Raw genomic sequence first — 57671 nt, forward strand, 5'->3', positions numbered from 1 at the left:
GATGGCGCTGGCACAGGCCTCCAGCGAGCCGATCGAGCCGACGCTGGCCTCTTCCTTCGCTCATCTCGCGCCGGAAGGCGCGCTCGATCGCCGGGTATTGCGAGCCTGCCGGCTGCTCGAAGATCACCCGAGCTATGACGGCGCGCTCGAGCGCGTGGCCCGGGAAGCCGGGCTGTCGCGGGCGCATTTCTTCAAGCTGTTCCGCCAGCAGGTCGGCGTGACGCCGACGGTCTTCTCGAACACCGTCCGCCTCGATGCGGCGCTCGACCGGCTGGTCTTCTCGCAGGACCCGGTGACGCGGATCGGCAACGGTCTCGGCTTCTCCTGCCAGAGCGTCTTCACCCGCTTCTTCACCGCCCATATGGGCATGGCGCCGCGCGATTATCGCCGCGTGCTGCGCACGGTCGGCCCGGCGCCCATGCAGGCGGCCCATGTCTGACTTCGTCGCGCGCCGCCCGATCTGGTCGCTGGTGATCATCTTCGCGGTCGGCATCCTCGCCTGGCTGATCTTCTCGGTCTGGACGCCGGGGATGGAAGCGATGCTCGGCCGCAAGCGCGTCTTCCTGAGCGCGCTGTTCAACGGCATCACGCTCGGCGCGCTCTATTTCCTGGTCGCCAGCGGCTTCACCCTGATCTTCGGGCTGATGCGCAACGTCAATCTCGCCCATGGCTCGCTCTATCTGTTCGGCGGCTATCTCGGCTACAGCGTCGGCCATCTCACCGGTTCCTGGCTGCTGGCGCTCCTGGCAGCCTTCATCGTCGTCGGCATTGTCGGCGTGCTGATGCAGGTGCTGCTTTTCCGCTGGATGGAGGGCCAGGACCTGCGCCAGACGCTGGTGACCATCGGCCTCTCGATCATCTTCGCCGACCTCCTTTTGTGGAACTATGGCGGCGACACCTTCCAGGTGACGACGCCGGACTGGCTTTCCGGCCCGGTCCAGCTGCCCTTCGTCGTGGCGCTGCGCGGCAATGGCGACCCCGTGATGATGACCTATCCGCTGGTGCGCCTCGCGATCCTGGTCGGGGCGATCATCGTCGGTGTCCTGATGTGGCTTGCGCTCAACCGGACGCGGGTCGGCATGCTGGTGCGCGCCGGCGTCGACGATCGCGACATGCTCTCGGCGACGGGCGTGCGCGTGCAGCTCGTCTTCGTGATGATCTTTGCGTTCGGCGCCGGGCTAGCAGGGCTCGCCGGCGTCATCGGCGGCACCTTCCAGTCGCTGCAGCCGGGCGAGGACACCAAGATCCTGCTGTCGTCGCTCGTCGTCGTCATCGTCGGCGGCATGGGCTCGATCCCCGGCGCGGCGATCGGCGCGCTGATCGTCGGTCTCGCCGAGCAGTTCGGCTCGGTCTACATGCCGACCTATGCGGTGATGCTGACCTTCGTCATCATGGTGGCGGTCCTGGCGGTGCGGCCGCAGGGCCTGGCGGCGAGGCGTTGAGCATGGCGATCGCCGATCTCAACCTCGAGCAGCGCGCCCGTACCCGGGAGGGTTTTCCGGCCTGGCTGGCGCGCCGCGGCACGGCGTTCTGGGTCGTGGCGGTGCTGCTGCTGGTGATGCCCGCGATCGCGAGCCCCTTCTGGCTCGTCCAGATCTTCGCCTATTCGATGATCCTCGGCCTCGTCGCGCTCGGCCTGATGTTCCTCGCCGGCTATGGCGGCATCGTCAGCCTCGCGCAGATGACGGTGGCGGCCTGCGCCGGCTATCTCGTCGCGATCCTCGGCGACAGCGCGATCTCGCAGATCAGCCTGCATTGGCCCTGGTGGATGGCGGCGCCGGTCGCGATCCTGGTCGCGACCTTGTTCGGCACGCTCAGCGGCGCGCTTTCGGTGCGGACCGAGGGCATCTACACGATCATGATCACGCTCGCGATCGCCTCGGCCTTCTATTACCTCGCGCTGCAGAACTACACGATCTTCAACGGCTTCAGCGGCTTCAACGGTATCAAGCCACCGGTCTTCCTCGGCGTCGACTGGGGCCAGAACCTGCCCTTCTACTACCTCACGCTCGCCTGTTCCGCTTTGGCCTATGGCGCGGTGATCTATGTCTCGCGGGCGCCCTTCGGCCTCGCCTTGCAGGGGACGCGCGACAATCCGCGCCGCATGGCCGCCCTCGGCTTCGACGTCGTCGCGCATCGCATCGCGGCCTACGCCTTCGCCTCGTTCATCGCCGCCTGCGCCGGCGTATTGCTGGTCTGGTATCAGCGCCAGATCTCGCCCGGCACAGCCGGGGTCGGCCCCGTCGTCGACATGTTGATCATCGCTGTCGTCGGCGGCCTCAGCCGCCCGATCGGCCCGTTCATCGGCGCGCTGGTCTATGTGCTGCTGCGGACCTTCTCGCTCGACATGCTGGAGGGGGTCGGCCTCGACGGCAAGCGCTACCAGCTGCTGATCGGCCTCGGCTTCCTTGTCATCGTGCTGTTCTCGCCCGACGGGCTGATCGGCATCTGGCAGCGCCTGCGCGAGCGCTATCGCAAGGGCAGCGAGGCCCGCGAGGCCGGCATGCGCATCGGCGGGGGCTCGCCATGAGCGCCGTCCCCGCACGCGAGAGCCTGGCGTCCGCCGGCTCGGCCAATGCGCTGGAATTGCGCGGCGTCTCGCGGCTGTTCGGTGCGCTCGCTGCGCTGTCCGACGTCACGCTCTCGGTGCGCCCCGGCGAGCGGCGCGGCGTGCTCGGCTCGAACGGCGCCGGCAAGACCACCCTGTTCAACTGCATCACCGGGGATTTCGCACCGAGCACCGGCCTGATCCGGTTCTTCGGCGAGGATGTGACCGCCTTCCCGCCCCAGGAGCGCATCCGCCGCGGCCTGCGGCGCACCTATCAGATCTCCTCGCTGTTCACCGGACTCTCGGTTCTCGACAATGTCTATCTGGCCTGCCGGGGCGTGTCGCGGAACCGCTTTTCCCTCGTCCGACCGCGCCGCGACGATGCCCTTGTCCACGCCGCCGAAGGGCTGGTCGAGGCCGTGCATCTTTCTGCCGTCAAGGACCGGCTGGTCGGCGAGCTCGCCTATGGCCAGCAGCGCCAGCTCGAGATCGCGCTCGCCCTGTCGGGCGCGCCGCGCTTCATCCTGTTCGACGAGCCGGCGGCTGGCCTCTCGCCGACGGAGCGACGCGACCTCGTCCATATCCTGACCTCGCTGCCAGCCCATATCGGCTACATCATCATCGAGCACGACATGGATGTGGCGCTGCGCGTCGTCGAGAGCGTGACGATGATGCACAACGGCCGCATCTTCAAGGAAGGCCGTCCGGACGAAATCGAATCCGACCCCGAGGTGCAGGAACTCTACCTCGGAGGCGGCCATGGCTGAGCGCTTCAGGCCGCCGCCCGCCGCCGGCGTGCCGATCCTGCAGATCGCCGGGCTCAACGTGTTCTATGGGCGCTCCCATGCCCTGCAAGGCGTCGATCTCACGCTGGAGAGCGGCGTGCTTTCCGTGGTCGGCCGCAACGGCATGGGCAAGACGACCATGTGCAAGGCGATCATGGGGCTCGTGCCGATCTCATCGGGCTCGATCCGCTTCTTCGGCGAGGAGATCTCCGGCCGCTCGCCCGCCGAAATCGCCCGTCTCGGCATCGGCTATGTCCCGCAGGGGCGCCGGCTTTGGCGTTCGCTGACTGTCGACGAGCATCTCCAGCTGATGCAGCGCGGCAAGCGCGGCGCCTGGACGCGGGAGCGCATCTACGAGGCCTTTCCCCGGCTCGCCGAGCGCCGCAACAACGGCGGCGCGCAGCTTTCCGGCGGCGAGCAGCAGATGCTGGCGATCGGCCGGGCACTGATGCTCAACCCGCGCCTGCTCGTCATGGACGAGCCGACCGAGGGGCTGGCGCCGGTGATCGTCGCCCATGTCGAGGAGATGCTGGTCCGGCTCGCCGATCAGGGCGATGTCGCGATCCTGGTCATCGAGCAGAACATCGGCGTCGCCACGCAGATGTCGGATCCGGTCGCGATCATGGTCAATGGCCGGGTCAACCGCATCATCGCCTCGGCGACGCTCGCCGGCGACCGGGACCTGCAGCAGCGCCTGCTCGGCGTCGGGCGGCATGGCCATGACGAGACCGACGGCGCGCCGGAGCCCACGGCCGGCGCTGCCACGGCCGCGCGTCCCGCGCCCCCCATCGCCGCGGGCCCGACCCGCGTCTACAATGCCAACCCCGTCATTCCCACCCGCTGGTCGCAGCCCATTCCGGCGGCGCGGATCGAGGCTCAGGCGCGCACGATCTCGCGCCCGACGCTGGCGACGCGCAATGGCGAGCCGGTCGGCGCGATCCGGCCGCTCGCTGCCGCGGCGACCGCGGGCGAGCCCTATGTCGTCGTCGCCGGAACGCTCGACACCAAGGGCGAGGAGCTGCGCTATATCCGCGACCTCGTCCGCGCCGAGGGGCTGCGGACCCTGCTGGTCGACCTCTCGACCTCGGGCCGGAGCGCCGGCGGCGACGTCACGCCCCAGCAGGTTGCGCTCGCTTCGGCCAGGGGCTCGACCGGCATCTCCTCGGGTGATCGCGGCACGGCGGTCGCGGCGATGACGGAGGCCTTCGCCGCCTGGCTGCCGCGGCAGGAGGGTGTGCTCGGCATCATCTCCGCCGGCGGCTCCGGCGCCACCGCGATCGTCACGCCAGCGATGCAGGCGCTCCCCGTCGGTGTGCCCAAGCTCATGATCTCGACCATGGCCTCGGGGGATGTGCGCGCCTATGTCGGCGCCACCGACATCACGATGATGCACGCCGTCACGGATGTGCAGGGGCTGAACCGCGTCTCGCGGCTCGTGCTCGGCAATGGCGCGCGCGCGGTCGCGGCGATGGCGAAGGCACGGCTCAGCGAACTCAAGCGCGAAGGCGCGCCGCGGCGGGCCGAGGCCGAGAAGCCGCTGGTCGGCCTGACCATGTTCGGCGTCACGACGCCTTGCGTGCAGAAGGTTGCCAAGCTGCTCGAGGCCGAGTGGGAGCCGCTCGTCTTCCACGCCACCGGCACCGGTGGGCGCTCGATGGAGAAACTGGTCGATTCCGGCCTCGTCGATGCGGTCATCGACGTCTCCACCACCGAGATCTGCGACATGATGATGGGCGGCTTCCTGCCGGCGACGGAGGACCGTTTCGGCGCGGTCATCCGCACGCGCATCCCCTATGTCGGCTCGGTCGGCGCGCTCGACATGGTCAACTTCTTCGCGCCCGAGACGGTCCCCGAGCGCTACCGCGGCCGCAAGCTCTACCCGCACAACCCGCAGATCACGCTGATGCGGACCACGCCGGAGGAGAATGCGCGCATGGGCCGCTGGATCGGCGAGCGGCTGAACCAGATGGAAGGCCCGGTCCGCTTCCTGATCCCCGAGGGCGGCGTCTCCGCGCTCGATGCCCCGGGCCAGGCCTTCCACGACCCGGCCGCCGACGCCGCGCTGTTCCAGGCGCTGGAGCAGACGGTGCGCACCAGCGCCAACCGGCAGCTCATCCGCCTGCCGCTCCACATCAACGACCCCGCCTTTGCCGCGGCGCTGGTTCAGCAGTTCCGCGCACTGCATGCCGGCCGCCGGCGCGAGCGGGCCAGCGGAGGCAGGTCATGACGCCTTTCGACAAGAAGACCCTGCTCAAGCGCTTCCGGGCCATGATCGCCAAGGGCGAGCCGATCATCGGCGGCGGCGCCGGCACCGGCCTCTCGGCCAAATGCGAGGAGCTCGGGGGCATCGACCTCATCGTGATCTACAATTCCGGCCGCTACCGCATGGCCGGGCGCGGCTCGCTCTCCGGCATGATGCCTTATGGTGACGCCAACGCCATCGTCATGGAGATGGCCGCCGAGGTGCTGCCCGTGGTGAAGCAGACGCCGGTGATCGCCGGGGTCTGCGGCACCGATCCGTTCCGGCGCATGGATGTCTTCCTCGACGAGATCGGCCGGATCGGCTTCGCCGGCGTCCAGAATTTTCCGACGGTCGGGCTGATCGACGGCGTCTTCCGCAAGAATCTCGAAGAGACCGGCATGGGCTACGGGCTCGAGGTCGAGATGATCGCGCTCGCCAACCGGAAGGGCCTGCTGACCACGCCCTACGTCTTCTGCGAGGACGAGGCGCGCGCCATGGCGAGGGCCGGAGCCGACATCATCGTCTGCCATCTCGGCTTGACGACCGGCGGTTCGATCGGCGCCGACACGGCCTTGCAGCTGGCGGATTGCCCGGCGCTCGTCGACAGCTGGGCTGCTGCGGCGCTGGCGGTGAAGCAGGACGCGATCGTCCTCGTCCATGGCGGGCCGGTCGCGGAACCGGCCGATGCCGATTTCATCATGAAGAACACGAAGCACTGCCACGGCTTCTACGGCGCATCCTCGATGGAGCGACTGCCGGTCGAGATCGCGATCCGCGACCAGACCCGCGCCTTCAAGCGGATCGGGCGCCGGCAAGAGACGACGGACAAGCAGACGACGAAGAGACCGGCGCGCCAAGCCGGCAAGTCGAAGTGACCCGAAGGACGGGCGGGAGGATGAGGACATGACGGGACAGCTGATCGGATCGCTGATCCTCTGGCTGATCGTGGCGGTGATCGTCATCGCCATCGTCGTCTATCTGGTGAACTGGCTCTATCGCCGCTCGTCGAAGGAGGTGTCCTTCGTCCGCACCGGCCTGTTCGGCGAAAAGGTGGTGATCAATGGCGGCGCCTTCGTGCTGCCGATCATCCACGACGTCACGCCGGTCAACATGAACGTGCTGCAGCTCGCCGTGACACGCGCCAACAACGACGCGCTGATCACCCGCGACCGCATGCGCGTCGATATCGACGCCGAATTCTATGTGCGGGTCAGGCCGCAGCGGGAATCGGTCTCGGTTGCCGCCGCGACGCTCGGCCGGCGCACCTTGCAGCCGGACCAGCTCAACGCCCTGCTGTCCGGCAAGTTCATCTCGGCGCTGCGCACCGTCGCCTCCGAGATGACGATGGAGGAGATGCACGAGCAGCGCGGAACCTATGTCCAGCGCGTCAAGGACGCCGCTGCCGAGGCGCTCGACCAGAACGGCCTCGTGCTGGAATCGGTCGCGCTCACCGATCTCGACCAGACCGACCTGCAGTTCTTCAACCCGTCGAACCGCTTCGACGCCGCCGGTCTGACGCGGATCATCGAGGAGATCGAGGACAAGCGGAAGCTGCGTAACGACATTGAGCAGGACTCGATGATCCGCATCCGCACCCGCAATCTCGAAGCCGAGCGCCAGGCGCTCGACATCGAGCGCGACAGCGAGGCGGCGCGGCTCGAACAGCAGCGCGAGATCGAGATCAAGCGCGCCGTGCAGCGGGCGGAAGTCGCCCGCGAGCGGGCAGCACGCGACACCGAGGCCGAGCAGGCGCTGATCTCCTCGCGCGAGGAGATCGAGAAGTCGCGCATCGCCAATGAGCGCGCGATCAGCGAGGCGCGGATCGCCTCCGAGCGCGATATCCGCCAGCAGGAGATCGCGCGCACGCAGGCCGTCGAGGAGGCCGAGATCGCGGCGCGCGAGACCGTCGAGAAGGCGCGGATCGCCAACGAGCAGACGATCAACGCGGCCCGCATCACCTCCGAGCGCGAAATCCGCCAGAAGGAGATCGAGCGCGCCAAGGTGTTGGAGGCGGCGGAGATCGCCGCTCGCGAAGAGACCGAAAAGGCCCGCATCCTCCAGGAGACGGCGGTGAGCGCCGAGCGCATCGCCCGCGAGCAGGAGGTGCGCAACCGCGAGATCGAGCGCACGCGTACGCTCGATCAGGAGGATATCGCGGCGCGCGAAGCGGTCGAGACCGCTCGCATCGCCCAGGACGAGCGCGTCCGCGCGCTCGGCATTGCCCGCAACCGGGCGCTCGACGAGGCCGAGATCGCAGCCCGCGAGGCGATCGAGAAGGCCCGCATCGCTCAGGATAATGCGATCACGGCCGATCGCATCGCCCTCGAACAGCGCAAGAGCCTGCTTGAGATCGGGCGCACCGAGGCGGTCGAGGCTGCCGAGATCGCCGCCCGCGAAAGCGTCGAGAAGGCGCGCATCGCGCAGGAGCGTACCGTCTCGGGCGAGCGCATCCGCCGCGACGAGGAGGTGCGCAACCTCGAGATCCTCCGCAATCAGGCGATCGAAACCGCCGAGATTTCGGCTCGCGAGGCCACGGAAGCGGCGCGCATCGCCCAGGAGAAGGCGGTTGCCGCCGAGCGGATCGCCGCCGAACTCGCAACGAAAGAACTGGAGATCAAGCGCAACACCGATCTCGACGCCGCCGAGCTGAAGCGGCGCGACTCGGTCGAGCGTCAGCGCATCGTTACCGAACTCGGGCTCGAGAAGGAGCGGATCGACTCCTCCAAGACCCGCGAGATGCTGCAGATCGCCCAGAAGAAGGCGGTCGAGGTCGCGGAGGAAGAGCGCGCCATCGCCGTCGCCGCCAAGAAGGTCGAGCGGACCGACGCCGACAAGACGCTGCGCCAGGCCGAGATCACGGCACGCCAGCAGGTCGAGACCGTCGACATCACCCGCGAGCAGGCACTGGAAGCGGTACGGATCGAGCGGCGCCGGGCCCTGGAGCAGCTGGAGATCGCCCGCAATCAGGCGCTGCAGGAGGCTCAGATCGCTTCGAACGAGGAGGTCGAGCGCGCGCGGATTTCGTCCGATCGCGGGCTGGACGAGGCTCGCGTCGGCCGGCAGCGCGAACTGCGCAAGCTCGAGATCGAGCGCGAGCGCGAGGTCGAGAGCGCTGCGATGGACAAGGCGATCGCGCTTTACGCCAAATCGCTGGAGGAATCGGCAGCGCAGGCCAATGCCGAGATCGCCCGCGGCAAGGCTGTCGAGGCCGAGGAAAAGGTCAAGACCATCCGCGAGAGCGAGGGCGCCAGGCGCCGGAAGACCGTCGAGGTCATGCTCGCCGAGAAGGCGGCCGAGGAATCACGCATCGCGGCCGAGGCCGACAAGGTCCGCAAGGCTGTCGACGCCGAGGCGCAGAAGCTGCTCTACGAGGCCGAGAACGTGCTCACCGACGGTGCCCGCTACGGGCTGTTCCGGCGCCGGCTGCTCGACCGGATCGAGGGCATCGTGCGCGAGAGCGTCAAGCCGATGGAGAAGATCGAGGGCATCCGTATCCTCCATGTCGATGGGCTCGCCGGCGGGGTGGGAGCGAGCGGGGCCGGCGGCGCGGCGCGCTCGCCGACCGACGAGGTGATCGAATCCGCCCTGCGCTACCGCGTCCAGGCACCGATGATCGACCAGGTGCTGAAGGAGATCGGCATCGAGGGCGGCAATCTCGCCAAGATGGGTGGCCTGATGCGCGAGGCGTCCGACATGCAGCGCGTCGCCAAGGAAGCGCAGCCGGCCAAGCCCAAGGGCGGCAGCTCTGGCGGCGGCTCCGGCGGAAGCGGCGGCGCCGACGGCGCGCCCGAGACGAAGGCTTGAGGACAGAGCATCATGGCCCGCGTCTACGTCTCCAGCGTCATCGCCGCCCCCGCCGCCAAGGTCTGGGCCCGCGTGCGCGATTTCAACGGCCTGCCGAACTGGCACCCGCGCATCGCGGAAAGCCGGATCGAGAACGGCGAGCCCGCCGACAAGGTCGGCTGCATCCGCGCCTTCAGCCTGCGCAGCGGCGACAGGCTGCGCGAGCAGCTTCTGGGTCTGTCGGATTACGACATGTTCTGCACCTATTCGATCCTCGACTCGCCGATGCCGCTGACCAACTATGTCGCGACGCTCAGGCTGACGCCGATCACCGATCAGGAACGCACCTTCATCGAGTGGTCCGCCGATTTCGACTGCGCGCCCGAGCGCGAGGCCGAGCTGGTCGAGGGGATCGGCACGAACGTCTTCCAGGGCGGGTTCGACGCGCTCAAGCGCGCATTCGGGGGATGAGGCCATGCCTCACGTCGTCCGCAGCACCATCATCGACGCGCCGGTGGACCGGCTCTGGGCGATCCTGCGCGATTTCAACGGCCATGATCGCTGGCACCCGATCGTCGCGCGAAGCGAGATCGAGCGCGGGCACCCTTCCGACAGGATCGGCTGCGTGCGTCGCTTCTCCCTGCAGGACGGCAGCGAGCTGCGCGAGCAGCTCCTGACCCTCTCGGATCTCGAAATGACCTTCAGCTATTGCCTGCTCGACACGCCGATCCCGCTCTTCAACTACGTCGCCCATGTCCGGCTGCTGCCAGTCACGGATGGCAACCGGGCCTTCTGGCACTGGGAGAGCCGCTTCACCACGCCGCCCGGCCGCGAGGCCGAGCTCGCGCGGATCGTCGGCGACGAGGTCTACACCAACGGCATCGAGGCGGTGCGCCGCCTGCCCGAACTGGCCAGGGAGGGCGTCTGACATGCTCGGCGTGAGAAGCTGCGCGACGATCGCCGAGGCCGCTGGCATTCTTTCCGGGGATCGCCAGGCCGTGCTGCTCGGCGGCGGTACGCTGGTGATGCGCGACGTCAATGAAGGGCGCCTCACCGAGGGCACGCTGGTGCGCATCACCGACCCCGCCTTCCGGCAGATGAGCACCGGAGGCCCGCGGATCGAGCTCGGCGCCGGCGTCACCATGGCGCAGGTGCTGGCCAGTCGCGAGCTCGCCTTCCTGCACCCCGCCGCACGCGCCATCGGCGGCCCGGCGATCCGCACCATGGCGACGGTCGGCGGCAATCTCTTCGCGGCCGCCCCCTATGGCGACTTCACGGTGGCGCTGCTCGCACTCGATGCGCAAATCGTGCTGCAGGCCGGCTACGGCACCGGGCGCGGCGTGCCGCTGGAAGAGTTCCTCGCCGGTCGCGATCGCGGCAGCGTCTCGGGACTGGTCGCCGGCGTTCAGTTCTCGCGGCCGGCCAATCCCGGCGAATTTCACTTCCGCAAGGTCAGCCGGGTCAAGCCGAAGGGCATTTCGGTGCTCTCCATCGCCGCCCATCTGCCTTTGCAGGGTGGGCGCGTCGCGCAGCCGCGCATCGCCTATGGCGCGATGGCGCCGACACCGATCCGGGCGCGCGGGGTCGAGCGGGTACTGGACGGCAAGGCGCTCGACGCCGCCGCGATCCAGGCCGCCAGGCAGGCCGCGCTCGAAGGCTGCCGTCCCGCCACCGACGCCATCGCGAGCGAATGGTACCGCCGCGAAGTGCTGCCCATCCATCTCGGCCGGCTGCTGGCCGGCGAGCCCCGCTGAGGAGGTCGCCATGGCCAAGATCCCGGTCCAGTTCCGGCTCAACGGCTCCGACCGTGCCGCCTTCGTCGACGCGCAGGAGACGCTGCTCAACACGCTCAGGCGCGGCCTCGGCGATTTCTCGCCGAAATATGGCTGCGGCCAGGGAACCTGCGGCGTCTGCTCCGTGCTTGTCGACGGCGAGCCTCAGCTTTCCTGCCTGACGCTCTCGGTCGCCTGCGAGGGCCGTCATGTCGAGACCGCCGCGGGGCTGGCCGACGGGCCGAACCTGCATCCTTTGCAGGCCGCCTTCATGGACCATTTCGCCGCCCAGTGCGGCTTCTGCACGCCGGGCATGCTGACCGCGGCACGCGCCCTGCTCGCGAAGAACCCGAGCCCGAGCCGCGACGATGTGATCGAGGCGATCAGCGGCAATATTTGCCGCTGCACCGGCTATGAGCCGATCGTCGCCGCGATCCTCGCCGCCGCCAGCGCGCCCGGCGCGCGCCGAGCCTGAGGAGCCTCGCCATGCTGGAAATGCGCAAGGACATCTTCGCCGACGAGCGCGACGACAACCTCAATGTGATCGGCAAAGGGCTGCAGCGGCAGGACGCGCCCGGCCATGTCACGGGGCGAACGCGCTATTTCGACGACCACGCATTCGAAGGAATGCTGCATCTCAAGGTGGTACGCAGCCCGCATGCCCATGCCCGTATCCGCTCCATCGACATCTCGGCGGCGGAGCGCGCGCCCGGCGTGAAGCGCGTGCTGCGCGGCGCCGACGTGCCGGTGAACAAGAACACGCTGCTCAGCCTGATCAATTTCGGCAAGGACGACGAACCGACGCTCGCCGTCGACAAGGTCCGCTACAAGGGCGAGCCGGTGGTCGCGATCCTCGCCGACAGCGAGGCGCAGGCGCTGGCGGCGCGGAAGCTGGTGCGGATCGACTATGAGCCGCTGCCGACCGTGTTCGATGTCGAGGAGGCGCTGAAGCCCGGCGCGCCCGTCGTCAACGAGACCTATCCCGGCAACTACTTCGAGTATCACGAGCGCTTCGACCATCAGAAGCTGCGCTTCGGCGATGTCGAGCGCGCTTTCTCCGGCGCCGACATCGTGATGGAGCATCGCTACCAGATGTCGCCGATCGAGCATGCGCCGACGGAGACCAACGGCACGATCGCCGCGCCCGAGCAGAATGGCCGCTTCGTCGTGCACTCCTGTGCGCAGGGCCTGTTCTTCGCGCTGGGAACCACCGCCAAGATCGTCGATGTCGAGTCGAACCGGTTGCATTTCATCGGCGGCACGGTCGGCGGCGGCTTCGGCGGCAAGGTCGACTCGCTGACCGAGCCGTTGGCGGTGCTCGGCGCGATGCTGACCGGCAAGCCGGTGCGCTTCGTCCTCGATCGCGAGGAGGAGATGCTCTACGGCTCGCCGCGCGGGGCGGAGCGCATCTACATCAAGGATGGCGTGATGCGGGACGGGCGCATCGTCGCCCGCTACATCCGCAGCTATTTCGACGCCGGCGCCTATACGCGGCTGTCGAGCTATGCGGCGATCAAGTGCACGGCGCATGTGCCGGGACCTTACTGGATCCCCAATGTCGCCTCCGACATCTACGTCGCCTACACCAATCGCTGCCCTTCGACTGCTATGCGCGGCTTCGGCGTCACCGCTGTCGACTTTGCGCTCGAGGTCCAGATGGACCGGCTCGCCGAGGCGGCGAGCATGGACCCGATGGAGTTCCGCATCCTCAACGCCTATCGCGACGGGGACATGAAGCCGCACAGGCGTGCGGCCAAGAACACGGCGCTGGTGGAATGCGTCCAGGTCGCCGCTGAGAAGGCGAACTGGCCGCTCTCGGAACAGGCCAAGCGGCAGTCCTCGCTCACAGGCGGCGCCGGCGAGCGCGGCCAGATCCCGGCAACGACAGTCGACACCAAGGGGCAGATCGGGCGGCCCGAGACGCGAACGGGAACGGCCACCCAGACGCTTCCGGCCGGAACGGCACGCATCCCGCTCAGCAAGCAGCCGGTGATGGAAGGGGCTCGCGACGGACGGGCCGCGCCGACGCAGGTGCCGCGCTACGAGCCGGCCCGGCCGGCGGCGGCTGCGACACCTGCCTATGCACCGCCGCCCTATCAGCCGGCCAGCCCTCCGGCTGCACCGTCCTACCAGCCCGCGCCGCCGCCGGTTTCGGCACCGGCCTCCCCGGCCCAGACGCAGCACGGCGCGGTGCGGTTCTCTTCCGTCTTCGGCACGAGGAGGCGCTGACATGGCCCGTCACGAAGGCAGGGGCATGGCCTCGGTCAACTATCCGATCGGCATGAATCTCGGCGGCGACCCGAGCCAGGCGTTGATCCACTCCAACCCGGACGGCAAGTTCACCGTCGCGCTCTCGGCGATCGACCTCGGCCAGGGCATGAAGCAGGTCTCGCGGCAGATCGCGGCGGAGACGCTGGGCGTGCCGATCGAGGACGTCTTCGTCGATACCGCCGACAGCGACACCGGCCCGCACGATATGGGCTCCTTCGCCTCGCGCGGCACGCACCGCATGGGCAACGCCATCATCGTCGCGGCGCGGGAGGCGCGCGGCGTCCTGCTGGAAGCGGCGGCCGAGGAACTCGAGGTCAATGCCAGCGACCTCGTCACCGACGGGCGCGGCAACATCCATGTCCGCGGCGCGCCCTCGAAGACGATCACGGTCAAGGCGACGGCGCAGGCGGCCCAGTTCAAGCAGGGCAAGACCATTGCCGGGCGCGGCATCTTCCTGATCCCGCTCTCGGCCGTCGATGCCGAGACCGGCGAGATGAACCCCAACACCGCCTTCGCCCATGCCTGCCTCGTCGCCGATGTCGCCGTCGATGATGAGACCGGCGAGGTCGAGGTGCTCAGGATGACCAGCGCCTACGAGCTCGGCCGGGTCATCAATCCGCGCATGGTCGAGCAGCAGCTGGTCGGCGGCGCCTGGATGGGCATCAGCCACGCGCTCTACGAAACGCCGGAGCCGTACTATCCCAACCCCGAGCATGGACCGCGCGACTTCAACGAGTATCTGATGCCGGGCCCGGGCGAGATCGCGCCCTATCACGTCACCGTGCTGGAGCGGCCGGCGCCGGACGGACCGTTCGGCGGCAAGGGGCCGGGCGAGATGTGCGCCAATCCGGTGCTGCCCGCGATCGCCAACGCGGTCTACAACGCCGTCGGCGTCAGGGTCGACGAGTTGCCGATCACGCCCGAGAAGATCCTGCGCGGCATTAAGGCCAATGGCGGCGCCAAGCCCGGCCCGCGCCGCGGCGGCCCGGTGAACTGGCGCTGACGCGATGGCCTTGCGCACGACCGTCGCCGGCATCTCAAGCCCCGAGGACCTCGCCGAGGCCCTGACGGCGGCGATGTATCTCGCCGATGACGGCATCGCGACGGCCGGCTACCTGTCGCTCGCGCTCGGCAAGCCGCTGCTGCTCGAAGGCGCGCCCGGCGTCGGCAAGACCGAGGCCGCCAAGGCGATCGCCGGCATTCTCGGCCGGCAGCTGATCCGCCTGCAATGCTTCGAGGGCATCGACGCCTCGGCGGCGCTCTATGAATGGAACTATCCGCGCCAGATGCTGGCGATCCGGCAGGCGCGCGAGGGCGAGGTGCTCGACATCTACCGCGACGACTTCCTGATCGAGCGGCCGATGCTGACCGCTTTGCGGCGCCCCGAATCCATCGTCCTGCTGATCGACGAAATCGACCGCTCCGACCATGAGTTCGAGGCCTTCCTGCTCGAATTCCTCTCGGATTTCTCGATCTCGATCCCTGAGCGCGGGACGCTGCGCGCGCCCGAGCGGCCGGTCGTCGTGCTGACCTCCAACCGCACCCGCGAACTGCACGAGGCGCTGCGTCGGCGCTGCGTCTACCACTATATCGCCTATCCCGAGCCCGAGCGCGAAGCGCAGATCATCATGCTGCGTTCCTCGGCGGTGGCGGAAGGCACGGCGCGGGCCGTCGTCCAAGCGGTCGGCCTGCTCAGGCAGGAACCGCTGGCCAAGCCGCCGGGCGTCGCCGAGGCCGTCGACTGGGCCGAGGCCGCGACGGCGCTCGCACAGAGCGGCGCGCCCTGGCCGGAAGCCTTCCGGCGCTCGCTCGGCACCGCGATCAAGGACGAGGAAGACCTCGCACATCTGCGCCCGCGCCTGCCGCTGTTCATCCCGGGACTAGCGGCATGATCGAGCCTCTCCCCGCCGCCGCCCGGCTCTTCGTTTCCTTTCCGGCGTTGCTGCGCCAGCACGGCATCGCCGTCGCGCCCGAGCAGACCGTCTCTTTTCTCAGTGCGATCGAGCTCCTGGGGCCGCGCAGCCTGGAGCATATCCGCAAGGCGGCCGTTGCGACGCTGGCGCCGCATCCGGAGCAGCGCGAGCGCTTCGAAGCGCTGTTCGATGCCCATTTCCTCGGTGCCATCGCCGAACCCGGCGACGAGGACTTCGCGCCCGATGACGACGTCTCGGTGCAGGAGGACAGCGGCTCCCGCGAGGTCCTGCTCGGCGAGGAGATCAACGAGACCGGCCAGGCTGCGACCGGCGCGGAGGCGCTCTCGGTCCGCCTGCTAAAGCCACTCGACGAGAACGAGACGCTGCGCCGCTTCGGCCGGGAGCTGCCGGCAGCGCTGCCGCGCCGCCGCGGCTATCGCCAGCGTGCGGCACGCCGGGGCGCGACCGTCGATCTGGCGCGCAGCCTGCGCGATGCGATCCGCCATGACGGCGAGGTGATGAGCCTCAAGAAGCTGCGCCGGGTCACGCGGGCGCGGCCTATCCTGCTTCTCATCGACGTCTCCGGCTCGATGAAGCAGCGCAGCGACGCCAATATCGCACTCGCCCACACCGTCGTGCAGTCCGTTCCGCATGCCGAGGTCTTCACCTTCGGCACGAGGTTGACGCGTCTCACCAAGGCGCTGCGTCGCAAGCGCCGTGAGCACGCGCTGGCCGATGCCGCCGGGCTGGTGGCCGACTGGGATGGCGGCACCCGCATCGGCGATGCGCTGCTTGCTTTCCTCGCCGTGCCGCGCTTTGCGGCCTATGCGCGCGGCGCCGTCGTCGTCGTGCTCTCGGACGGGCTGGAGCGCGGCGATCCGGCGGCGCTCGTGACGGCCGTGGCGCGGCTCAGCCAGCGTGCCCACCGCATCGACTGGCTGACCCCGCTCGCCGCGGATCCGGAGTACCGGCCGGAGACGGAGGCGCTGCGCCTGATCGCGCCCCAGCTCGCCAGCCTCGGCAACGGCGCCAGCACGGCGCGCATCTGCCGGCACATTCTCTCGCTCGGAGGCCTGCAAGCAGCATGACCGGCTTCGTCGATTCCCATTTCCACATCTGGCGGCAGGCGGACCTGCCCTGGCTTGTCGGGCCGATGCAGCCACGCATCTTCGGGCCCTATGAGCCGATCCGGCGCGACTATCCGGTCGCCGAATATCTCGACGATTGCCGGCCGGCCGGCGTGACTGAAGCCGTCTATGTCCAGGCAAACTGGGCGCCGGCGCGCCATCTCGAAGAGGTCGAGTACGTCTCGCGCGCCTCCGACGAGAGCGGCTTCCCGATCGCCATCGTCGCCTATGCCGACATGCTGGTCGATGATGTCAGGTCGCAGCTCGATGCGCTGGCCGCCAATGGCCGCGTCCGCGGCGTGCGCATGCAACTGCACTGGCACGAGAACACGCTCTACCGCTTCGCCAGCGGACCCGACCTGGCACGCGATCCGCGACTGGTCGCCAATATCGGGCGGCTCGCCGCGTACGGCTTCAGCTTCGATCTCCAGGTCTTCGCCGGCCAGATGGCGGGCGCGGCCGAGCTCGCCGCCGCCTGCCCGAAAGTGACCTTCGTGCTCCAGCACGCCGGCATGCTGGAGGACCTCTCGCCGGAGGGCATCGCCGCCTGGCGGGGCGGCATGAGATTGCTCGCCGCCCAGCCCAACATCACGAGCAAGCTCTCCGGCCTCGGAACTTTCCTGCGCCGCAACGACCCGGAGCATGTGCGCTTCATCGCCGAGCAGACCCTGGCGCTGTTCGGCGCCGGCCGCTGCCTGTTCGGCTCCAATTTCCCGATCGAGAAGCTCTGGACGACCTACGCCGAGCTGATCTCGGCGCATCTTGCGGCGGTGCCGGAAGGCGACCGAGGAGCCGTGTTTAACGAGACCGCGAGGCGGGTCTACCGCCTAGGCCAATAGATTCAGGGGAGGCATGTCCATGGCGCTCGAAATCAAGATCCTCGACTACGGCGATATCGAGCTGGAATCGAGCTTTCTCGTGCTCGGCCGCGATTGCGGCCGCACCCGCCGCGTGCCGACCTATGGCTTCCTGATCCTCGGCGGGCCCTGGCCGGTGGTGGTCGACACCGGCTACCGTCACAACCAGATCATGGAGAGCCTCGGCATGCGCGGCCTCCAGTTCCACGAGAACATGATCGAGAACCAGCTCGCGAGGCACGGCGTGCGAATGGGCGATGTGCGCTATGTCATGCACACCCATCTCCATATCGACCATGCCGGGAAGGACGAGCTCTTCCCGATGAACACGACCGTGCTCGTCAACCGCCGCGAGCTCGAATACTCGGTCTCCGGGCTGATGCACCCGCAATATCCGGCGCCAGACATCAAGCACCTGATCGACCGCCTGCACACCCGCGATGCGCTGCGCTTCGAGGACCTCGAGCTCTCGGGAATGATCGAGCTCTTCCCGGGCTGCTATCTCGAAGCCGCCGGCGCCCATACCGAGGGCTCGATGAACGTCCATGTCGACACGGCCGAGGGCCGCGCCATCATCTGCGGCGACGTGATCTACGACTTCAACGATCAGATCGTGACGCCCTTCCACGAACTCCACGCCAACGAGCCACGCACGACCGGCAATCACGGCGTCTCGAAGCGCGAGGAGAAGGCGGCGATCAAGAAGCTGCTGGCGACCGGCAAGTTCCTGCTGCCGGTGCACGACAAGCCGGCCAAGATCGCCCATGGTCAGGTCGTCGGGCGCATGGACATGGCCGTGCCGGGCCCCGTGGTGCAGTCGCTGCCGCCGCGCAACTGGTTCGCGGCCTGAGCGAGGCCCGCGCGATGACCACGCACACCGCCATCCACCCGCAATTCGCCGAGCTAGTCGATCTCTGGGCGCCGGTCCGCCAGCTCGGCAGCGGCTTCCAGTTCTGCGAGGGGCCCGTCTGGCATCCGCAGGAGCAGCATCTGCTGTTCTCGGACATGCCGGGGGATGTGCGCCGGCGCTGGGACCGGAGCGGCGTACACGAGGTCATGCGGCCGGCGAACAAATGCAACGGCATGACCTATGATGCCGAGCTCAACCTGATCGTCTGCGAGCACGCGACCTCGAGCCTGGTTCGCGAACGGCCGGACGGGCGGCGTGAGGTGCTGTCCTCGCATTTCGAGGGCTCGGAGCTCAACAGCCCGAACGACGTGGTGGTGAAGTCGGACGGGGCGATCTATTTCTCCGATCCCTGGTATGGCCGGATGCCCGTCTTCGGTGTCGAGCGGCCGCGCCAGCTGGGTTTCCAGGGCGTCTACCGCATTCCTCCGGGCGGCGGCGAACCGCAGCTCGTGGTCGACCGCTACCTGTTCGACCAGCCCAACGGGCTCTGCTTCTGTCCGACGGAAGACCGGCTCTTCGTCAACGATACCGTCCAGCACAATATCCGCGTCTTCGACATCCTGCCGGACGGGCGGCTCGGCCCGCCGCGCATCTTCGCCTCAGGCATCGTCGGGGCCGAGCCCGGCGTTCCCGACGGTATGAAATGCGATGCCAAGGGCAATCTCTGGGTCACCGGCCCCGGCGGCGTCTGGGTGTATACGATCAAGGGCGAGCTGATCGGCAAGCTGCGCGTGCCGGAACTCGTCGGCAATCTCGCCTGGGGCGGGCCGGACTGGCGCACGCTGTTCCTGACCGCGAGCCATTCGCTCTACGCGATCGACACCAAGGTCGGCCCGCGGCCCGAACCTTTCATGAAGCCACGCGCCGGCGCCGACCGCGCACGCCAGGCCGACGCGGCGCCGGCCGCCAGCGTCTCGCGCAACGGCACGAACAAGGCGGCGCCCGGCTACCGGCTCGAGCCCTCGCGCTGCGCGCTGCTGATCCAGGACATGCAGAACGACGTGGTGATGGAGGGCGGCGCCTTCGCCGCCTCAGGCTCGCCGGCACATTGCAAGGAGCAGAACGCCATCGGCAACGCAGCAAGGCTGGCGCAGGCGGCCCGCATGCGCGGCATCCCGGTGATCCATGTCTGGTTCGTGGTCGAGCAGGGCACGCCGGGCGTGACCATGAACGCCCCGCTCTTTGAGGGGCTCGCCGATGCCAATGCGCTGGTCCGCGGGACCTGGGGCGTGGCGCCGGTGCCGGGGCTGGAAGCGCAGGGCGGCGATCACGTCGTCGAGAAGCAGCGCATGAGCGCCTGGGAGGGCACGCGGCTCGAGACGGTGCTGAAGGCGCTCGGCCGCGACATCGTCATCGTCACTGGCGCCTGGACCAACATGTCGATCGAGCACACCGCCCGCACCGGCGCCGACAAGGGCTATTTCATGGTCGTGCCGGAGGACGCCTGCTCGACCATGAATGCCGAATGGCATACCGCCTCGGTCAATTACGCGCTGCAGAACGTCTGCGTCGTGACCGATGTCGACGCCGTCATCGCCGCAACGGACACGTAAGCCGATCGCAGCAACGCGGCCTGCATCGGCACTGCCGCCGGTCCTGCGTACCGGCGTCACCAGTGCCCCTCATGGAGAGGTCGCATCGGCAACGGAGTCGCCGATCGGTCATTGGAGGCCAATCTCGCCAAGGCGGCCGCGACAGTGCTGTAGGAGCTTGCCCCCCGCCTGTTCGCGGACCCATTTCTGGCGCTGGCTCAGAGCGCAACGTCGCGATTGACGTTCTTGTAAAGCAGGTAGCAGGCGTCGCTGTAGCCGGTCGGGTAAAACTGCTGCGGGCAGAAGCCGCCCATCCAGATGAAATCCTGCGCCCAGATTTCGTGCCAATCCTGTCCGAGCAGGTAGAGCCCCTGCCCTTCCAGCATATAGAGGCCATGCTCCATCACATGGGTTTCGACGGCGGGGAAGCAGACGCCCGGCTTGAACCACATCAGGTTCATCTCGAAATCGAAGCGCATGTCGCCATAGGGCAGCAGGAACTGGAAGCCTCGCCCTTCCATGCCCGTATGGTTCGTCATCGGCACGGCGTCCTGATGCGACAGGATCGGCTCCGGTGGCGTCAGGCCGGGCGCAGGCTCATACCGCTTGCGCAGCGTCAGGACGCGCGCCGTCTCGGCCGTCTCGTTGCGCAAGGTGAATGGTGTGCCGGGCGGCAGATAGGAGAAGCCGCCGGCCGTAAGCCGCTTCGGCGCGTCGTCTCCGATGCCGAACGTCACTTCTCCTATCAGCACATAAAAGAAGTGCTGGATGCCCGCCTCCCGGAACGGAGCCGCGTTTCCGCCTCCGGGCGCCACCTCGAGAACGTACTGGGCGAAACCGGCCCCGAGCACCGGAGCTGCGAGGACACGCGCGATCGTTCCCTCATACTGCGGCAGGCGGCTGACCAGCACGCCCTCCGGCGGCATGAAGGCGTAGTTTCGCCGAACGACGCCACGATTATGGCCAATCGCTCCTGCCGGAACACGACCGGCAGCAGCCGGAAATTCACGCTGTTTCATCGCGACTCCTGACATTCGACAGGCCTGCATATCACCTAAGCCTGACAAGGCGGGCCCTGATCACGACGGAGAGGTGAGGCCTGCCGCTCGATCAGATCACGCTGCGAACACATTGCCCGATAAGGCGCGCCACGAGCTCCCCTGCTTCGACATGGGGCATATGCCCGACGCCCTTAAGCCTGTGGCAGGCGACATGGCCCGGCAGATCGTTCTGGTGCGCATGCGGGATGATGCCGTCGGCGCTGCCCCAGATAACCTTGAGCGGCCCGGAGAAGCGGCCAAGGTCGCCGGCGATCCGGATCGCTTGCGTTCCGTCCGGGAAGAGCGTCTGGGCGACTTCGGCCTGGGCCGCTCCGACGCCGCAGCGTTCGCGCTCGCGCAGCACGGCCTGAGCGTAGCCGCGCGGCAGCGTTGCGGCGTCGCCGACGAGGCGGTCGAGCCAGGGCTGCAGGCCTTCCGGGGTACGGGCCGTGAGGAAGCCGGCCAGGAAAGCTCCGTCGATCTCCGGGCCTAGGCCGGCCGGGGCGATCAGGGTGAGCGAGCGGACACGGACAGAGAGATTGCCCGACAGAACCGCCGCGACGGCGCCGCCGAGCGAATGCCCGACGAGGTCGCACTCGCTCGCGCCGCTGGCTTCGATCTGTTCGAGAACGGCTTCGGCGAGACCGTCCAGCGAGGGCTTCGACAGGGCCGCGGTGCGGCCATGGCCCGGCAGTTCCGGGGTCAGTACCTGGCGGACGCCATCGAGATGCGGCCGGAGCATGTTCCAGGCGGCGGCATTGGCGCCGAAGCCGTGGATCAGGACGAGCGGCGCGGCGGTCGTCGCCGGCATCGCGGAAGCCGGCCGGGCTGGCGGCGCAATCGCGGCAGCCGGAACCGGCGCGCACTCGCGCAAGGCCCGCTCCACGTCGCGGCTCTTGATCCGCCCGCCCGGCCCGCTACCGGTCAGCTCCGCCGGATCGAGCCCAGCCTGGCGTGCAAGGCGGCGTGCCAGAGGCGAGATGCTGATGCGCCGGCCGACCTCGCCGCTGACCACGATAGCGGGCATTTCCGGCGTTGCCGGAGCCGGCAGCGGGACTTCGACCATTGTCACGGCCTGCGGTGCCGATGCCGGAAGGCTGTCGGCGATACGGCCGAGCACGGCGCCGATGCCGACCTCCGCGCCTTCCGGAGCCAGGATCTCGGCGAGCACGCCGTCGCGCTCGGCCTCGATCTCGGTCGCGGCCTTGGCGGTCTCGACGACGACGACAACCTCGCCGACCTTGACGGGCTCGCCGAGCTTGGCCGACCAGGAGACGACGGTCGCGCTTTCCATGTATTCGCCGGCGCCGCCGGCGAGCGTGATGTCACCCGACATATCCACTCCTCAGGCCAGCGCCCGGCGTGCCGCCGCCGCGATCTTGGCGGCATCGGGCAGGACGGTGCTTTCCAGCGGCTCGCTGTAGGGAATCGGGATGTCGTGGGTCGCGACGCGCTCGACCGGGGCATCGAGATCGTCGAAGCAGCTTTCCATGATCGTCGCGCTGAGCTCGGCAGCATAGCCGCAGAAGCGCCAGCCCTCGTTGACCACGACGGCGTGGTGCGTCCTGGCGATCGAGGCCCGGATCGTGTCGCGGTCGAGCGGGCGCAGCGTGCGCAGGTCGACGACCTCGGCCGAGATGCCTTCCTTCGCCAGTTCCTCGGCCGCCTTTAGGGCGTCGACCACCATCTTCGAGGACGCGATGATCGAGACATCCGTGCCGGCGCGGGCAATGCGCGCCTTGCCAATCTCGACGAGATGTTCGCCGTCAGGCACCTCGTCACGGGTGTTGTAGAGCAGCTTGTGCTCGAGGAAGACCACCGGATGGTCGTCGCGGATCGCCGCCTTGAGCAGCCCCTTGGCGTCGGCCGCCGTCGCCGGCGCCACGACCTTGATGCCGGGGATGTGCGCGACCAGCGCGTCGAGGCTCTTGGAATGCTGCGCCCCGGCGCCGGCGCCGCCGCCGCCCTGCGTGCGCAGCACGAAGGGCATCGTGACCTGCCCGTTCCAGATGTAGTTGTAGATCGAGGCCTGGTTCATCAGCGCATCGACGCTGAGCGGCAGGAAGTCGGCATACATGATCTCGAGCACCGGCCTAGTGCCGGCCATCGCCGCCGTCACCGCCATCGCGGTCAGCGTCTGCTCGGAGATCGGCGTATCGCGAACGCGCTCCGGCCCGAACTCCTCCATCAAATCCTTGGAGACCTTGAAGACGCCGCCATAGACGGCGATGTCCTCGCCCATCAGCCAGACGGATGGATCGCGCTGCATCTCCTCGCGCAGAGCCGCACGCAGCGCCTCGGCATAACGCATCATCGCCATGGTCAAGCTCCCGCGACGGTGTAGGGCGCGCTCGGCGCATGGTCGGTGAAGGTGGGTAGCGGATCGCTCAAGGCGCGCTCTACCGCGGCATCGACCTCGGCACGCGCTTCCGCGGCGATCGCGTCGAGACGCTCGGCCGCGATGCTGTCGGCCAGCACGGCGCGCGCCAGCACGATCGGGTCGCGCTCGCGCCAGGTGGCGAGGTCCTCGTTCTTCTGGTAGCCGCCGACATCGCTCGTCGAGAAGCCGACCATGCGATAGGTCTTGGCCTCGACCAGAGATGGCCCCTCGCCGCGCCGTGCCAGCTCGACGGCGGCGCCGACGGCGCGGTGGACGGCGATCACGTCGTTGCCGTCGACGATCTCGCTCGGCATGCCGTAGCCCGCCGCACGTACCGAAAGGTCGGGCACAGAGGACTGCGTCGAGTGATGCGCGGTCAGCCCGTACTGGTTGTGCTCGAGCACGAAGACGACGGGCAATTTCCACAGCGCCGCTATGTTCATCGATTCGTGGCAGATGCCGGTCTGCGCGGCGCCGTCGCCGAAGATGCACATGGCGACGCGCTGGCCGCCATCGGCCCGGTTCTTCATCTGCAGCGAGACGGCAAAGCCCGTCGCCGCCGGAATGCCGCCGCCGACAATGGCGTTGCCGCCGAGCAGGCCCTTCTGCATGTCGGCGATCAGCATGTGCCCGGCGCGGCCGGCGCAGGCGCCGGTGACGCGGCCGAGGATCTCGGCGACGATCGGATGCATGCCGACACCCTTGCCGACATAATGCGCGTGGCCGCGATGGGTGCTGGTCAGCAGGTCCTCATCGTCGAGCATCGCGGTCGCGCCGATGCCGACCGCCTCCTGGCCGTCGCAGCGATGGATCGGCCCGCGCGTCTTGCCGGCCTTGTGCAGTTCGCCGAGCCGCTCCTCGAGATGGCGAACCGCCACCATGCGTCGCAGCATCTCGAGCTGCTCCTCGACAGTCGGTGAGTTCTTCATCGCCAGCCTTCTCCCCGCGTCGCGCACCATCGCCCGCTCTCGAGCAAGCAAGCGCGGCTCCGACGCCATGCCTTTTGCCGACAGGGACCCTAGCGCAGTCGTCGGCGCAGCGCTATAAGTGTCTACACAAGATAATGCAGTCTTGCAGCGAGCGGCAAAACCGGCGCGCGGCGGCAGGCGGCCATGCCCGATCGCGAGCAGCGGCGGGCGTTGCCATCGGACAGAACGGGCGGCTTTCCGCCGGAACATGGAGAAGGACGATGATCTTCGACCACCGCGTCTATACGGCCCGCCCGAACCGCCTGAACGACTTCCTGAAGCTCTATGAGGATGTCGGACTGCCCATGCAGCGCCAGTATCTCGGCGAGCCCTTCGGCTTCTTCCAGACCCATATCGGCGACCTCAGCCGGGTCGTGCATCTCTGGAAGTACGACAGCCTGGCCGATCGCGAGGCGCGCCGTGACGCCATGGAGGCCGATCCGGCCTGGCAGGCCTATCGCCGCCAGGTGGTCGAGGCCGATCCACTGCTCGACATGCGCAACCAGATCCTCAAGCCGGTCTCGTTCTTCAACCCGAAGGGCTGAACCAGCCCGCTCCGCGCCGGACGCCATTCATGAAACTCGACTTTCACATCGGCGACACGCGCTGGCGGATCGCCTGTGATACCGCCCGGGCGCCGCGAACCCTCGCGGCGCTCAGCGCGACGCTGCCGGCGGCACTGCAACTGCACACGCCGAAGATCGCCGGCCAGCACATCTACTGGCACGCGCCCTTCGTCGAGGACGCCGAGGGCGGCGTCGATGTGATGGAGGCACAACCGGGCGCCTTCCTGTACTGGCCAGCCCGGCAATTCCTCGAGCTGATCTTTGCGCCGCTCCAGGCCGAGACGGCCGAGGTGACGCTGCTCGGCCGGATCGAGGGCGGCTTGCCGGAACTGCAGGCGCTAGGCCTGAAGCTGCGCGAGCAGCACGGGCGCCGGCTGTTCGCCGGCAGCCTGAGGCCTACCGAAACCGCCCCGCAGGCGGCCGCGCCTGCCTCACCTTTGCCGGCTGATCTCGTTGCCCTCAGGCAAAGGCTCTGGGACGCCTCGCCGGCCGATATCGAGAGCCTGCTGGCCTCGCGCGCGACCATGCACCCGGCCGGGCCGCTCTTCCTCGCCGAATCAGAGGCTCGCATCCTGCACGAGTTGCTCTGGTGGGTGCGCGGCGGCCTCTCCCGGGAAGAGCCGCAGATCTCGCGCCGCATCGCCGCCCTGGCCTGCAACAAGGCCGGAACGAGGCTGCGCGACTTCTGCCATCTCGGCGAAAGCGCGGCTGGGATCTTCGCCCTGGAGGCAGCGTTTGGCCGCGAGGAGCTTCCGCTCGCCGAACTGACAGACGAAGCGATCCTCTGCGCCGGCCGGCTGGCGGCCTGGCTCGATCTGCGCATTCCGTGGTCGGCGGTAAACGAGGCCGCGAGATCGGCCCTCGACAAGGCCGGCGCCGAGGCGAGCGCGTCATGAACACCGCACTCGCCTCCCTCCCCGATGGTGGGGCCCTCGCCTACACGGTCCGCGGCGAAGGCCCGGCGCTCGTGCTGATCTCAGGACTGGGCGGGCTGGCCTCGTTCTGGAGCGCGTTCGCTGAGGTCTGCGCCCCGTATTTCCGGGTCGTCACTTACGACCATCGCGGCGTCGGCCGCTCCTCGCCGCTGGAAGGGCCGACCAGCATCACCGCGATGCGCGAGGACCTGATCGGCCTGCTCGACCATCTCGGCATCGCCAGTGCCGCCATCCTCGGCCATTCGACCGGTGGCGCGATCGCGCAGAGCCTGGCGCTTTCGCACCCTGGGCGCGTCTCGCGGCTGGTGCTGTCGGCGACCTTTGCCCGCCCCTGCGCCTATATGCGCCGGCTCTTCGCCGGGCGGATCGAACTGCTCGACCAGCTCGGCATCGACGCCTATCGCCGCCATGCGGTAACGCTGCTCAACGCCCCCTACTGGCTCGACGCGAACGACGCCATCGTCGACGCCGAGCTTCAGGCAGCCGCGGCGCGCTCGAAGCCGACCGATGCGGCGGTGGTGCGCGAACGCATGCTCGCCGTGCTCGGTCATGACGCGCAGGACCAGCTGGCGCAGATCGCCGCCTCGACGCGCGTCGTGGTCGCCGCCGACGACATCGTCACGCCCGCCTATCTGTCGCAGCGCCTCGCCGACGCGATCCCACAGGCCGAGCTGCGACTGCTGCCGCGCGGCGGCCATTACGCGATGCGTGCCGAACCCGCGCTCTACCGCGAGGCGGTGCTGGATTTCCTGCGCGACGGGCTCCCCGCCGCCGAGACGAGGACATGACCATGGACATCACCCCTGAGCGCGGGCCGATCGGCGTCGTCGGGCTCGGCACGATCGGCCAGCGCTGGGCGGCGACCTTCGCCCATCACGGCTACGAGGTCTCCTGCTACGATCCCGATCCGGAGCGCTGGCAGGCTTTCCAGGCACTGCACCCGGCGCTGATCGACGATCTCGAGCGGCTGGCGCCGGCGCGGGTCGCGCGCGGTCCCATCCGCTTCTCCAGCGATCTCGGCAAGGCCCTCTCCGGTGCCGCCTTCATCCAGGAATCCGGCCCCGAGCGCCTCGACCTCAAGCAGGACCTGCTCGCTGCGATCGAGCGGCATGTCGGCGAGGATGTGGTGATCGCCTCCTCATCCTCGGCACTGCTGGTCTCGGAGATGCAGGCGAAATGCGCCCGGCCGCAACGCGTCGTTCTCGCCCACCCGTTCAACCCGGTCCATCTGATGCCACTGGTCGAGATCGTCGGCGGCCGCGACACGGCGCCCGAGGTGGTGGAGCAGACCCGCGCCTTCTACGAAGCGCTCGGCAAGAAGCCGGCCGTGTTGCGCAAGGAGGTCACCGGCCATCTGGCGCTGCGCCTGATGGGCGCGATGTGGCGCGAGGCGATCGCGCTGGTCGAGAGCGGCGTCGCCAGCGCCGAGGACGTCGACCGCGCCTTCTGCTACGGCCCCGGCCCGAAATGGACCCTGCAGGGCTCGTTCATCTCGAACCACCTCAACGCCGATGGTATCGAGTCCTTCCTGACCAAATACGGCAAGACCTATCAGGACATCTGGGACGATCTCGGCGACGCGAAGCTGCAGCCGGAGACGATCACGCGCGTCTCGCGCGAGGTTCGCGAAGCGATCGGCGAACGCAGCGACGCCGAATTGCGCAACCAGCGCGATGCCGGCCTCGTCGACCTGCTGCGCGTGATGACGCAGCGCGCCGCCCTCTGATGACCGCAACGGGAGCCCCCGCATGGCCACGCAATTCGCCTACCGCACAGCGCTCGTTACCGGCGCCTCGCGCGGCATCGGAGCCGCGATCTGCCGCCGACTGACCGGGCTCGGCATGACCGTCTACGGCGTCGCCCGCAGCCGCGAGGCGCTCGACGGCGTCGTTGACGAACTCGGCGTCGTACCCGTCGTCGCCGATGTGCGTGACGCCGACGCCATCGTCGCCGGCCTGGCCGGCGCCGAGATCGACGTTCTCGTCAACAATGCCGGCATGGTCGCGACGGTGAAGCCGCTCTACGAACAGAGCGCCGAGGAAATCGCCGAGACGATCGCGGTCAACCTGACCGCGCCGATGCTCCTCATGCGGGCCCTGCTGTCAGGCATGGTCGCGCGCCGGCGTGGCCATGTCGTCAACATCACCACCACGGCTGCGCGCGGCGTGCTCGCCGGAACCTCGGCCTATGGCGGCGCCAAGGCCGGCCTGTCCCATGCCTGCCGCTCGCTGCGCTACGATCTCGCCGGCAGCAATGTGCGGATCACCGACCTGGCTCCGGGACGCGTCGAGACCGAGATTTATCTGCGCGCCTTCGGCGGCGACCGCGGCAAGCTGCACGACACGATGTACGGCAATGTCCGGGCCTTGCAGCCGCAGGACATCGCCGAGACGATCGCCGCCGTGCTCAGCCTGCCGCAGCATGTCGACGTCACCGAGATCGAGATCTCGCCGACCGACCAGGCCGTAGGCGGCCATGTCTTCAAGTCCGTGCAGGGCTGAGCCGCCAAAGCGCTCAGGCGCCCCGGTCGACCGGGGCGCCGTCGGTCAGCTTCGCCAGCACGGCGTCGCAGGCCAGCTTCCAGCTCGCCCCGACATTCTCGGCCGCGAGCACCTCCAATCCGCACTCGGTGATCCCGCCCGGCGTCACCAGGCTCTGCAGCAGCGCCTCGCCCGTCTCAGGCCGCTCGGCGATCATCCGCCCCGCGGCGACGAAGGTCTCGGCCGCCAGCCGCCTTGCCGCGTCGGGCTGCATGCCGTGCGCGACGGACCAGTCGCTGCCGAGGCCGATCAGCATCTGCGCCCAGCCATAGATCGCGGCACTGACGGTCGCGGTCTCGAACTCGGCCTCGTGCGAGAGTGGAATCACCGAGCCGAGCCGCCCCAGCAGCGGCCGGAGCTCCGGCAGGTCGGGATAGACCGTCGTCGGGCTCGCCCCGAGCGAGGAGGCGGTGAGCGGCATGATCCGCACGACCTCCGCCGGCGCCGCGGCCGCCCGGAGCTCCTTCAGCGGCACGCCGGCGCAGGCCGAGATCAGGATCTGTCCGGGACGCCAGCCGAGACCGCTAACCGCCGCGACGGCATCGCGGGGACGTGTCGCCAGCAGGACGATATCGGCCGCGGCCACCAACTGCAGATTGTCGGTTGCGAGGTCGATTCCATGTCGCGCCGCCAGCTTCGGGCCATAGCCGCGCGAGGACAGTATGAGTTCCGATGCCGGCTGCCCGCTGCGCAGGAGACCGGTGATGATCTCCTCCGCGAGATGGCCCACGCCGAGAAAGCCTATTTTGGTCATGATGCATCCATGAGTGCACACACCACCGGGCGGGTTTGCGATCGGTGGTTGATTTTTGGTCGCGACACCATTTGAAACGTCGAGCGTCGTGAGGCCGCGAACGTGGCGGCAGGAGATCGGCCGTAAAGAGAGGCGGAATGCCGGACACCTCGAAGGCCCCCAGCGTCGACCCCGACAAGACGGGCGGAAAATCCACCGCGCCGCGCCGCGCGGCCGACAGCGCGGAACGCGCCTACAAGGCCATCCGGCAGCAGCTCGTCGAATTCAAGATGCGTCCGGCGGAGCGAATCAACGAGGTCCATCTCGCGCAGATGCTCGACCTCTCGCGCACGCCGGTCCGCGAGGCGCTGAACCGGCTCGCCTCCGAAGGCTTCGTCGTGTTCACGCCCAATCGGGGTTTCTGCTTCCGCGGCGTCGATATCGACGATCTGCTCGACCTGTTCGAGATGCGCTCGATTATCGAGACCGGAGCCTTCGCCCTCGCCTGCGAACGCGCCGACGAGGCCGGCATCGCCCGGCTCCAGGCCTTCTGGGCCGATGCCCGCGTGCGCTACGAAAACAAGGACCCCGACGAGATCCTCGAGCTCGACGAGGGATTTCACGTCCATCTCGCCGAACTCGCCAACAATCCCGAGATCGTCCGCCAGCTGATCGGCGTGAATGCGCGCATCCGCTTCGTCCGCCGCGTGCAGATCGAGAACGGCCCGCAGCACTGGAGCCTGGTCGAGGATCACAGCCGCATCGTCCAGGCGATAGTCGACCGCGACCGCGACCGCGGCATCGAGATCCTGCGCAGCCACATCTCGCTGACCTTCGCCGAAGCCCGCGCGGTGCTCAAGGAAGCCCTGCTCAAGATCTTCCTGCCCGAGCAATCCGCGCCGCGCAGCGGCCGTGCCCGCGCGCGAAAATAGCCCGGCGCGCTCGCCCGGAGCATGCGCGAAATCATGACGGGAGGCCCCGGCTAACGCCGGGGCCCGGCACGTCCCGTTTATCAGCTTTCTCTGGTTAGGCACTGAATTAAAAGCGCTTTTCTTCGTTTGACAGTGACTGATCGACCCGCGCCGGACGCGGCTTTGCCGCCTGTTTCACCAGCCGGATCCGAGATTTGTGCAGCAGCCGATCATGCCATCACCAAAAGTGCCTGTACAACTGCATGCACTTATGACACGGTCCTTCCATCGGGGAAATCCCGCCTCGCATGGAACCTTTGCCAGATGCGCGACCACGTCCTTGGGCTCGACCACATCGTCATCGCCGTGAGCAACCTCACGGCGTCGGCCGAACGCTGGCAGGCTCTCGGCTTCACCGTTTCGCCGCGCGGGCTGCATAGCGACTATCTCGGCACCGCCAACCACACGGTCATGTTCGACGACGACTATGTCGAACTCCTCGGCGTGCTCGCAGCGACCGAATTCAACGCGCCGACGCGCGCCTTCCTCGCCCGCGGCGCTGGGCTGGAACGCCTCGCCATGCGCACCGACGACGCCGAGGGCGGGCTCGCCGCCCTGAAGCGCGACGGCTTCGATGGCAGCACCGGCCCCTTCGAGTTCCGCCGCCCGGTCGAGATCGACGGCGGGCGCACCGGCGAGGCCGGCTTTCGCATCTTCCAATGGCCGCTGGAGCCGGCGCCCGGCGGAGCACGCCTGTTCGCCTGCCAGCATCTCACCCGCGAAACGGTCTGGCTGCCGAGCCTGGTCAAGCACCGCAACGGCGCCCGCGCCCTGAAGCGCATCGAGATCGTCGCTGCCGACCCGCGTGCCGAGGCGGAGCTTTGCGGCCGGCTGCTGTCGCTTTCGGTCGACGAAAGCAATGGCGCCCACACGGTCGCGATGCGGCCGCGCGGCGCGGATTTGGTGTTCGTCGATGCGGCGCGGTTCGCGCAGCGCTGGGGCCGCAATCCCGGTGACGCGCTCCCGCCCTGCGGCATCGTGCTTGCCTGCGACGACTTTGCGCGCGCGCAGCCCTTCGCGGAATGGACCGGCCCGGGCGCCCTGCCCTGCGCCGCCGTCGACGGGGCGCTGATCGGTTGGGAGACGCCTTCGCGCCAGCCGGGCTGACCGGCGGAAGGCCTGGAATTCACAAGCAAACGCAATAATGGAGGGGATTATGACTGCAGGACATCCGACCCGGCGCCATCTGCTCGCCAGCGCCGGCGCCCTTGCGCTGGCAGCGGCCTTGCCCGCCGGCGCCTTTGCCCAGGAGCCGAAACGCGGCGGCACCATCACGGTGCACATGCCGCAGGAGCAGCGCATCCTGAACCCCGCCCTGCGCGCCTCGACGGGCGTCTATGTCATCGCCTCCAAGATCATGGAGCCGCTGGTCGACCTCAACGAGAAGGGCGAACTCGAGCCCATGCTGGCGACGAGCTGGGAAGGCTCGCCGGACGGCAAGACCATCACCATCAAGCTGCGCGAAGGCGTGAAGTGGCATGACGGCAAGCCCTTCACCTCGGCTGACGTTCAGTACACGGCGATGGAGCTCTGGAAGAAGCATCTGAACTACGGCACGGCGCTGCACTCCGCCCTGGAGGCGGTCGACACGCCGGACGCGCATACCGCGATCTTCCGCTACAGCCGCCCGATGCCGATGGACCTTTTCATGGGTGCGGCGCCCGACCTCGGCTACATCGCGCCCAAGCACATCTACGAGGGCACCAACATCCTCGACAACCCGGCGAACGTAGCGCCGATCGGGACCGGACCGTTCAAGTTCGCTCAGTACGAGCGCGGCCAGTACGTCATCGCCGAGCGCAACCCGGATTACTGGCGCAAGGGCTACCCCTATCTCGACAAGATCGTCTGGCGCTTCATCACCGACAAGGCCGCCGCGACCGCCGCGATCGAGGCCGGCCAGGTCCATATGAGCAATTACTCCTCGCTGCCGCTGGCCGATATCGACCGGCTCGGCAAGGATCCGCGCTTCGAGGTCTCCTCGCGCGGCAATGAGCGCCAGCCCTTCCAGAACACGATCGAGTTCAACCTGCGCCGCAAGGAGCTCGCGGACGTCCGCGTGCGCCGCGCCATCATCCACGCGGTCGACACCGACTTCTTCATCGAGAACTTCCTGTACGGCAACGGCAAGCGCGCGCATGGACCGATCCCGTCGGTCTCGACCAACTTCTACAAGCCGGGCGCACCGGACTACGCTTTCGACGTCAAGAAGGCGAACGCCTTGCTCGACGAGGCCGGCTTCAAGCGCGGCGCCGGCGGGGTGCGCTTCTCGCTGAAGATGCTGAGCCCGCCTTTCGGCGAGGATATTCCGCTCTGGTCGACCTTCATCCAGCAGTCGCTGCAGCAGGTCGGCATCAAGGTAGAGCTCCAGCGTCCGGACGCCGCGACCTATCTCACCGCGGTCTATCGCGACTGGGATTACGACCTCTCGACCGGCTGGCACATCTACCGCGCCGACCCGGCGATCAGCACCATGGTCTGGTACCGCTCGGGCAGCCCGAAGGGCACCGCCTTCACCAACCAGTGGGGCTGGGTCGACCCCAAGGCCGACAAGATGATGGACGATGCGGCGTTCGAGATCGATCCCGCCAAGCGCAAGGCGGCCTATCCGGAGATCGTCAACCTCCTCAACACCGAAGTGCCGCTATGGATGGCGACTGAGCGCCAGTTCATCTCGGTCACCAGCAAGAAGCTTAAGAACCACCACAACAATCCGCGCTGGCCGTCGAGCCACTGGGCGGATCTGTGGATCGAGTCCTGAGTGGACGCACCGGAGCTGCCTGTCCCTGGCGACAGGCAGCTCCGGGCCTGACGAACGTCTTTTGACAAGCACCGCTTGGCGATCTCGGATGGCCCGCCTCGTGCGGCCATCCCGGCTTGCTCGGCGCTGGAAGAGCACGCCATGCAAATTCTGAAGCTGGCCGGACGACGGCTGATGAGCAGCGTGCCGACGCTGCTCATCCTGCTCGCCGGTTTGTTCATCCTCCTGCAGTTCGCGCCCGGCGACACGGTCGATGCGCTGATGGCGCAGATGGGCGGCGGCGATCCGGCGCAGGCAGCGGAGCTGCGGCGCTTCTACGGGCTCGAAGGTAGCGCCGCCGTGCGCCTGCTCGACTATCTCTGGCGGCTGGTCCGGCTCGATCTCGGCTTCTCCGCCATCTACAACAAGCCCGTCGCGACCGTGATCTTGGAACGGCTGCCGGCGACGCTGATGCTGATGTTCTCGGCGCTGAGCTTCGCCTTCTTCGCCGGCATGGTGCTCGGCATCGTCTCGGCGCAGCGCGTCAACGGCTGGGCCGACACGCTGATCTCGCTGCTCGGGCTGCTGTTCTACGCGACGCCCTCCTTCTGGCTCGGCCTGATGAGCATCGTCGTGTTCTCGATCTGGCTGGCCTGGTTGCCGCCGGGCGGGCTCTACGAGATCGGCTCCGGCGCGACCGGCATCTGGCTGGTGCTCGACATCGCCCGCCATCTCGTCCAGCCGACGATCACGCTCGCGCTGATCTTCCTCGCCATCTACCTGCGCATCATGCGCGCCTCGATGCTTGAGGTCTCGACCCTCGACTTCGTCCGCACGGCGCGGGCCAAGGGCCTGACCCGCGGCGAGATCGTCCGCAAGCACGAGCTGCGCAACGCACTCCTGCCGATGGTGACGCTGATCGGCCTGCAGGCCGGCACCATGCTCGGCGGTTCGGTTGTGATCGAAAGCGTGTTCTCGCTGCCCGGCATCGGCCGCCTCGCCTACGAATCCGTGGTCCAGCGCGATCTCAACACGCTGCTCGGCATCGTCTTCGTCTCCGCCATCATGGTCATCCTCGTGAACTTCATCGTCGACCTGATCTATGCGCGGCTCGACCCACGCATCGCGGCGGGAGCCTGAGCCATGAAGGCCCTCAAGCACTTCCTGATGAGCCCGGCCGCGATGCTCGGCCTCCTGCTCCTCGTCGGTATCGTCGGTCTCGCCGTCTTCGCCGACCTGCTCTATCCGCGCGATCCGCTCGGCCTAGCCGGCCGGCCGCTGCAATGGCCCAATCCCGCCGGCCGCTTCCTGCTCGGTACCGATGCCTCGGGTCGCGACATCGCCGCCCAGATCGCCCATGGCGCCCGCACCACCCTGCTGATGGGCATCGTCTCGACCCTGATCGCGATCGCGATCGGCATCGTGGTCGGTGCTGTCGCCGGCTTCTATGGCGGGCTGACGGACGACGTGCTGATGCGCCTGACCGAAGCCTTCCAGACCCTGCCGAACTTCATCCTGCTGCTCGTCCTCGTCGTCGTGGTCGGCTCCAACATCACGGCGGTGACGATCGCGATCGGCGTCGTCTCCTGGCCGGCGGTGGCCCGGCTGACGCGCGCCGAGTTCCTGACGCTGCGCAACCGCGAATTCGTCCAGGCCTGCCGCACGCTCGGCCTGACCAATCGCTGGATCATCTTCCGCGAGGTGCTGCCGAACGCGCTTGCCCCGATCATCGTCTATGGCAGCGTCGTGATGGCGACCGCGATCCTGCTGGAAAGCGCGCTTGCCTTCCTCGATCTCTCCGATCCGAACATCGCCTCCTGGGGCAATCTGATCGGCCAGGGCCGCAAGGTGCTGCGCAGCGAATGGTATGTCTCGGCCATCCCCGGCGTCGCCATCCTCCTGACCATCCTCTCGGTCTCGCTGGTCGGCCAGGGGCTGAACGACGCGCTCAATCCGAGGCTTCGCAACCGATGAGCGCCGCTGAGATGATTGCTTCCGCGCCGGCACCGCTCGTCCGGATCGAGGACCTGACCATCGCCCTGCCCAAGGGGGCCGACCGGCCCCATGCGGTCGAGAACCTGTCGCTGACCCTGAACGCCGGCGAGATCGTCTGCGTCGTCGGCGAAAGCGGCTCGGGCAAGTCGATGACCGCATCGGCCCTGATGGGGCTGCTCCCGCCGATGCTGCCGATCCGCGGCGGCAGGATCATGCTCGGCGAGCGCGACATCGTCCGCCTGTCCGAGGACGAGATGCGGGCGATCCGCGGCCCCGAGATCGGCATGATCTTCCAGGAGCCGATGACGGCGCTGAACCCGCTGCGCACCGCCGGCGACCAGATCGCCGAGATGTTCCGCGCCCATACCGACCTGCCGAAGGCCGAGATCGAGGCGCGCGCGCTCAAGCTGCTCGACGAGGTCGGCATTCCCGAGCCGGCCTCCGCCTATCGCGCCTATCCGCACGAGCTCTCCGGTGGCCAGCGCCAGCGCGTGATGATCGCAATGGCGCTGGCGCTCGAGCCGAACATCCTGATCGCCGACGAGCCGACGACGGCGCTCGACGTCACGATCCAGGCGCAGATCCTCAAGCTGATCCGCAACATCCAGCGCCGCACCGGCATGTCGGTGCTGTTCATCACCCATGATTTCGGCGTGGTCGCCGAGATCGCCGACCGAGTGATGGTGATGCAGCATGGCAAGGTGGTCGAAAGCGGCAGCGCCGAAGCCGTGCTGGAGAACCCGCAGCACCCCTATACCAAGGCGCTGATCGCGGCCGTGCCGAGCCTGACGCCGCCACCGCCGCGCACCCTGCCCGACCGCAGCATCGCGACGGTGAGCGACCTCTCCAAGACCTATCGCAGCGGCGGCGGCTGGTTCGGCCGCAAGCAGCGCGTGACCTATGCGGTCAAGTCGGCGAGCATCGAATTGCCGAGCCGGGCCACCCTCGGCATCGTCGGCGAGTCCGGCTCCGGCAAATCGACGCTGGCCCGCTGCATCGTGCGCCTGCTCGACCCGGACCAGGGCGCGATCGAGCTCGACGGCGTCGATTTCGGCAAGCTCGAAGGCGAGAGCCTGCGGCGCCACCGCCATCTCGTCCAGATGGTCTTCCAGGACCCCTATGCCTCGCTCAACCCGCGTCGCACGGTCGGCGATCTCGTCACTCAGGGCCTGATCGCGCGCGGCACCAGGCATGGCGCGGCGATGGCACGGGCCAAGGAGCTCTTCACGCTCGTTGGCCTCGACCCCAACGCCACAGACCGGCTGCCGCACGAATTCTCCGGCGGCCAGCGCCAGCGCATCGGCCTCGCCCGGGCCCTGGCGCTGGAGCCCAAGGTGCTGGTCGCGGACGAAGCGGTCTCGGCGCTCGACGTCTCGGTGCAGGCGCAGGTGCTCAAGCTGCTCGTCGAGCTGCGCGACAAGCTCTCGCTCTCGATGATCTTTATCACCCACGATCTGCGCGTCGCGGCGCAGATCTGCGACCGGATCGCGATCATGCAGCGCGGCGAGGTCGTCGAGCAGGGCGTGACGGCGGAGATCTTCGCCGCGCCCCAGCACCCCTACACTCAAAGGCTGCTCTCGGCCGTGCCGGGACGAGCCAACTGACGGAGTCTTGCGCCATGAGCGAAGTCCACGAACCCGGCGAGACCTTCGTCGTCCAGCCCGGCACGGCCACCAGCTTCTGGCAGCCGGTGCCGGCCAACGGCCATATCGAGGTCGCGCTCGACCCGTCCAAGGTCAAGATGGACAACCCGCTGGCCTTCGGCACCCAGACTGTGCCGCCCGGCGGCTATGTGCGCGAGCATAGCCATGACCGCCACGAGGAGGTCATCTACTTCATCAAGGGCAAGGGCCGCGCCGTGCTCGACGGCAAGGACGTCCCGGCCGTGCCCGGCACGGCGATCTTCGTCGGCAAGAGCCGCCGCCACATGTTCATCAACGACGGCACCGAGGACCTCCACTGGGTCTGGCTGATCGTGCCGAACGGTCTCGAGGACTTCTTCCGCCTGATCGGCCGCCCGCGCACCGCCGGCGATCCGGCGCCGGAGAATTTCCCGCGGCCCGAGAACGTGCTCGAGATCGAACGTCAGACGGTCTTCGCGGCGCAGCCCACCGACCAGCGCAAGCCCTGACGGAGACCGGCATGGCGAGCAAGCGGCGCCTCGCGCTGATCGGCTTCGGCACGATCGCGCGCGACATTCACGCCCGCCTCGGCGGCGAGGGCTTCGCCTTCGCCTGCCTGCTGCGGCCGGGCTCGCCGAGCCGGGCAGACCTGCCTGCCGGCGTCACTGCGCTGGATAGCCTTACCGAGTTACTGGCCTGGCGCCCCGACCTCGTGGTCGAGGCAGCCGGTCATGCGGCCGTCGCCGAGATATTGCCGCAGGTGCTCGCCGCCGGCATCCCGGCGCTCCCAGCCTCGACCGGCGCGCTGGCCGACGATGCCGTGCTCTTGCGCATCGCCGAGGCCGCCCAGGCCGGGAATGCCCGGCTGATCGTTCCCTCCGGCGCGGTCGGCGGCCTCGACTATCTCGCGGCGCTGCGCGAGACGCAGGACGCAAAAGTCCGCTACACCTCTCGCAAGCCACCGGCAGCCTGGGGGCCGGAGCTTGCCGCGGCCGGCCTTGCCGAGAAGGCCGCTCAGGCCGAGATCGTGCTTTACGAAGGCTCGGCGCGCGAAGCCGCCAGGCGCTATCCGAAGAATCTCAATGTCGGGCTGACCATCGCGCTCGCCGTCGGCCATGACCGCCTTTCGGTCAGGATCGTTTCTGACCCGGCCGCCCTCGGCAACACGCACGAGATCGAGGCGACGAGCGCGCTCGGCACGGCGCGGATGAGCTTCGTCAACCTGCCCTCGCCGACCAATCCGAAGACTTCGGCCTTGACGGCGGCGAGCCTGACAGCCGCGATCCGCCGCCAGTTCGACCGCATCGCGGTCTAGCAGGCAGGCCGGTGGAGAACGCCAGATGACCGCGCCTGTCTTGCCCCCGCTCGCCGACCTCGTCCCGCCCCGGCTTCGGCCCGGCCATGAATTGCTGACCGAGGGCGCCGTGATGGCGCGCGAATGGCAGGTCGGCCGCAACCTCTTCCTCAATACGGCGCAGGTTGCCTGCGAGGCCGATTACAAGCGCCGGACGGCTGCCGAAGGCCGGATCATGCAGCATGCCCATATCGGCTTTCGCAGCGTCGAACGCACGCTGGAAGCGATCCGCAGCGTGCATGAGAGCTGCGCCGGGCACGGCGTTACCGTCGACCGCTTCGGCATCACCCTCGACTGGTCGATGGGCTACCCGCTTGCCGAGCGCGACAAGCGCCCACGCGGCACCGGCATCGTACTGACCGGGCCGGAGGATTTTGCCCGCATCACCGGCGTCGTCCCGGCCGCGGCGCATTTCGGCGATTTCATGCTAGGCCTGCCCGGCGCCGTCGAGAACACGCGCGCCGCGCTGGCGGCGGGCGTCACCACGGTCGGCAATCTCGGCCAATATTTCACCTTCCGCCTGCCGGATTGGGACGACGACGTCGCGACGACCGAGGCGACCGTGACCGCGCTCGGACTGATCGCGGCCCAGCCCGTCGAGGTTCTCGTCCACTCCAATCTCGACGACGGCTTCGCCGGCCTTTTCTCCGACATGAGCTCGGCGCTCGGCATGGTTCTGGTCGAAAAATACATCGTCGAGGAACTGATCGGCGCCCGCGCCTCGCATTGCTATGGCCATCATTTCACGGCGCCACTGGTGCGGCTCGCCTTCCATCACGCGCTGATGCAAGTGACCGACACGCCCGGCAGCATGATCTTCGGCAACACGGTCAGCTACAAGTCGACCGCGGCCGGCAACTTCGCCAGCCTCGCCAGCTATCTCCAGGCCGATATCTGGTCGCTGCGCCGGCAACACAGCGGCCACGCCATCAACCCGGTGCCGGTCACCGAGAACGAGCGCATTCCCGACACCGACGAAATCATCGACGCCCAGACCTTCGCTGGAAAGCTGGTCGAGCATGCCTCCGCCAGCCTCGGCTTGATCGACCTCGCCCCGGTGGATGCGATGGCGGCGAAGCTCGCCACCGGCGCGCGCCAGTTCCGCGACCGGGTCCTCGCCGGCTTGGCGGAGATCGGCGTCGATATCCGCGATCCCGCCGCCACCATGCTGGCGCTCCGCCGCATCGGCCCGCGACGGTTGGAAGCGCTCTACGGCGTCGGCACGCTCGACCGCGCCGCCTGGGGCGGACGCCGCGCGCTCGTCGAGGCCGAATGGGTCGAGGAGCTCCGCCACGAGACCGAAGCCTGGCTCAGCAAGGTCGCGGCGCCGGTGCGTGCAGGCATCGGCCGGGCGGGCTTGAAGGTCTGCGTCGCCAGCAGTGACGTGCACGAGCACGGCAAGAGCCTGATCGAGCATCTTCTCACACAGCTCGCGGCCGAGCCGGTCGATGGCGGCACCTCGGCCGACCCCGACGACCTCGTCGCCATAGCCCTGGCCAATGGCTGCGACGTCATCGCGATCAGCACCTACAACGGCATCGCCCTGCGCTTCGCGACCGAGGTGCTTGCGGCGCTGGAGCGCGCCGGCGCGAAGCTGCCGGTCTGCATCGGCGGCCGCCTCAACCAGATCCCGGAGGATTCCAATTCCGGCCTGCCGGTCGACGTGACCGACGATCTCGAACGACTGGGAGTGATCCCCTGCAGCACGCCGGAACGGCTGGTAGAGGAACTGAGCGCCTTCGCCGGTCGCCGTTGAGAACGCGACAGAGTTGGTCGCCAGGGCATCATCCTAGGACGCTTGCAGTACCTTCTGACGGCGGACGGCCGCGCTCGCTGGCCCGGCCGTCATCATGCTGCCGGGTGCATTCCTCGACGCCATGTCGGAAGGCGGGCCGGGCTGGCAGCTCTTAGGACAATCGGCCGAAAGATTATCCTCACGCGGCCGAAGGCCTGTAGGAGCACGGATTGCGCCTCCACGCGGATGCCTCCACCGCCTGACCGAAACCGCACATAGGCATTGCCGGAGTCAGCGTGGTAGGGGTGCCTCCCGAGACGACGGAGCAGGCCATGTTCGAAGCCCCCAGGATCGCGAGCGAGAACAAGCTGGAATTCTACCGAGAGCTCGCAGCACAGCTCGAGGCGCTCCTGGCCGGCGAGACCGACCCTGTCGCCAACGCAGCCAACACTTCGGCCCTCCTGTTCCAGATGATGCCGCTTCTCAACTGGTCGGGATTCTACTTCATGCGCGGCGGCGAGCTCGTGCTCGGACCATTCCAGGGCAAGCCGGCCTGCGTCCGCATCCCTGTCGGGCGCGGTGTCTGCGGCGCCGCGGTTGCGCGCGCGCAATCGCTCCTGGTCGAGGACGTACATGCCTTTCCCGGTCACATTGCTTGCGACGCGGCCTCCCGGTCCGAGCTGGTCGTGCCGTTGATCCGGGACGGCCATGTTCTGGGCGTGATCGATCTCGACAGCCCGGAGGCGTCACGCTTCGATGCGGCTGATCAGGCCGGCATCGAGCGCATCGCAGCGATCTATCTCGCGGCAAGTGCTGCCGAGGCCGTGCCGGCTGCAGCTTGACCACCGGCCTGATTCAATTCGAGCGACCAGCACTGGGCTACGTCTCGCCCATCGAATGCGAAGGGCTGAACCGTGAACCCACCTGCCCCGCCATAGTCGCGAACAGTCCACGGAAGCGGGTCAACTCCAGGCTCGCATAAGCCTATTCAGAAGATCATTTTGCTCATCGCTTCCATGATCCGCCAATTGCGCAACCTCCTAAAGCGCTGCACGGCGGAAAATCTGCGAGGGTGGGTGGCGCTCACCTTTCCCTGAAGATCCTGCTGGCGTGATCCGTGAAGGGTTTCACGAGATAGGACAGGGCCGTGCGCTCTTCGGTCTGGATAAAGACCTCGACCGGCATGCCGGGCAGCAGCCTGCGGTTCTCAACCAGCGCCTCGTTCTCGAGTTCGATATCGCCGGAATAGAAGGTCGAGCCGTTACTCGGATCGCGCGAGGTCGCGGGCGAGATATGGATCACCTTGCCTGGGAATTCCGGCGTGGTGTTCTTGGCGAAGGCCGAGAAGCGCAGCCGGGCCGGCTGATCCGGCTTGATCTGGTCGATATCGGCCGGTGCGATCCGGACCTCGACCGTCAGCTTTGCCTGCCTCGGCACGATCGTGGCCAGGCGTGCCGCGGGCGTGATGACGCCACCGACTGTGAAGACGGTCAGCTCGTTGACGGTGCCGGCGATCGGCGCGCGGATCTCGGTGCGCGCGAGCCGGTCCTCGGTCGCAAGGCGTCGGTCGCCAAGCTCGGAGATCTTGGCTTCGACCTGGCGTAGCTCGCGCTGCGCCTCGGTGCGAGCCGTCTCGTCGACGGCGATGATCTGCAACCGGGCCTCGCTGATGCGCAGCTTCGCGCGGGCGAGCGCAGCGTCGATCTCTCCGCGCTCGCCGAGCAGGCGGGCCCATTCGCGGTTGACGGTATAGACGCGCGCGCCATCGATCAGGCCCTTCGCGAAAAGACCTGAGTATTTTTGTTTCTCGAGCTCGACGAGGCGCAGTTCCTCGATCTTGGCGACGTGGCGTGCCTCCAGGCCCTTGATCTCCTCGCCGGACTGGACGATGCCGATCTCGAGCTGCTCCTTTCGGCTCTCGCGGTTGGTCCTGTTGCCGTCGAAGAGCCGCGTCTCGCCCTCGATGATGTGCGTTGCGTCATCGGAAAGCCGCGACAGCTCCACCGGAAACTGGACCGCCGCAAGGTTGTCGCGCTCGGCGGCGAGCCTGGCCTTGCGCCCGAGATTCTCGCCCAGCTGCGAGTGGATGATCGAAAGCTCGGCGCGCATCTGCACGTCGTCGAGCCTGAACAACACCTGCCCGGCCTCGACATGGTCGCCCTGGCGTACCATCAGCGCCTGGATGATGCCGCCATCGCGATGCTGCACCTCCTTGAGATTCTGGTCGACCTTCACCGCGCCCTGCGCGATCACCGCGCCGTTGAGGTTGGCCGTCGCCGCCCAGCCGCCGCATCCGAGTACCAGCATGAGCATGAGCGCGGAGCCGGCCGCCACGTGCGGGCCGAGCCGGAAGTTCGTTTTCCGATCGCCGACCCCGGCTTCGGCTGCATCGACCTGCTGGGCTGTCACGCTACTCTCCCTTTCCGGCACCGTGGCGCCTGAAACGCGTCAATTCGGCCGGTTCAGTAGTAATAGAGCCGATGGCTGCCGAGGATTTCGATGGAGAAATCCCGCTCATCCTGCTGCTCGACGAAGACGTCGACGAAGGTCCATTCGTGATCGCCGATCTTCTCGATGCGGAACCTGAACGGCTGATCGTCATCGTCCTTGTCGCCGTAGTTTCGCTCGAAGCGATCGTCCTCGCTGTCACGCTCTCGATCGTCGTCATCGTCCCAGTCGGAGCGGATCTGGTACTGCTTGATGACGAGACGATCGCCCGCCTCGAAATCGAGGATGTCGTGAACGAGCGCGCGGTCCTCGTCGTCGAGGCTGACATCGAAGGTGAAGGTGTCGCAGCCTTCGCCGCCACTGAGCGTCATTGCGTTGGCGCCGACAGTGAAGTGATCGTCGCCGCTGCCGCCGATGATCTCCTCGAGGTCGAAAATCCGGTTGTGGCCGATCTCGATGCCGATCGCCGTGCCCTCGACGAGGTCGATATCGACACTGCGTCGCGCCTGCGACAGGTCGAGCGTGTCGTGGCCGTCACCGCCATCGTAGCAATCGTCATCGCCATCCAGCGCGGCGACGATGCGGTCATCGCCGGTACCACCGCGAACATGATCGCGGCCGGCGCCGTCGCGGAGTGTGTCGTGACCGCTGCCGCCCTCGATGCGGTCGTCGCCATTGCCGCCATCGACGACGTCGTTCCCCTCGCCGCCGTCGAGATCGTCATCGCCGTCGCCGCCGAACATGCTGTCGTCGCCGGCTCCACCTTTGGCTTCATCGTCGCCGCAGGCCAGCATTATCACGTCGTTGCCGTCGCCGCCCTCGGCGTAGTCGTCGCCCGCGCCGGCGTCGATCGTATCGGCGCCGTCGCCGCCGTAGAGCCTGTCCTTGCCGGCGCCGCCCGACAGGTAGTCGTTGCCGGCCCCGCCATCGAGGACATCGTCACCGTCCTCGCCACGCAAGGTGTCGTTGCCGTCCTCGCCGAACAGGCGATCATCGCCATCGGCGCCGAAGGCAGCATCGTCGCCGCCGCCGAGCCTGGCGGTGTCGGCGCCTGCGGCGAGCTGGACCATGTCCATTCCATTGCCGCCGATGACCAGGTTGTTGCCACTGCCCGTGACGGTGACCGTATTGATGCCCGAGCCGGTCGAGATGACGTTGTTGCCGGAGCCGCCATCGATCTGATCGTCCCCCTCGCCGCCGTCGATGACGTCGTCGCCATCGCCGCCGAGAATGACGTCATTGCCGGAACCGCCGATGAGATGATCATCGCCAGCGCCGCCCGAGAGCAGGTCGTTACCGCTGCCACCATCGATCATGTCGTTGCCGGCGTCGCCATGGACAACGTCGTCGCCGCTACCCCCGGAGATACTGTCGTCTCCCTCCCCACCATGAATCTCGTCGTTGCCAGAGCCACCCGACAACTGGTCCCGGCCCGCGCCGCCGACGATCAGATCGTCACCGTCATCGCCGTTGATGACGTCATCGCCATCCCCGCCATAGAGCCTGTCATTACCGGCGCCGCCATGGATCGTGTCGTTGCCGCTGCCGCCATGGATGATGTCGTCGCCGCGCCCGCCATAGATCAGGTCATCGCCGGCCCCGCCGTAGATGACGTCGGCGCCGTCGCTGCCGAAGACGATGTCGTGGCCGCCGCGCGCGTCGATCATGTCGTTGCCCGCGCGGCCATCGATCAGGTCGGCGCATTCGGTGCCGACGAGGCTATCGTCGCCATCGGTGCCGATGAGCTCGACAAACGTAACGACGCTGAGAGATGCCACCTGCACGACGCTCGCGTCGCCGTCGCTGATCTCGTAGCTGAACGTCACGGGGCCGTAATAGCCTTCCGCGGGTCTGAACTCCCAGCCACCATCGACCGCGACGATCTCGCCCGAAGAGGCTCGGAGATTGACGATGGTGAGCGGGTCGGCGTCGGCATCGGATGCGCCCGCCAGGAGCGCGACGGCCGTGATCAGGAAGCTCTTGCAGATGCCGATATCGCCCAGCACGACCGGTGCCGCCACCCGCGGCGCCCGGTTGCGCGGCGTCGGCGGATCCTGCGGCTGCGGCGGATCGATATCAGTGTCGTCATCGTGCGGCCGAGGCACGGGATCGGGCGTGACGATCACCGGCGCAAACGGGCCGACCACCACCGGCAGGCTGCTCCGCGCGCCCGTTTCGAGACCGCTGCCGGCGGCAACGCCGTCGACACTGTCCTCGCGGTTGCGGAGACCAGTTCCCGTGGACGAATCGCCGAAGGAAGCGACGCCGACATTGTCGTTGCCGACACGCTCGCGGCCGTAGTCGAGATCGAAGTCTCTCGCCAGCTGGCGTGTCGGCAAAGGCAGCAGCGCGTAATCGATGGCGGGTGAGTCGATCCCCATGAAATCGGCGATACCGCCAACGGCGTGGAGGAGGCCGCCAGAACCGATCGCATGGTCGGCTTCGCCCGGCTTGTCGTCGAGCGAGCCGGTCTCGTCCTCGGGCTGCCTGTCCTCTTGCGCCGGCACGTCCTCGGCGCGGGCCTGCCGCATCCGACTTTCCCCAGTTTCCTCCGCTTCCGGTTGCCTGACGGGCGAACTCGGATCGGATTGGGAAAAACCGGGAAACATGCTCTTGAGGTAGATGGCGACGGAAGTGAGCGCCAGCACCAACACCGCCGGCCAGCGCGAGGGGGCCGGCTCAGTCGTCGGGCCGCGATAGATTTCCTGCGTCGCTGGAAGCTGCGCTGCCTCGGGTCGGAAGGATCTGACCTCGATCGTCATGCCGACACCCGCTCGTGCAAGGCGTTGAGGTGCTCGCTAACCCGCGGCAGCCTGGCAGGGCCAGGAGCCGCGGCAGGCGCCTGGGCGGGCTGCGGCACCGGTCCGGCCTGGCTCGCCGCTGGCGCGAGAATCTCGCTCCGCGGGCCGAAGCCGGCGAGCTTGCCGTTCTGCACGACGCCGACGAGATCAACCGCGGTCAGGGCGCTCGGCCGGTGCGCGACGATGACAGCGATGCCACCGCGCGCCTTCACCGATTCGATCGCCGTCTTCAGCGCTGCCTCGCCCTCCCCGTCGAGATTGGAGTTGGGCTCGTCCATGACGACCAGGAACGGCTTGCCGTAAAGCGCCCGCGCCAGGCCGATACGCTGACGCTGGCCCGCTGAGAGCGAGGCGCCCTGCGGTCCGAGCTGGGTCTTGTAGCCCTCCGGCAGGCGCAGGATCATCTCATGAATGCCGGCGGCCGTTGCGGCCGCCACGATGTCGAACGCGTCGGCATGCGGATCGAGGCGCGAGATGTTCTCCTCGACCGTGGCGTCGAGCAGGCTCACCTCCTGCGGCAGATAGCCCATCGAGCGTCCGAGGGTCTTCTCCGGCCATTGGCCGAGCTCTGCACCGTCCAGCCGGACCGAACCGCGCAAGGTCGGCCAGATCCCGGTCAGAGCCCGGACCAGCGTCGTCTTGCCGCCGCCACTGGGACCGATGATGCCGAGCGCCTTGCCGGCGGCGAGCTCAAAACTGACATCGCTAAGCAGGATCTGACCGGTCCCTGGCGCAGCCACGGAGATCTTCTCGAGCTTGAGAGAACGGGACGGTGTCGGCAGCTCCATCGGCTCGCTCGCCTGGCTGAGCGCGACCACGGTCTCGCGCAGGCGCTGGAAGGCCGCGCGCGCCGAGACGAAGGGCTTCCAGTTGGCGATCGCCTGGTCGACCGGGGCAAGGGCACGGGATGAGGCGACCGAGGCGGCGATGATCGCACCCGCGGACAGTTCGCCCTTGATGGTGAGATAAGCGCCCAGCCCCAGCGTCGCCGATTGCAGGACCATGCGCAGCACGCGCGAGATGGCGCCGAACGTGCCGCCGAAATCGTTCGACTTCGTCTGCAGCACGAGATGCTCGCGATTGGCCTGGTCGAAGCGCTCGGCCGCGCGGTCGGCAAAACCCATCGCCTTGAGCACCTCGGCATTGCGGGCGTTGCTGTCGGCGATCGTGTTGCGGGCAATTGCTGCCTGGCGCGTCGTGCCGTTGATCTGGCGCGTCGCGACCTCGCTCAGCACCGTCAGCACGGCGAGCACGAAGGCGCCGCCAAAGGTCAGGGCGCCGAGCCAAGGGTGCAGAAAGTAGACGAAGGCAAGATAGAGCGGGATCCAGGGCAGGTCGAACAGGGCGCCCGGCCCCTGGCTGCCGAGGAAGCCGCGCACCGTATCGACGTCGCGGCCGCGCTCCAGAGCTTCTGCGCTCGAGAAGCCGAAGCGTGGCATGTCGATGGCGACGCGATGCGCGATCGGCGCGATGTTGTGGTCGAGCCTTGCACCGAGCCGCACCAGCACCTGCGAGCGGATGACGTCGAAGGCGCCCTGGAAGAGATAGAGCCCGATCGCCAGGATCGAGAGCGCCGCCAGGGTCTGCACGCTGCCGCTGGTCAGCGCCCGGTCGTAGACCTGCAGCATGTAGAGCGAGCCGGTCAGGGCCAGGATGTTGATGATGCCGGAGACCAGGAACAGGAACAGGAAGGCGTTGCGGAAGCCTTCCGTCAGCTTCGCGACATCGCGCTTGCGGGCACTTGCGAGGCCTTTGGACATTGCCATGGCGGCAGACCGTGAGTTCGAAATTTATGAGGAAACGCGGTGGAGGCAGGCGGGGCTTGTCCCCGCCTGCCCTGGCTGCCTGGCGCTCAGAGCGAGAAGTTTCCGGCGTTCAGGTTGTGGCTGCCCTTCAACTCGATGCGGAACTCTTCGTCGCTGTTCGCATCGACGCTGCCGCTGACGATCGTGTAATCGCCGTCCTGCCGGGTCTCGTAGGTCACTGCCAGTTGAGCCGCGCCGGTGAGCGGACCGTTCACCAGCGTGAAGCTCTGGTTGCCGGCCTGTCCCGTATTGGCGTCGATGCCGCTGAGATCGAGTCGGTCCCCCGGTTCGAAATCGAGGATCGTGTCGCCGTCGGCCGCCGCGGTGCTGAGGAAGCGGAAGGTATCGTTGCCCGCGCCTCCCTCGATCACGTTGACGGCGTTGCTCGCCGTGATCGTGTCGTTGCCCGCGCCGGTCGCGACATTCTCGATATTCCAGAGCGTGTCGCTGCCGCTCTGTGTGCTGAACGCGCTGCCGCGCCCGAGCAGGCCGTTGCCGAGATCCACGGTCAGGTTCGCGGTGATCGCCGACAGGTCGAGCGTGTCGTTGCCCGCGCCGCCGCCGATATCATCACCGAAATAGGTGTCGTTGCCGTCACCCTGCTCGCCGACGATCACGTCGTCGCCGCTGCCCGCCACCACCGTGTCGTCGCCGGCGCCGGCCACGATCCAGTCATTGCCCGCCTCGCCGAAGAGCCGGTCGTTGCCGGCCTCGCCGTGGATCAGGTCGTCGCCGGCACCGCCGAAGACCTGGTCGTCGCCCGATCCGGCGAAGACCACGTCCTTCCCCGCTCCGGCATCGACGAAGTCGGCGCCCTCGGCTGCGGAGACCGCATCGTCGCCCGCCTCGCCGATCAGCACATCGTCCCCGGCGAAGCCGACGATGTTGTCGTCGCCGGCCGTGCCGGTCAGAACGTCAGCCTGCGGGGTGCCGGTCCGCGGACCAGTGGCCTGCGGCTGGGTGTCGTCATCATCGTCGCAGCCGCAATCATCATCGTCGTCGTCGCCACCCTGATGATCATCGTCATCTTCGTGATGGCCAGAGCCGAACTGCGGCATGCCGTCATCGCCCGCCGTGAAGCAGATGCTGTGCGCCGGGCTCGTCATCGTGGTCACGCCGTTCTCGTCGGTCGTGATCTCGTAATCCTCCGGCGTCGCCCCGGCGGGCAGCTCGATCACATCCTGCGGTCTTAGCGAGCCGACGATCGTGTCGTTGCCGCCGTTCGAGCGGAACACGATGCGATGGGCGGAATCGAGGCCCGAGATATCGACTGTGTCGTCGCCGGCACCGCCGTCGATGGTGATCGTGCTGAAGTTCAGGCTGGTGCCGTTGAAGTTGCCGACCACCTGGATCGTGTCGCCGCCGTTCGTGCCGCCGCCCGCACCGCCCGGGCTGGTCACCTGCAGGGTGTTGATCCGGATTTCCTCGATATTGTCGAGTTCGGCGATCACCGCGCCATTGCGGGCGATGACGATCTCGGTGCTGGCCGCCAACGACAGCCCGGCGATGGCCGAGACGGCGGCGGCACGGGAATAGACCACGAAAGTCTCGGCGCCGTTCGAACCATTGAGCTGGTAGGTATCGGTGCCGTCGCCGCCATCCACCAGGTCACGGCCGCCCGCGTTGCTGACCTGCACGATCGTATCGTTGCCTGCGAAGCCGAATATGGCCTGCGAGCCGTTGCCACCGTTGAGATTGTTGTTTCCGGTCGTGCCCGCAACCACCGTATAGGTCGCCCCGGCAAAGCTGAGCTGCTCGATGCTGTTCAGCGTATCGGTGCCGTCGTTTCCGACGGTGTCGGTAACCACGATGTTCGTGCCATTGACGCCGAGGCTGTAGTTGGAGATCGGCCCGGAGAAGGCGGCGGTATCGGTGCCCGTCCCGCCGAGAAGCGCATCGTTTCCGGCGCCGCCGACGAGAATGTCGTTGCCGCCGCCGCCGTTGAGCTCGTCATTACCGGCGAGTCCGAGGACGATCTGGTTGCCGTTCGCTCCGTTGTTGCCGTTCAGATTGTCGTTGTTGCCGTCGGTGCCGAGCACGACGCCGAACGTGCCGTCATCGAATTCGAGCGCCTCGATGCTGGTGAGCGTATCGGTGCCGTCCGGGCCCGACACGACCAGTTGCCCCGCCGTGTTGACCGAAACGAGATAGTCCGAAGCGTCGCCGTTGAAGATCGCAGTGTCGTTGCCGGCGCCCCCGTCAAGGATGTCATCGCCGCCGCCTCCCGCCAGCTCATTGCTGCCCGAGTTTCCGGTAATCACGTTGGCGAGCGCATTGCCGGTCCCGCCGATATTGCCCGTACCGGTCAGGACGAGATTCTCGACGTTGGCCTCCAGCGTGTACGTCACGGAGGAATTGGCTGTGTCGGTGCCGCCTCCCGCCGCCTCGATGATCCGATCGCGCGAGTTTCCAGTGGCGTCGTCGATGAAATAGGTGTCGTCACCGAGGCCGCCGGTCATCGTGTCAGCGCCAGCACCGCCGTTCAGGACGTCGTTGCCTGCGCCGCCGTTGAGCGTGTCGTCACCGCCGCCGCCATTGAGGACATCGTCGCCGTCCGCCCCGGTCAGCGTATCGTCGCCATCGCGGCCGTTGAGAAGGTTTGGCCCTGCCGTTCCGGCCAGCGTGTTGCCGCCGGTGTTCCCGACCCTGGCCGTCATGACCGAGGTCACGGCTTCGACGTTTCCGGCGAGGTCAGTGAAGCTCGCGGTGACGCGCAGAAGCTGGCCGACGAGGTTCGTGGGAACGCTGAAGCTTTGGCCGTTGGCGCCGGCGATGACCGTCCAGGTCGTGCCGTTATTGGCCGAGGCCTCCCAGACATAGGCGAAGCCATTGGCTGGCGGTACACCGTTGACGTCGGCGATGCCCGAGATGTCTGCCGTCAGGATCTGCTCGGTGCCGGTGATGGTCGGCGCGCCGGTCGCCGGCGTATTGATCAGCTGTTCGATCGGATACTCGATCGTGCCGCCATTACCGTCGCCGAAGCGCAGGCGTTCGATGTTGAACAGCCGGTCGATACCGTCGGAGATTCGATTGCGGCCCGTGACGGGATCGATCACATCCGACTGCTCGACGTGCTCGACAGTGATGCTGCCGTCGGCGTTCTCCGTGAAAGTGTAGTTCTCCCTGACGTCCCAGTAGACTGCGACGTCGACATCGCCAGCCTCGTCGCCATCCAGGATTTCGCGCACGATGTTGAGCTGGGTCGGGACGATCGCGCGCGAGAGCATTAGCTCGGGCAAGGTCCGGCCATTCCAGGCGGAGACCAGCGCGCCGGTGATGACCTGGTCGAGGGTGTCGACCGTGGCGAGCTGGTTGCCCTCGTCATCGCGGATGCTGATGCGGACGTTCAGCCATTGATCGCCATCGATGATGTCGTTGCCGGCCTTGCCCTCGATCACGTCGCTACCGCCGCCACCGAGGATAATGTCCGAGGCATCGGCCGTATCCATGACGATGGTCTCGGTCTTGCCGGCGACGGTGACTGTCCTGCGTTCGAGGTGGGCGACCAGCGCGTCGAGCCCGTCGATCAGGTGCAAGTTCTTTTCGAGGAGCGCGTTCGAGTAGGAATCCAGCGGCGCGTCCGGATCGACTTCCGTGGCGTTGCCGTCGGCGTCGTAGGCGCCCATGACGACCTCGCGGCCGACCAGCTTGTCGTCGTACTTCCAGCCCGAGAGGCCTTCGACGAGGTCGAAGCGGTCGCGCAGGATGTTGTTCTGCTGGTTCTGGAAGATCGACACCGTCATGTCGGAGTCGGCAGCCTGTTCATGGCCCTTGTGGATCGCCCAGTCGAAGCCGGCCATGCCGTTGTTGCGCTCGATACCCTCGCCCTGGAACATGATGTCGTCGCCAGACTCGGCATCGTAGTCATTGTCGTTGCCACGGCCGTTCAGCACGTCGTGGCCGATGATCGAGGAGTTGAAGAAGAGCTCGGAGTTCTCGCCGGCGAGCGTATCGAAGCTGTCGCCGCCCTCGATCCAGTCGTCGCCCTCGTTGCCGGCGAGGAAGCTGATGCCCGTGCCGCCGCGGATGAAGTCGTTGCCTTCGCCGCCCGAGACCGTCTTGGCCTCGGTCCCGCCATAGATGAAATCGTTGCCGCGGCCGCCGAAGATCAGGTCGAGGCCGTTGCCGGGGGTGATGACGTCGTGCCCGTCATCGCCGTGGATGACGTCGGCCGCGCCGATATCGGTGCCGCTGTCGGTGATGATGTCGTTTCCGGCACCCCCGTGAAGGTGGTCGACGCCATAGCCACCCTCGAGGCGGTCGTCGCCGTCGCCGCCCCAGAGCGTGTCATCGCCTTCGCCGCCGATCAGCGTGTCGTTCTGGGCGGTGCCACCGAGCACGACGTGCTCAAGGCCGGTGTAGCGCAGGTAGTTGGTGTCGACCTCGCTGGTCGCCGGATTGTCGCGCACGACGAGCGGGCTCATCGCCTGCAACACCGGGTTGCTATGGAGCGGGTCCGCCTTGCCGTCGGCACCGAGGCCAGTGATCTGCCTGGCCTGGTCGACCTCCAGGATATAGGCGGCGGTCTGGAATGCGGCGCCGTTGATATGCGGCGCATTCTCGTCGCCGGCCGTGGTGTTGCGCATGATCAGCTGCGCGAAGGAGTCGCCCTCGAGCTCGTTCAGCAGGTTCAGGCCCTGCGTGCGGCTGAGATAGTAGAAGCGGTCGCCAGCCTGGAGCTGCTCCATCTGGTATTCGAAGACATAGGTGAAGCTGGAGCCCAGCATCGCGCCGAAGGTCATCTTCTTCTCGGCGAGGCCGCCGATCCAGAAATCGACCTTGTCGAGGCCGGTGATGGTCACGCCATCCGCATCATTGGCCCAGGCGCCACTGCCGTTGAGGAAGGCGAGCCGGTCGGCCGGCGCCCCCGTTCCGCCCATCACCAGGAGGGTCGCGGCGTCGCGCTTGTCCTCGAGCGTCGTCGCCGAAGTGATCGTCGCATGCGTGCCATAGGCCGCGACGAAGTTGATCAGCGATGCCGGATTCTTCATCGACAGGGCGAAGTCGAACCAGCTCTCATACGGCTTCACGCGACTATCCTGGCTGTCCTCGTAGAACTGCCGGCGCGCCTCGTTCAGCGATGGCACGCCCGTCTCCCGGGCGCGGGCGATGTTGATGGTGCCGAGGTCGAGCGGCAGGCCGACGAGGTTGTTGCGCAGCGCGTCGGTGATGTGCTCGTCGATCTCGTTTCCGGTCTGGCGCATCATGCCGCGCAGGATCGCGGCGGAAGCGTCCTCCGCGCTGGTCCCCGCCGCGTTGAACGCGATCGGATTGAGGAAGGCCTCGATCAGCCCGATCTCCGACGCGACGGGTACGCCGCCGGGGCCCGCCTTGAGGATGTCGACCGTGTCGGTCAGCATCGAATGGCCGAAGCGGTAGACCACATGAGCGAACTCGGCGACGATGGCGCCGTCGACCGTGGTCGTGTTCGAGAACAGGAACGGGTCGACATCGGGCGCGACCGCCCGCGCGAACTCCTCGAAGACGAGATGCTGGTAGACCATCTCGGTCGAGAAGCGGGCGGCCTGGAACAGACGCTCACCATCCCATGCGAAGCCAGCGTAGAAGGCGTCGATCGCCTGCTCGTTCGGCGTCGGCGCATTCTCCAGCGCCAGCAGCTGGGCCCTGGCCGCGCTGAACTGCTCCTGAGTCAGGTCGGTCACCAGCCACTCGTTGAGGAACGCGACGCTGGCGTTCTCCGCGGTGAACAGCTCGTGCTTGATCTGCTCCACGCGCAGATTGTGCTCCGCATGGAAGATCTGATGCACCGAGGTCAGGCCGATATTCTCGTTGCCGCGCCCGTCGCCGACGATGAAATGCGCATCGAGCAGCTCGTTGTCGTAGGTCGTGGCGATGCCGAACATGTTCGGAATGATGGCGTTTCCGGCGACGTCGTCGTCATCGGGCAGCACCTCGACAGCCGGCGTATCCGCGTTGCGATCATGATCGACCGGACCGGACGGAGCCGCGCTGTGGGCGATGTCGTTGAGGAAGGCCCGCCCAGCCGGAAGCGCCTGAGAAGCCAAAGCCAGAGCGTCGGGATCACCCTCGACGAAGCCGGATGCCGTCACGAGCTGCGGAAAGCCGTTCGCGCCGCCGACAAACTGGCCATAGAGGTCGGTCAGGACCGCGGGAACCCGCAGCACGTCCATGTCGGTCAGCTGGATGCCCAGCATCTCGGCCGCCTGGGTCTTGACGTCGGCCCAGGTCGCAGGGCCACCGCTGGCGCCTTCGAGCATGCGGCCGGTCGCGACCGGCTTGCCATCGACCAGCGCGTATTCACGCAGAAAGACCTGATGCGACGGGTTCGAGGTGTAGACCTGGTTCAGGTCGATCCAGGGCGTCGTCTCATTGTTGTGGTCGCGCGTATCGTCCGCGGTCCCGAGCTCGCCATCGGCGCCGGCGCCGATGACCGGCGTCGCGCGGGTCAGCACCATGAAGTTCGTGGCGCTGCCAGGCACATAGAGCGGGTCGTCGGGCTGGAGCGGGATGTAGACCGTACCCGCGCCGCCCTTGCTGACGAGGTCGAGGCCATGGTCGAAGAACTGGCCGAACAGCGTGAAGAAGCCATTGAACGGAGCCGTGTCGCCGAGGTCGGGCGCGACGTTCGGAATCAGGACCGAGTCGCCCTCCATGGTCACCCCGAGGGTATCCTCGAGAGCTGCGTAGGCAGCGTTCTTGGCCAAAGTCGCTGTGTTGAGCACGTTTACGGTGACGTCGATTACCGCCTGCATCGCGGCGACCGCAGACGGGGCCGGCGGCGGGCCGTAATAGAGGTTTGCCAGCGCCTGCTTCGCCGTCGCGACACCCTTCTCGGCCTGCACATAGGTCTCGTAGGCCGAGACCGCCCCGTCATAGACCGCCTTGTTCGCGGCAATCGCGAGGAAGGCGTAAGGATCCTCATGGCCGAGATTCATCAGCGCGGAGATGATCGTCGCCGGGTTGGCAAGGGTCTGGTCGGAGATCAGGTTCGAGATCAGACGCGGCTGGGAATCGTAGACGTTTCCGGAGGTCTGCTCGTAGCTGGTCTGTGTAGTTCCTGCGGGCGATCCCGGACCATGGAGGCCGGCAGGGGCTGTCTCTGCGTCATGGAAGACCGGATCGAGCAACCGCGGCATGATCTGGTCGGATGAGCCAACCCATTCGCGCCCGGGGGTGAGGTTGTTCCACGAGCCATCGACCGTCCGCAGGCCATAGGGGACGAGCGGGTTGTCGACGAGATCTGTGAGCGAGGCCCCTTCGGTATGAGCTTCGGAGATCTTGATCTGCTTCAGGATGAATTGCAGGTCATGCGTGTTGAGTTTCATCACACCCTCGCTCACGAAGACAAATCGAGTATGGAATAAGCTCACCGACGTCGGGACGACGGCGGCAGATTAATCCTTCGTTAGCGAGATAGTGCGGTAACTAAACAGAGCGAGTGAGAGAAATAGGTCCGATCAATTTCGAGACCAAATCTGGTGGCAAGAAAACGACTTAAGAACACTGAAAAATCTGAACCGTGGTCCAGTGGTGTTTCTGGTCTTTGGACCAGTTTGGCGCGCAGCGCTCCAGGCATCGGCGCGCGACGGAGGATGAGGTGAGACCAGGTCTTCGTGGCGTTCCCGGCCGCGGCCGGGCTGCTCCGGGAGAACGGCCACTCGGCAGCTTGTCCGCCCAGTTCCTGGTCGCAGGCGGTCTGCTGCTCTTGATAGCGATGCTGTTCGCCGGCTACGTGATCAGCACTCTCGTCACGCGCAGCACGATCAATCACAAGGCGGCCGCCACAGCGCTTTTCATGCAGAGCCTGGTTGCCCCCTTTACCGATGAGCTCGCGAGCGCCGGTCACCTGTCCCCGGCATCATCCGCCAGGCTCGATGCACTTCTGTCGAGCGAGCAGTTGAAGGATCGCTTCCCCTATTTCGAGATCTGGAAGCCCGACGGAACCGTCGCCTATTCGAATTCGGCCCAGATCATCGGGCAGCGCTTTCCGCGATCCGCCGGACTTTCGCGCGCGCTGAAAGGCGATGTCGTCGCCGACTATGCGGACCTGCGCGCCGGCGAGCACCGCGTCCGGGACATCGACACGCCCTTTCTCGAAATCTACAGCCCGATACGCTCCGGCGTCGAAGGGCATATTCTGGGTGTCGCTGAAATCCATGAATTCACCCAGCCGCTGCAGCAGGACCTCGCCAATGTGCGCTGGGGCAGCTGGCTGGTCGTGGCGGGAAGCACGTTTGCGATCATGCTCGGCCTTTACGGCATCGTCCGTCGCGGAAGCCGCACCATTGAAGCGCAGCACACCGCCCTGGAAGCCCGTATCGCCGAAGCCGAGCGCCTGGCGACGTTGAACCAGAGCCTGCGAGAGCGCCTGCAGCGCGCTTCCGCCCGTGTCGCCGAGCTCAACGAGCAGTTCATCCGCACCGTCGGCGCCGAACTGCACGACGGTCCGGCCCAGCTCGTCGGCTTCTCAAAGCTCAAGCTGGACGAGATCTCGGCCGCTTCCGATTCCGCGACGCGTGGCCGCCTGGTCCAGCACTTGGGCACGGTGCTCTCGGAAGCCCTGCACGAGATCAGGACGATCGCAAAAGGGCTTCTCTTGCCCGATCTAGCAGGCCTACCCTTGCAGGACGTCATCGCGCGAGCAGTGAGCACCCACGAGGCGCGGACCAACACGCAGGTAGCGCTGGTAATCGAAGCGGTCGACATCGAGGTGTCGGATGCAGTGAGAGCTTGCGTGTTCCGCTTCGTTCAGGAAGGCTTGAACAACGCTTTCCGACACGCCGCCGGTGCCCGCCAGTACGTCAGCAGCACGCTTAGCGGAACGATGCTCTCGGTCGCGGTCGCAAATGACGGCGCCGCCGCCGTCCAGCATGATGCCGTGGAGCGGGACCGAGAGCGGCTCGGCTTGCAGGGGCTGCGCCATCGCATCGAGAGTCTCGGCGGAGCCTTCACCGCCGAGCTCCGGCAATCGGGAGAGACGCGGATTTCGATGAACCTTGAACTGGTCGGAGGACTGCTTGAGCACTGACAGACGATCGATCGTCGTCGTCGATGATCACTCGCTCTTCCGAAGCGGCGTGGTTCAGGCCTTTCGCGACGTCGACGATTTCAGCGTCGTCGGCGAAGGGGCGAACGCCGAAGACGCGATCGATCTGGTCGAGCGCCTCGCGCCCGATATCGCACTGGCGGATGTCTCGATGCCCGGGGGCGGCCTCGACGCAGCTCAGACCATCTGTAAGCGCTGGCCAAAAGTGAAGGTCATCATGCTGACGGTTTCCGAAGATCAGGAAACCATCTTGAAAGCGCTCGATGCGGGCTCTGTCGGATATGTTCTCAAGGGTGTGTCCGCGCCTGACTTGGTCAAGATCGTGCGCTCGATCGCAGATGGCGAGCGCTACGTCCCCCCCAGCATGGCGGTCCAGCTTCTGACGGCAATGCGCAACCCTCAGGCGGTCGATCCGGTGCAGGCCAGGCTTGCCCTGTTGTCTCGCGCCGAGGCGCGTGTCCTTCGCCTCCTCGCTCATGGTCTGAGCAACCGGGAAATCGCGCAGGCGACCGGCGTCCAGGTCAAGACAGTAAAGTTCCATGTCTCGAACATCCTCTCTAAAGGGGGGTTCAAGAACCGCACCGAAGCCGCCGTCGTGGCCCAGAAGTACGTTCCGGCAGCCGATTGACCGTCACCGAGCCACGCACCGGAACGTCATCAGGGCTCAGAGATTGCAGGCCGAAGAAACAACTACTCGGCAAATATAAATGCTGAATTCTAAAATCTTGAAATTGATCATTGTCCTCGAATGAACAGGTGCCGAACGGTCATCGCGCCCGATGTTCCTTAGCCAAGGCCAGACGCCCGATTAACATTAAATTTACCACCTTGTTTACATCGCCTCTAAATCACGCAATAGCTCTCCTGGCTCATTTCGAAACAAGAGCAGAGCGGGGACAAGGGTGATCTCGGTCGGCATCGTCGATGAACATCCACTCATGGCGGAGGGGATCAAGTCCGTTCTTCGGCGGAGAACGGGATTTGCCATCACGGTAACGGGATCGAGCGTCGACGAAATCATCGCGTCTCCGTCAAAATGGCAGGTCGATGCAGTGATTATCGGTCTCAATACGCCGGAGGCAGACTTCCAGGCGATGACGAAACTCCGCAAGGAGCGGCCTGAGACGAAGATCATCGCCTTCGTTTCCTTTGCGGACGCGGACCATGCAATGCGCACTCTCGATTCCGGCGCGGATGCCTACTTGCTGAAAAGCGGCCGCGCCGACGAACTCTTCGAGGCGATTGAAGCGGTGCAGCGGGGTGAGATCTACGTAACACCGTCCTTCGCAACGAAGGTAATTGGCGCGCTGCAAAGCAAGGCTCTGGAAAAACGTACGGCGGAAAGCACGAGGCTCAGCATCAGGGAAGAGCAGATCGTACACCTGCTCCTTTGCGGCAAGCGCAACAGAGAAATCGCTCGAACGCTGGCGCTGAGCGAGAAGACGGTCAAGGGTTACATGACCGGTCTCATGAACAAACTCCGCGCGCGCAACAGGCTGGAAGTGGTCATTGCAGCGCAAAGGCTGAACAGCGCGCCGCGCCGGCACGAGCTAAACGACGGTAATAGAGCTTGAAAGGCCTGCGCAGCAAATCACGCGCGTCCGAAGCAGCGATCAGTAGGACTTCACCTGCCCGAGCACCCTCTCGCCGATGAATGACAGGATGAGTTGCTCGCTGACCGGTGCGATCCGCGTGACCAGGACCTCGCGCAGCAGGCGCTCGACCTGGTATTCCTTGGCATAGCCCATGCCGCCATGGGTCAGCACCGCCTGGAGGCAGGCCTCGTAGCCAGCGCGGGCGCCCAGGAATTTGGCCCCGTTCGCCTCTGCGCCGCAGGGCTTGCCGGCGTCGTAGAGCGTCGCCGCCTTCATCGCCATCAGCCAGGCGGCTTCCAGCGCCAGCCAGCGCTCGGCGAGCGGGTGCTGGATGCCCTGGTTCTGGCCGATCGGCCGGCCGAAGACATGGCGCTCGCGCGCATAGCGTGCCGCCCGCTCCAGCGCGTCGCGGCCGATGGCGATCGCCTCGACTGCAACGAGCACCCGCTCCGGATTCAGACTGTCGAGCAGGTAGGAGAAGCCCTTGCCCTCCTCGCCGATGCGGTCCTCGTCGGGAATGAAGACGTCGTCGATGAAGACCATGTTGGAATCGACCGCGGCGCGGCCATGCTTGGCGATGCTCTTCACCTCGAATTTCGAGCGGTCGAGATCGGTATAGAAGATCGTCATCCCGTCCGTCGGGCGCCTGGCGTCCTTGCGCGCCGTGGTCCGGGT

Annotated in this window: 46 protein-coding genes (2 of these 46 only partly in view); 36 read left to right on the forward strand and 10 right to left on the reverse strand. The window is 67.2% G+C overall.

Annotated elements, in window-relative coordinates; all coding sequences use genetic code 11:
* The 18 genes in view from DK26_RS06310 to DK26_RS06395 are tightly spaced (at most 28 nt apart) and all read left to right on the forward strand, a layout consistent with a single transcriptional unit that may run on beyond the window.
* On the forward strand, window positions 1–439 hold the 3' portion of the coding sequence (locus DK26_RS06310; protein WP_066469458.1) for an AraC family transcriptional regulator. It extends 416 nt beyond the left edge of the window; 439 of the gene's 855 nt are visible here — the last part of the coding sequence; its start codon lies off the left edge, out of view; its stop codon occupies window positions 437–439.
* Window positions 432–1442: a branched-chain amino acid ABC transporter permease gene (locus DK26_RS06315; protein WP_066469460.1), complete on the forward strand. Its 1011-nt coding sequence runs from the start codon at window positions 432–434 to the stop codon at window positions 1440–1442. Before DK26_RS06310 ends, DK26_RS06315 begins: the two co-directional genes overlap by 8 nt.
* Window positions 1443–1444: 2 nt before the next feature.
* Complete coding sequence (locus DK26_RS06320; RefSeq protein WP_066469462.1) at window positions 1445–2530, forward strand: branched-chain amino acid ABC transporter permease; 1086 nt, start codon at window positions 1445–1447, stop codon at window positions 2528–2530.
* Entirely contained in the window at window positions 2527–3315 is a 789-nt protein-coding gene (locus tag DK26_RS06325; RefSeq protein WP_066469463.1) for an ABC transporter ATP-binding protein, read from the forward strand. Before DK26_RS06320 ends, DK26_RS06325 begins: the two co-directional genes overlap by 4 nt.
* Window positions 3308–5560, forward strand: a complete 2253-nt coding sequence (locus DK26_RS06330; RefSeq protein ID WP_066469464.1) for an ABC transporter permease — start codon at window positions 3308–3310, stop codon at window positions 5558–5560. Before DK26_RS06325 ends, DK26_RS06330 begins: the two co-directional genes overlap by 8 nt.
* Window positions 5557–6450 (forward strand): phosphoenolpyruvate hydrolase family protein, encoded by an 894-nt coding sequence (locus DK26_RS06335; RefSeq protein WP_083533006.1) that lies wholly within the window; start codon window positions 5557–5559, stop codon window positions 6448–6450. The genes DK26_RS06330 and DK26_RS06335 overlap by 4 nt, the downstream gene beginning before the upstream one ends.
* A 28-nt stretch (window positions 6451–6478) precedes the next feature.
* Window positions 6479–9379, forward strand: coding sequence for a flotillin family protein (locus DK26_RS06340; RefSeq protein ID WP_066469465.1), 2901 nt, complete (start codon window positions 6479–6481; stop codon window positions 9377–9379).
* A 12-nt stretch (window positions 9380–9391) separates the two neighbouring features.
* Complete coding sequence (locus DK26_RS06345) at window positions 9392–9829, forward strand: SRPBCC family protein (RefSeq protein WP_066469468.1); 438 nt, start codon at window positions 9392–9394, stop codon at window positions 9827–9829.
* A gap of 4 nt (window positions 9830–9833) precedes the next feature.
* A complete protein-coding gene (locus DK26_RS06350; protein WP_066469470.1) occupies window positions 9834–10286 on the forward strand; it encodes an SRPBCC family protein in 453 nt (150 codons plus the stop codon).
* A gap of 1 nt (window position 10287) precedes the next feature.
* Window positions 10288–11112 carry an FAD binding domain-containing protein gene (locus DK26_RS06355; RefSeq protein ID WP_066469471.1) on the forward strand — a complete coding sequence of 275 codons (825 nt, stop codon included), beginning with the start codon at window positions 10288–10290 and terminating at the stop codon, window positions 11110–11112.
* 10 nt (window positions 11113–11122) lie between these two features.
* Window positions 11123–11605 carry a (2Fe-2S)-binding protein gene (locus DK26_RS06360; RefSeq protein WP_066469477.1) on the forward strand — a complete coding sequence of 161 codons (483 nt, stop codon included), beginning with the start codon at window positions 11123–11125 and terminating at the stop codon, window positions 11603–11605.
* A gap of 11 nt (window positions 11606–11616) precedes the next feature.
* Window positions 11617–13359, forward strand: coding sequence for a molybdopterin cofactor-binding domain-containing protein (locus DK26_RS06365; protein ID WP_066469478.1), 1743 nt, complete (start codon window positions 11617–11619; stop codon window positions 13357–13359).
* Window position 13360: 1 nt separating this feature from the next.
* Entirely contained in the window at window positions 13361–14404 is a 1044-nt protein-coding gene (locus tag DK26_RS06370; protein WP_066469480.1) for a molybdopterin cofactor-binding domain-containing protein, read from the forward strand.
* Between the two features lie 4 nt (window positions 14405–14408).
* Window positions 14409–15293, forward strand: a complete 885-nt coding sequence (locus DK26_RS06375; RefSeq protein WP_066469482.1) for a MoxR family ATPase — start codon at window positions 14409–14411, stop codon at window positions 15291–15293.
* Window positions 15290–16402, forward strand: a complete 1113-nt coding sequence (locus tag DK26_RS06380) for a VWA domain-containing protein (protein WP_066469484.1) — start codon at window positions 15290–15292, stop codon at window positions 16400–16402. Before DK26_RS06375 ends, DK26_RS06380 begins: the two co-directional genes overlap by 4 nt.
* Window positions 16399–17280 (forward strand): amidohydrolase family protein, encoded by an 882-nt coding sequence (locus tag DK26_RS06385; RefSeq protein WP_066469488.1) that lies wholly within the window; start codon window positions 16399–16401, stop codon window positions 17278–17280. The genes DK26_RS06380 and DK26_RS06385 overlap by 4 nt, the downstream gene beginning before the upstream one ends.
* 19 nt (window positions 17281–17299) lie before the next feature.
* The gene (locus DK26_RS06390; RefSeq protein ID WP_066469491.1) at window positions 17300–18148 is read left to right on the forward strand and encodes an N-acyl homoserine lactonase family protein; all 849 of its coding nucleotides are present in this window, start codon (window positions 17300–17302) and stop codon (window positions 18146–18148) included.
* A gap of 14 nt (window positions 18149–18162) precedes the next feature.
* Window positions 18163–19761, forward strand: a complete 1599-nt coding sequence (locus DK26_RS06395) for an isochorismatase family protein (protein ID WP_066469493.1) — start codon at window positions 18163–18165, stop codon at window positions 19759–19761.
* Window positions 19762–19958: 197 nt separating this feature from the next.
* Here DK26_RS06395 and allE read toward each other — a convergent pair whose 3' ends face one another.
* From allE to DK26_RS06415, 4 genes are all read right to left on the reverse strand, one after another.
* Window positions 19959–20759 carry a (S)-ureidoglycine aminohydrolase gene (gene allE / locus DK26_RS06400; protein ID WP_066469495.1) on the reverse strand — a complete coding sequence of 267 codons (801 nt, stop codon included), beginning with the start codon at window positions 20757–20759 and terminating at the stop codon, window positions 19959–19961.
* A gap of 91 nt (window positions 20760–20850) precedes the next feature.
* Entirely contained in the window at window positions 20851–22116 is a 1266-nt protein-coding gene (locus tag DK26_RS06405; protein ID WP_066469499.1) for an acetoin dehydrogenase dihydrolipoyllysine-residue acetyltransferase subunit, read from the reverse strand.
* 9 nt (window positions 22117–22125) lie between these two features.
* Window positions 22126–23100, reverse strand: coding sequence for an alpha-ketoacid dehydrogenase subunit beta (locus DK26_RS06410; RefSeq protein ID WP_066469501.1), 975 nt, complete (start codon window positions 23098–23100; stop codon window positions 22126–22128).
* A gap of 2 nt (window positions 23101–23102) precedes the next feature.
* Window positions 23103–24089, reverse strand: coding sequence for a thiamine pyrophosphate-dependent dehydrogenase E1 component subunit alpha (locus DK26_RS06415; RefSeq protein ID WP_066469505.1), 987 nt, complete (start codon window positions 24087–24089; stop codon window positions 23103–23105).
* A gap of 260 nt (window positions 24090–24349) precedes the next feature.
* Between DK26_RS06415 and DK26_RS06420 the strand changes: the two genes are divergently transcribed.
* The 5 genes from DK26_RS06420 to DK26_RS06440 are packed head-to-tail and all read left to right on the forward strand — an operon-like array spanning window position 24350 to window position 28130.
* A complete protein-coding gene (locus DK26_RS06420) occupies window positions 24350–24673 on the forward strand; it encodes an NIPSNAP family protein (protein WP_066469506.1) in 324 nt (107 codons plus the stop codon).
* Between the two features lie 29 nt (window positions 24674–24702).
* A complete protein-coding gene (locus DK26_RS06425; protein WP_066469508.1) occupies window positions 24703–25590 on the forward strand; it encodes a hypothetical protein in 888 nt (295 codons plus the stop codon).
* Entirely contained in the window at window positions 25587–26417 is an 831-nt protein-coding gene (locus DK26_RS06430) for an alpha/beta fold hydrolase (protein WP_066469511.1), read from the forward strand. Before DK26_RS06425 ends, DK26_RS06430 begins: the two co-directional genes overlap by 4 nt.
* A 2-nt stretch (window positions 26418–26419) precedes the next feature.
* Window positions 26420–27355 (forward strand): 3-hydroxyacyl-CoA dehydrogenase NAD-binding domain-containing protein, encoded by a 936-nt coding sequence (locus DK26_RS06435; protein ID WP_066469513.1) that lies wholly within the window; start codon window positions 26420–26422, stop codon window positions 27353–27355.
* Between the two features lie 22 nt (window positions 27356–27377).
* A complete protein-coding gene (locus tag DK26_RS06440; protein ID WP_066469515.1) occupies window positions 27378–28130 on the forward strand; it encodes an SDR family NAD(P)-dependent oxidoreductase in 753 nt (250 codons plus the stop codon).
* A 13-nt stretch (window positions 28131–28143) separates the two neighbouring features.
* Here the strand turns inward: DK26_RS06440 and DK26_RS06445 are convergent, their stop codons facing one another.
* On the reverse strand, window positions 28144–28923 hold the full coding sequence (locus DK26_RS06445; protein WP_066469522.1) for an NAD(P)-binding domain-containing protein: 780 nt from the start codon (window positions 28921–28923) through the stop codon (window positions 28144–28146).
* Between the two features lie 137 nt (window positions 28924–29060).
* On the opposite strand from DK26_RS06445, the gene DK26_RS06450 reads away from it, so the two are divergent.
* From DK26_RS06450 to DK26_RS06495, 10 genes are all read left to right on the forward strand, one after another.
* Window positions 29061–29834 (forward strand): GntR family transcriptional regulator, encoded by a 774-nt coding sequence (locus tag DK26_RS06450; protein ID WP_066469523.1) that lies wholly within the window; start codon window positions 29061–29063, stop codon window positions 29832–29834.
* A 303-nt stretch (window positions 29835–30137) separates the two neighbouring features.
* A complete protein-coding gene (locus DK26_RS06455) occupies window positions 30138–30980 on the forward strand; it encodes a VOC family protein (RefSeq protein WP_066469524.1) in 843 nt (280 codons plus the stop codon).
* A 49-nt stretch (window positions 30981–31029) separates the two neighbouring features.
* Window positions 31030–32634, forward strand: a complete 1605-nt coding sequence (locus DK26_RS06460) for an ABC transporter substrate-binding protein (RefSeq protein ID WP_066469525.1) — start codon at window positions 31030–31032, stop codon at window positions 32632–32634.
* Window positions 32635–32775: 141 nt separating this feature from the next.
* A complete protein-coding gene (locus tag DK26_RS06465; RefSeq protein ID WP_066469526.1) occupies window positions 32776–33753 on the forward strand; it encodes an ABC transporter permease in 978 nt (325 codons plus the stop codon).
* Window positions 33754–33756: 3 nt separating this feature from the next.
* Window positions 33757–34587, forward strand: coding sequence for an ABC transporter permease (locus tag DK26_RS06470; protein WP_066469527.1), 831 nt, complete (start codon window positions 33757–33759; stop codon window positions 34585–34587).
* Between the two features lie 11 nt (window positions 34588–34598).
* Complete coding sequence (locus DK26_RS06475; protein WP_066470188.1) at window positions 34599–36212, forward strand: ABC transporter ATP-binding protein; 1614 nt, start codon at window positions 34599–34601, stop codon at window positions 36210–36212.
* Window positions 36213–36226: 14 nt separating this feature from the next.
* Window positions 36227–36739, forward strand: a complete 513-nt coding sequence (locus DK26_RS06480) for a cupin domain-containing protein (RefSeq protein WP_066469529.1) — start codon at window positions 36227–36229, stop codon at window positions 36737–36739.
* 11 nt (window positions 36740–36750) lie between these two features.
* On the forward strand, window positions 36751–37545 hold the full coding sequence (locus DK26_RS06485) for an aspartate dehydrogenase (protein ID WP_066469530.1): 795 nt from the start codon (window positions 36751–36753) through the stop codon (window positions 37543–37545).
* A 25-nt stretch (window positions 37546–37570) separates the two neighbouring features.
* Window positions 37571–39340: a cobalamin-dependent protein gene (locus DK26_RS06490; RefSeq protein WP_066469531.1), complete on the forward strand. Its 1770-nt coding sequence runs from the start codon at window positions 37571–37573 to the stop codon at window positions 39338–39340.
* Window positions 39341–39651: 311 nt separating this feature from the next.
* Window positions 39652–40161: a GAF domain-containing protein gene (locus DK26_RS06495; RefSeq protein ID WP_066469532.1), complete on the forward strand. Its 510-nt coding sequence runs from the start codon at window positions 39652–39654 to the stop codon at window positions 40159–40161.
* Between the two features lie 241 nt (window positions 40162–40402).
* Here the strand turns inward: DK26_RS06495 and DK26_RS06500 are convergent, their stop codons facing one another.
* The 4 genes from DK26_RS06500 to DK26_RS06515 all read right to left on the reverse strand — a co-directional run bounded on the left by DK26_RS06500 (window position 40403) and on the right by DK26_RS06515 (window position 53680).
* Window positions 40403–41728, reverse strand: a complete 1326-nt coding sequence (locus tag DK26_RS06500) for an HlyD family type I secretion periplasmic adaptor subunit (RefSeq protein ID WP_066469534.1) — start codon at window positions 41726–41728, stop codon at window positions 40403–40405.
* Between the two features lie 53 nt (window positions 41729–41781).
* On the reverse strand, window positions 41782–44298 hold the full coding sequence (locus tag DK26_RS06505; protein ID WP_184231664.1) for a cadherin-like domain-containing protein: 2517 nt from the start codon (window positions 44296–44298) through the stop codon (window positions 41782–41784).
* A gap of 227 nt (window positions 44299–44525) precedes the next feature.
* Window positions 44526–46334 (reverse strand): type I secretion system permease/ATPase, encoded by a 1809-nt coding sequence (locus DK26_RS06510; RefSeq protein WP_083533010.1) that lies wholly within the window; start codon window positions 46332–46334, stop codon window positions 44526–44528.
* Between the two features lie 86 nt (window positions 46335–46420).
* Entirely contained in the window at window positions 46421–53680 is a 7260-nt protein-coding gene (locus DK26_RS06515; RefSeq protein WP_066469537.1) for a peroxidase family protein, read from the reverse strand.
* Between the two features lie 341 nt (window positions 53681–54021).
* On the opposite strand from DK26_RS06515, the gene DK26_RS06520 reads away from it, so the two are divergent.
* From DK26_RS06520 to DK26_RS06530, 3 genes are all read left to right on the forward strand, one after another.
* The gene (locus DK26_RS06520; protein WP_066469538.1) at window positions 54022–55383 is read left to right on the forward strand and encodes an ATP-binding protein; all 1362 of its coding nucleotides are present in this window, start codon (window positions 54022–54024) and stop codon (window positions 55381–55383) included.
* On the forward strand, window positions 55373–56029 hold the full coding sequence (locus DK26_RS06525) for a response regulator transcription factor (protein ID WP_066469539.1): 657 nt from the start codon (window positions 55373–55375) through the stop codon (window positions 56027–56029). The genes DK26_RS06520 and DK26_RS06525 overlap by 11 nt, the downstream gene beginning before the upstream one ends.
* Window positions 56030–56303: 274 nt before the next feature.
* On the forward strand, window positions 56304–56975 hold the full coding sequence (locus DK26_RS06530; RefSeq protein ID WP_157089536.1) for a response regulator transcription factor: 672 nt from the start codon (window positions 56304–56306) through the stop codon (window positions 56973–56975).
* Between the two features lie 39 nt (window positions 56976–57014).
* Here DK26_RS06530 and DK26_RS06535 read toward each other — a convergent pair whose 3' ends face one another.
* Window positions 57015–57671 carry the 3' portion of an acyl-CoA dehydrogenase family protein gene (locus tag DK26_RS06535; RefSeq protein ID WP_157089537.1) on the reverse strand. The gene runs 510 nt beyond the window's last position, so the window shows 657 of its 1167 coding nt (coding positions 511–1167); its start codon lies beyond the right edge, outside the window; its stop codon occupies window positions 57015–57017.

This window comes from Allobosea sp. WAO (assembly GCF_001509835.1).
Taxonomy (GTDB): Bacteria; Pseudomonadota; Alphaproteobacteria; order Rhizobiales; family Beijerinckiaceae; genus Allobosea.

Bases quoted from the DNA above. Each gene is read 5' to 3' on its own strand.
- DK26_RS06315 (WP_066469460.1), top strand. From the start codon at position 432: ATGTCTGACTTCGTCGCGCGCCGCCCGATCTGGTCGCTGGTGATCATC.
- DK26_RS06320 (WP_066469462.1), top strand. From the start codon at position 1,445: ATGGCGATCGCCGATCTCAACCTCGAGCAGCGCGCCCGTACCCGGGAG.
- DK26_RS06325 (WP_066469463.1), top strand. From the start codon at position 2,527: ATGAGCGCCGTCCCCGCACGCGAGAGCCTGGCGTCCGCCGGCTCGGCC.
- DK26_RS06330 (WP_066469464.1), top strand. From the start codon at position 3,308: ATGGCTGAGCGCTTCAGGCCGCCGCCCGCCGCCGGCGTGCCGATCCTG.
- DK26_RS06335 (WP_083533006.1), top strand. From the start codon at position 5,557: ATGACGCCTTTCGACAAGAAGACCCTGCTCAAGCGCTTCCGGGCCATG.
- DK26_RS06340 (WP_066469465.1), top strand. From the start codon at position 6,479: ATGACGGGACAGCTGATCGGATCGCTGATCCTCTGGCTGATCGTGGCG.
- DK26_RS06345 (WP_066469468.1), top strand. From the start codon at position 9,392: ATGGCCCGCGTCTACGTCTCCAGCGTCATCGCCGCCCCCGCCGCCAAG.
- DK26_RS06350 (WP_066469470.1), top strand. From the start codon at position 9,834: ATGCCTCACGTCGTCCGCAGCACCATCATCGACGCGCCGGTGGACCGG.
- DK26_RS06355 (WP_066469471.1), top strand. From the start codon at position 10,288: ATGCTCGGCGTGAGAAGCTGCGCGACGATCGCCGAGGCCGCTGGCATT.
- DK26_RS06360 (WP_066469477.1), top strand. From the start codon at position 11,123: ATGGCCAAGATCCCGGTCCAGTTCCGGCTCAACGGCTCCGACCGTGCC.
- DK26_RS06365 (WP_066469478.1), top strand. From the start codon at position 11,617: ATGCTGGAAATGCGCAAGGACATCTTCGCCGACGAGCGCGACGACAAC.
- DK26_RS06370 (WP_066469480.1), top strand. From the start codon at position 13,361: ATGGCCCGTCACGAAGGCAGGGGCATGGCCTCGGTCAACTATCCGATC.
- DK26_RS06375 (WP_066469482.1), top strand. From the start codon at position 14,409: ATGGCCTTGCGCACGACCGTCGCCGGCATCTCAAGCCCCGAGGACCTC.
- DK26_RS06380 (WP_066469484.1), top strand. From the start codon at position 15,290: ATGATCGAGCCTCTCCCCGCCGCCGCCCGGCTCTTCGTTTCCTTTCCG.
- DK26_RS06385 (WP_066469488.1), top strand. From the start codon at position 16,399: ATGACCGGCTTCGTCGATTCCCATTTCCACATCTGGCGGCAGGCGGAC.
- DK26_RS06390 (WP_066469491.1), top strand. From the start codon at position 17,300: ATGGCGCTCGAAATCAAGATCCTCGACTACGGCGATATCGAGCTGGAA.
- DK26_RS06395 (WP_066469493.1), top strand. From the start codon at position 18,163: ATGACCACGCACACCGCCATCCACCCGCAATTCGCCGAGCTAGTCGAT.
- allE (WP_066469495.1), bottom strand. From the start codon at position 20,759: ATGAAACAGCGTGAATTTCCGGCTGCTGCCGGTCGTGTTCCGGCAGGA.
- DK26_RS06405 (WP_066469499.1), bottom strand. From the start codon at position 22,116: ATGTCGGGTGACATCACGCTCGCCGGCGGCGCCGGCGAATACATGGAA.
- DK26_RS06410 (WP_066469501.1), bottom strand. From the start codon at position 23,100: ATGGCGATGATGCGTTATGCCGAGGCGCTGCGTGCGGCTCTGCGCGAG.
- DK26_RS06415 (WP_066469505.1), bottom strand. From the start codon at position 24,089: ATGAAGAACTCACCGACTGTCGAGGAGCAGCTCGAGATGCTGCGACGC.
- DK26_RS06420 (WP_066469506.1), top strand. From the start codon at position 24,350: ATGATCTTCGACCACCGCGTCTATACGGCCCGCCCGAACCGCCTGAAC.
- DK26_RS06425 (WP_066469508.1), top strand. From the start codon at position 24,703: ATGAAACTCGACTTTCACATCGGCGACACGCGCTGGCGGATCGCCTGT.
- DK26_RS06430 (WP_066469511.1), top strand. From the start codon at position 25,587: ATGAACACCGCACTCGCCTCCCTCCCCGATGGTGGGGCCCTCGCCTAC.
- DK26_RS06435 (WP_066469513.1), top strand. From the start codon at position 26,420: ATGGACATCACCCCTGAGCGCGGGCCGATCGGCGTCGTCGGGCTCGGC.
- DK26_RS06440 (WP_066469515.1), top strand. From the start codon at position 27,378: ATGGCCACGCAATTCGCCTACCGCACAGCGCTCGTTACCGGCGCCTCG.
- DK26_RS06445 (WP_066469522.1), bottom strand. From the start codon at position 28,923: ATGACCAAAATAGGCTTTCTCGGCGTGGGCCATCTCGCGGAGGAGATC.
- DK26_RS06450 (WP_066469523.1), top strand. From the start codon at position 29,061: ATGCCGGACACCTCGAAGGCCCCCAGCGTCGACCCCGACAAGACGGGC.
- DK26_RS06455 (WP_066469524.1), top strand. From the start codon at position 30,138: ATGCGCGACCACGTCCTTGGGCTCGACCACATCGTCATCGCCGTGAGC.
- DK26_RS06460 (WP_066469525.1), top strand. From the start codon at position 31,030: ATGACTGCAGGACATCCGACCCGGCGCCATCTGCTCGCCAGCGCCGGC.
- DK26_RS06465 (WP_066469526.1), top strand. From the start codon at position 32,776: ATGCAAATTCTGAAGCTGGCCGGACGACGGCTGATGAGCAGCGTGCCG.
- DK26_RS06470 (WP_066469527.1), top strand. From the start codon at position 33,757: ATGAAGGCCCTCAAGCACTTCCTGATGAGCCCGGCCGCGATGCTCGGC.
- DK26_RS06475 (WP_066470188.1), top strand. From the start codon at position 34,599: ATGATTGCTTCCGCGCCGGCACCGCTCGTCCGGATCGAGGACCTGACC.
- DK26_RS06480 (WP_066469529.1), top strand. From the start codon at position 36,227: ATGAGCGAAGTCCACGAACCCGGCGAGACCTTCGTCGTCCAGCCCGGC.
- DK26_RS06485 (WP_066469530.1), top strand. From the start codon at position 36,751: ATGGCGAGCAAGCGGCGCCTCGCGCTGATCGGCTTCGGCACGATCGCG.
- DK26_RS06490 (WP_066469531.1), top strand. From the start codon at position 37,571: ATGACCGCGCCTGTCTTGCCCCCGCTCGCCGACCTCGTCCCGCCCCGG.
- DK26_RS06495 (WP_066469532.1), top strand. From the start codon at position 39,652: ATGTTCGAAGCCCCCAGGATCGCGAGCGAGAACAAGCTGGAATTCTAC.
- DK26_RS06505 (WP_184231664.1), bottom strand. From the start codon at position 44,298: ATGCGGCAGGCCCGCGCCGAGGACGTGCCGGCGCAAGAGGACAGGCAG.
- DK26_RS06510 (WP_083533010.1), bottom strand. From the start codon at position 46,334: ATGGCAATGTCCAAAGGCCTCGCAAGTGCCCGCAAGCGCGATGTCGCG.
- DK26_RS06515 (WP_066469537.1), bottom strand. From the start codon at position 53,680: ATGAAACTCAACACGCATGACCTGCAATTCATCCTGAAGCAGATCAAG.